This window comes from Novacetimonas hansenii (assembly GCF_014843995.1).
GTDB lineage: Bacteria > Pseudomonadota > Alphaproteobacteria > Acetobacterales > Acetobacteraceae > Novacetimonas > Novacetimonas hansenii.
Genome location: NZ_CP062147.1, coordinates 2617501 through 2675171, shown reverse-complemented (window position 1 = coordinate 2675171; position 57671 = coordinate 2617501). Strand labels below are relative to the sequence as shown.

Below are 57671 nucleotides of genomic sequence, written 5' to 3'. Positions count from 1 at the left end.
TCTGGAACAGGCGGCGATCGCGGGTGCGCTGTCGGCCAATCCGGCGGCCACGCCCGAACGTGTCATTGCATTGCAATCGCGTCTGGATGCCGTCTCCATGGAATCGGAGCGTGGCTGGAAGGTCGCGGCAAGTGCCGACGGGCTGGAAATGGCGCGTAGCGTGCGTGGCGTGGGCGAGGTCTATCGTCTTGATCCCGCCTCCCTGCGCAGTGCCGAAGTCCGCTGGCTGGCGGAGCATCATGGGCGCATCGCAACCGATTTCGACAGCAAGGTGGAACTGTCCCTCGACAGCCAGACCATAGCGCTTGATGGCCCGGCCTCGGTTTATGAACGTATTATCGCGCAGGGGCGGCGCGGCCTGTCGATCAACCGGTTCAAGGGACTGGGCGAGATGAATGACGCGCAGTTGTGGGAAACCACGCTTGATCCCGCCATGCGCACCCTGCTGCAGGTGCGGGTGGGCGATGTGGAAAACGCGGCGCAGGTGTTCTCTACGCTGATGGGCGATGTGGTTGAACCCCGGCGCGATTTTATCGTGGGGAACGCCCTGAAGGTTGCCAACCTCGACGTCTGATGGGGTGGGTGCGCGTCACGCATCGGGAAATCATGAAAATTGGGGGGGGCCGCCTTTTGCCAGAGGGGTGGCATCTCCGAAGCTTCGTGAAAAAAACTTCGCCAGAGATTTCATGAATTCACGGTGCGAAAGCGACGTGATGGCCTTATTCGGGGATCAGGTCCCGGGCAATGTGCGGGATTTCGGAAATGGAATCCGCGCCCGCCGTTGCCCCGGCCTCCATTTCGGGCATGCCATATCCCCATCGTGCAAAAATGCCGCGAACATGTGCGCCCGTCGCTGCGGCGATGTCGTTACGGTGGTCGCCCACCATGATTGCGCGTTGCGGCACGCCCCCGGCCATGGCGATCGTGTCCAGCAGGTGCCGCGGGTCAGGCTTGCGCACGGCAAAACTGTCGCCACCGCCCACTGCATCGAACCAGGGGGCGAGTTTCATGACCTGCAGGATATGCTGTGCCGCCGCCACCGGTTTGTTGGTGCAGACCGCAAGTTTCCATCCGGCGCCCCTGAGGCTTGATAAAGTGGCGCGGGTGCCGGTGAAGGGATGCGACAGGTCGGTCGAATGTGGGGTATAGTCCGCCATGTAGTGGCTGACGGCCTCGTCAGGGTCGATATCGCGCGCACCGTCGCCCGCATGCGCCAGCAGGCGGCGCACCAGAATGCCGACGCCGTCGCCAATCATGGGGCGCAGAATGTCGGGCGTGATGGGGGGCAGGCCGTAATGGCGCAGCAGGCGACAGGCGCAGGCAGCAAGGTCCGGCAGGCTGTCGATCAGCGTGCCGTCCATGTCGAAAACCGCCAGGCGGGGGGGAAGGGCAGGCATCCGGCACTCCTCGGTGGTAGCAATCGGAAAATCTAAGTGATGGTATCTTGTTCCTCTCTGGGTTTGACAGGTCTGCCGGGCGGGGGCTACCCGCAAAAAGTCATGAGCACCATTCCCTCCTCCCCCTCGTCTTCCCTATCCCGTCCTGCCACGGCGGTCATCCTTGCCGCAGGGCGGGGCACGCGCATGCGTTCGGAACATCCCAAGGTCATGCATCCTCTGGCGGGACGGCCGATGCTGCGCCACCTGCTTGATAATGCTGAACAGGTGTTTGACCGCATTGTCGTGGTGATCGGTCCGGGGATGGAGGAGGTCGCAGCCCTTGCCGCGCCGCATGTCGCGGTGGTGCAGGCCGACCGTCTTGGCACCGCGCATGCGGCCCTTCAGGCGCAGGCATATTTTGGCACGGGTGATGTCGCCGTCCTGTATGGGGACAATCCGCTGATTACCGCGCAGACCATGCGCGATCTGCTGGCGTGCCGCAGGCTTCCCGGTGTGGGGCTGGCGCTGCTGGCGATGCGGCCTGCCAATCCGGGACGTTATGGCCGTGTCGTGACACAGGGCGACGAAGTGGTGCGGATTGTCGAATGGGCCGATGCCACGCCGGACGAACGTGCGATCGACCTGTGCAATGCGGGTGTGCTGTGCGCCGATGCGCACGATTTCCGCCGGTGGCTGGACGCCGTGCGCAATGACAATGCGCAGGGCGAATACTACCTCGGCGACGTGGTGACGCAGGCCGTGGCCGATGGGGTGGGTGTGCGCGCCGTCGTGGCGGCGGAAGATGAACTGCGTGGCATCAATTCGCGCGCCGAACTCGCGGTGGCGGAAGCCAGCGTGCAGCAGCGCCTGCGCCACGCCGCCATGGAAAAGGGCGTGACCCTGGTTGCCCCCGATACGGTGTTCCTGTGCGCCGATACCGTGCTGGCGCCGGACGTGGTCATCCATCCCCATGTCGTGTTCGGCCCCGGTGTCACGGTGGAACGCGATGTGGAGGTGCGGTCGTTCTCCCACCTGGAGGGATGTGTTGTCAGGCACGGTGCGCTGATCGGACCCTATGCCCGCCTGCGTCCCGGCAGCGACGTGGGCGCGCATGCGCATGTCGGCAACTTTGTCGAACTCAAGGCCACGACGCTGGGTGAGGGGGCGAAGGCCAATCACCTGACCTACCTTGGCAATGCGCAGGTTGGCGCGCGCAGCAATATCGGCGCAGGCACCATCACGTGCAATTACGATGGCGTGTTCAAACATACGACCATCATTGGGGAAGGCAGTTTTGTCGGGTCGGATTCGATCCTTGTCGCACCGGTGACACTGGGTGCGGGGACGCTCACTGCGGCGGGCAGCGTGATTACGGATGATGTGCCGGATGACGCCATGGCGTTCGGGCGGGCAAAGCAGGAAAACAGGGCCGGATACGCAAGGACCTTCCGCGACCGGCTCAAGGCAGCGAAGGAGCGTGGCTGATGTGTGGCATTGTCGGTGTCGTTGGCAGGAACCCAGCCACCCCGGTCATTTTCGATGCGCTGCGCCGCCTTGAATATCGCGGATACGATTCGGCGGGTATCGCGACGCTGGAAAACGGGCAGGTGGACCGCCGTCGCGCGGCGGGGAAACTTGACCACCTCGCCACTGTGCTGGCGCGTGTGCCCCTGCCGGGGGTGACGGGAATCGGGCATACGCGCTGGGCCACACATGGGGCGCCGACCGAAAACAACGCCCACCCGCACGGCACCGAACGCGTGTCGGTCGTCCATAATGGTATCATCGAGAATTTTGAGGAATTGCGCCGCGAACTTGAGGCCGCGGGACAGGTTTTCTCCACCGAGACCGATAGCGAGACGATCGCGCAGATGATTGACTATCACCTGCGTCGTGGCCTTTCCCCGCGTGATGCCGCGCATGAAACGCTGAAGCGGTTGGAAGGGGCGTATGCGCTGGCGATGATCTTTGCCGGACATGACGGCATGGTCATCGGCGCCCGCCATGGCGCGCCGTTGGTGGTGGGATTTGGCGAGGACGAAATGTTCCTTGGTTCCGACAGCCTGGCGCTTGCGCCGCTGACGCGCCGGATTGCCTATCTGGATGACGGGGACCGGACCATCGTAACGCCCGGCGGGGCAGAGTTTTTTGACATGGAGGGCAGGGCCGTCACGCGTCCCATCCGAACCACCGCGCTGATCGCGGGATCGGTGGGCAAGGACGGGTATCGCCACTATATGGAAAAGGAACTGCACGAACATCCCGTCGTGATCGGGCAGACTCTGCAACGCCTGATTGATCCGGCGACGCGGCGTGTCGTGATGCCGGACCTGCCCTTTGACCTTGCCGCCGTCCCGCGTGCGGTGATGACGGCGTGTGGTTCCGCCTTTTATGCCGCGATGATCGGGCGTTACTGGCTGGAGCAGTACGCGCGCCTGCCGGTCGATATCGATGTCGCAAGCGAGATGCGTTATCGCGACCCGCCGTTGGTGCCCGGCGGGCTGGGGCTGCTGATTTCCCAATCGGGGGAGACGGCCGACACGCTTGCCGCCCTGCGCGGGATGCGGGCGGCGCAACAGCATATCGTCTCTGTCCTCAATGTGGAGCAGAGCACCATGGCGCGCGAAAGTGACGCGGTGCTGGGTACGGTGGCAGGGCCTGAAATCTCGGTCGCGAGCACCAAGGCATTCACGGCGCAGCTTTCGGTCCTTGCCTGCCTGACGGTTGCACTGGGCCGGGCGCGCGGGCATCTGGACGCGGCGGCGGAGGAGCGGATGGTCATGGCCCTGCTTGACCTGCCAAGTCGGGCGAACGAGGTGTTCGCACAGCGCGATGCCATCCGCCGCATGGCCGCGATCGTCGCGGAGGCGAGTGATGTTTTGTATCTGGGGCGGGGATCTTCCTTTCCGGTCGCACTCGAAGGGGCGCTAAAGCTTAAGGAGATCACCTATATCCATGCGGAAGCCTATGCCGCGGGCGAGATGAAGCATGGCCCCATTTCCCTGATCGACCGCACGGTACCGGTGGTCGCGACCGTGCCGTCTGGCCGCCTGTTCGACAAGACGCTGTCGAACCTGCAGGAAGCCCGGGCGCGTGGCGGGCGACTGCTGGTCTTTACCGATACGCAGGGCGCGCCCCGCCTGCGAGACCTGGCCGAGGTGGTGGTGGAAGTCCCCACCGTGGACGAGTTCACCGCCCCCATCGTACAGACCATCCCGGTGCAGATGCTTGCCTATGAAGTGGCGCTGCTGAAGGGGACGGACGTGGACCAGCCCCGCAACCTCGCCAAATCGGTCACGGTGGAATAGCGTTCGCACCACCACGACAGATCAAGGATTTAGCCGATGTCACCATCGTCGCACATGCCTGCTCCATCCCCCCCATCAGCCCATGGGCCGTCCGTTCTGGTGCTGGGCGCGGGTGTGTCGGGCATGACGGCCGCCGTGACCCTGGCTGAACGTGGCGCGCGCGTGGTGGTGCATGAGCGCGGACCACGCATTGGTTCTGGCGCGTCATGGAAGGCGGGCGGGATGCTCGCCCCATGGTGCGAGGCGGAGTCCGCCACACCAGAGGTAACGGAGCAGTCGTTATCCTCGCTGGACTGGTGGGATGCGCATGTGCCCCAGGTGGTGCGTAATGGCACGCTGGTCCTCGCCCCTGCGCGCGATGTGGGGGAAATTGCGCGTTTCGGGCGCCGCACGTCCCATTTCCGCACGATCGGGGAGGCGGAAATCGCGCAACTGGAGCCCGAACTTGCGGATCGTTTTTCCCGCGCCCTGTTTTTTGAACATGAAGGTCACGTCAACCCGCGTGACGCGCTGCTGGCGCTGGGCCGCAAGGTGGAGTCCCTTGGCGGCCGGATCGTGTGCAATGCACCGATGTCCTATGATGCGGGTGCGTATGACTGGATCGTGGATTGCACCGGCATTGCCGCGCGCGATGTGATGCCCGACATGCGCGGTGTGCGGGGCGAGATGCTGCTGCTGCGCTGTCGCGATATCACGCTGTCGCGGCCGGTGCGCATGCTGCATCCGCGCATCCCGGTTTACATCGTTCCGCGTGCCGAACATGTGTTCATGGTGGGGGCAACGATGATCGAGAGTGAAAATGCCGGTGGCATGACGCTGCGTTCGATGGTGGAACTTCTGGGGGCGGCCTATGCCCTGCATCCGGCCTTTGGCGAGGCGGAAATACTGGAAACCGGAACCGGCCTTCGCCCGTCATATCCTGACAACATGCCTGCCGTCCGGCGTGATGGTAAGCGAATTTATGTGAATGGCATGTACCGCCACGGCTTCTTACTGTCCCCGGTCAGAGCGCGCGAGGCGGCGGACATCGTATTTGGCCCCTGACCACGCACTACGAGGAGAATGCGGATGAAGATCCTTGTAAATGAGGAAGTTCATGACGTTGGCGTGCGGACGCTCGACGCCCTGCTGCATGAACTCGGCTATGGCGGCGCCTGTGTTGCCACTGCCGTCGATGGTGATTTCGTCGCGGCGGCCCGGCGTGGCGCACATGCGCTTCACGAAGGGTGCCGGGTGGAAATCCTGGCCCCGATGCAGGGGGGATAGGCACACGACATGACCCTGTTTTATGGAACGGAACTGTCCTCACGCCTGATGTTGGGGACGGCGCAATATCCCTCGCCCGAAATCCTGGCCGATGCGGTGCGGCATGCGCAGGCAGGTGTCGTGACCGTATCCCTGCGCCGTGAATCGGCGGGACAGAGGGCGGGACAGGCATTTTGGAACCTGATTCGTGATCTTGGCGTGCCGGTCCTGCCCAATACCGCAGGATGCCACAGCGTGCGTGAGGCCGTGACCACGGCACAGATGGCGCGCGAGGTCTTTGGCACCGACTGGATCAAGCTGGAGGTGATCGGGGAGTCCGATACGCTCCAGCCCGACATGTTCGCCCTGGTGGAGGCCGCGCGCCTCCTGACCGAGGATGGGTTCAAGGTTTTCCCCTATATGACAGAGGATCTGGTCGGTGCGGAACGGCTGCTGCGCGCCGGGTGCGAGGTGCTGATGCCATGGGGCGCGCCGATCGGGTCGGGCAAGGGATTGAATAACCTGTTCGGTCTGCGTGCGCTGCGGGCGCATTTTCCCGGTGTTCCATTGGTGGTCGATGCCGGGATCGGGGTGCCGTCGCATGCGGCGCAGGCGATGGAGCTTGGTTATGATGCGGTGCTGATCAATACGGCGGTGGCAAAGGCAGGCAATCCGGTGGAAATGGCGCGCGCGTTCGCCATGGCGGTGGAGGCCGGGCGCATGGCATATGTTGCCGACCCGATGGAGGCGCGCGACATGGCGGCGCCATCCACGCCCACGATCGGGCAGGCGGTACTGGCATGAGGGCACTTCCATCGCGCATTTATCCTGTTGTTGATCGTGCCGACTGGATCGCGACGTTGGGGCAGGCTGGTGCAAAACTGATACAATTGCGCCTCAAGGACATGGCCGAAGATGCGCTGCGCCTGGAAATACGCCGGGGTGTCGCACTGGCGCACCTGCATGGTGTGTGCCTTGTCCTCAATGATTACTGGCGTCTTGCGATCGAGGAGGGAATCGACTTCATCCATCTGGGTCAGGAAGACCTGGATGAGGCCGACCTGCCCGCGATCCGCCGTGCTGGACTGCGCCTTGGGGTCAGCACCCACAGCCATGATGAACTGCAGCGCGCGCTTGACGTGCGACCCGATTATGTTGCGCTGGGGCCGGTATGGCCGACAAAACTGAAGAAAATGCCATGGGGGCCACAGGGGGTGGACCGCCTGCGTGAATGGAAACGTTTGGTGGGGGACCTGCCTTTGGTGGCCATTGGCGGGATTACACTTGCACGCGCACCGTCCTGTATCGCGGCGGGCGCGGATTGCGTTTCCGCCGTGTCGGATTTCATTCGCATGCCCGATCCCGCGGCGCAGGTCCGTGCGTGGCTGCATGCGACGCAGGTATCGAAACAGGGGGATGACGGGACGGTCTAATTTCTGTGTATTATATGCAACGAGGATGTGGCATAAATACAATCCAAGGTGTAGGCGAAATTTTCATGAAAGACATGCCACTCTAGGGCAGATCCTGTTTGAATGCGTGCATTCAGACAGGTGAAGATGCTCGTAAAAACAATAAACCGGGGCATTTCACCGAACCGGTTTTCGGTGGAATGCCCCGGATCGCAGGCCTGCCGCCGGCCATCGTGGCGGGCGGAAAATGGTGACGCGGCGTTTTTTATCCTCGTCCAGCCGGACAATCTTCGGGTGGCGGACATATTCTGTCCATGGTTTCGCGACAGGATGGTTCTGGACGGGGCTTGGTTTCCAGAATTGAGGGCGTTGAATGGCGATAGCGGGTCTTGCGGCAATTCTGATGGCGATTGCCATGTTGCTGGTGGTCGTCAGTACCGTGCAGCCGATTGCCCGTCGTCTGGAACTGTCGGAAACGGTTCTGCTGGCTATCGTTGGCATTGTCATCGGTGGTGTGGCTGACCTTGTCCTGCGCAGTGCGCATCTGGAGATTTTCAGCGGGGCGGCGGAAACGCTGCTGGATTTCCCGCTTAACAGCGAAGCCTTCTTGCTGATTTTCCTGCCGATCCTCGTTTTTCAGGGCGCGCTGGGCATAGATGTGCGCCGCCTTGCGCATGAAACGGCCACGGTTCTGTTGTTGGCGGTGGTTGCGGTGGTGGTGTCCACCGCCACGATCGGCCTGGCGCTATATCCCTTTGCGGGCCTGCCGCTGGCGGTGTGTCTGCTTCTTGGTTCCATCGTGGCGACGACCGACCCGTCCGCCGTGGCCGGGATCTTTAAGGAAATCGGCGCGGCCAGCCGCCTGACCCGCCTGGTGGAGGGGGAGGCGTTGCTGAATGATGCGGCGGCGATCTCCATCTTTTCCATCCTGCTGGCCTCCATCACCGCGCATCACAAGATCATGCTGGGTGGTGCGGTGCTGGAATTCCTGGTGTCGTTTGCAGGCGCGCTGGTGATCGGGGTGGTTTTTGGCCGTCTGACACTGATGCTGATCGCAACCATCGGGGCCGCGCCTGCGGCGGAGATTACGTTGACGGTGGCGTTGCCGTACCTGTCCTATATCGTATGTGATGAATTCCTCGGCTTTTCCGGTGTGGTGGCCACGGCGGCATCGGGACTGACGATTTCCATCTATGGGCCATCCACCTTCCGACCGCAGACGTGGCGGTTCCTTAATGAACTGTGGCAGCAGCTTGTGTTCTGGGCGGGGTCGCTGGTGTTTGTGCTGGCCTCCATGCTGGTGCCGCGCCTGCTGGCGGGAATGACGCGCTGGGATTGCGTGCTGATCCTGATTGCGACAGTGGCGGGACTGCTGGCCCGTGCCTCCGTCGTGTTCGGAATGCTGCCCATCCTTGCCGCCACGCGCCTGTCGCCACCTGTGCCGAATCCGTTCAAGGTCACGATGGTCTGGGGCGGGTTGCGTGGTGCGATCACACTGGCCCTCGCGCTGGCGGTGACGGAAAATGAGCATGTCTCCACCCAGATCGCGCATTTTATCGGCATCATCGCCACGGGATTTGTGCTGATTACCCTGTTCGTCAATGGCACGACGTTGCGTTATCTCGTGCTGTTCCTGAAGCTGGATCAACTGCCGCTGATTGATCAGGCGTTGCGCCACCAGATCCTTGCCATCGGGTTGGGCGAGGTGCGTGACCAGACACGCGAAGTGGCGGGGGAGCTGGGCTTTTCACGCAATGTCACCAATTCGGTGGTGCAGTTCCTTGACCGGCGTGTCACGACGGAGCAGCAGGCGAACACGTTCGACACCGCGTTGGGCGACCGGCAGCGCGTGACGCTGGCGCTGATCGTGATTGGCAATCGTGAACGCTCCATCCTGCTTGACCTGTTTCGCATACAGGGCCTGTCGCGGCGTGTGATGGAAACATTGCTGCGTTCGGCCGAGGCGATGGTCGATGGCGCACGGCTGGAGGGGCGTTTTGGCTATGTCCGTGCGTTACGTCGCAGGCTGAGGCCGTCGCTACGTTTTCGTATCGCGCAGGCCATCCATCACCGGCTGCATTTTGACCTGCCGTTGATGTACTGCATGACCGAGCGGTTCGAGATGCTGATGATCGCGCATTTCGTCTCCCTCTCTCTGACGCGATTCATGCGTACCCGCATGGAACCGACTCTGGGTGTGCGTATCAGCGAAATCGTCGGCGAGGTGCTGGGACGGCAGTGCAAGCTGCTTGACGAGGCATTGCAGACACTGCGCCTGCATTACCATGGTTATTCCGAAGCGCTGGAAAACCGGATGCTGCGACAGGTTGCCCTGCGGCTGGAGGAAGAAAAATATGATTCCCTGCTTTCGGAATCCCTGCTGAGCGATGAATTGCATCGCGAACTGCACCGTGATGTGGAACAGCGGCGCGCGCATCTGGATTTCCGGCTGAAATTCAATATCAAGGCCGGGATCGAGAGTCGGATTCACGGTTTTGCCATCTTCACGGGGCTGCCGGATGGGGTGTTGCACGACCTGTCGATGAAGATGTCGCTGCATTTCTCCTCTCCGGGGGAGCGTCTGTACAAGCGTGGCCAGAAAGTGCGCACCATCTATTTCATCAGTGCGGGGCTGGCGGAGACGCATTATGCCGAACGTGACGTGCGTTTTGGCGCGGGTGCGGTCATTGGTGCGGAAGAGGCATTGAGTGGCGCACGGGTCGCCGCGACCAGCCGGTCGTTGCAGTTCGGCCATTTCCTGACGATGAGTGCGCGGACCTTCCGTCGGCTTGTGGATGAATATCCTGTCGTGCGTGACAATCTGGCAAAGCTGGCGCAGGCGTGCGCGGATGGTGATCTGCCCGATGCCCGGCTGCTTCCGGGGGAGGGAAAGGACAAGCCGGGTGTGCCGCCCTCCTATGACGCGATCGAACTGGCGACCGCGCCGGTCACATCCGTCATGTCGGCGCATGAAGGGACAGAGCAGAAGCAAGGGGATTGAGCATCTGTCTGCCACCCAATGGTGACAAACGTGGCAGAATGGCGCCGACATGCCGTAGGGCATGCAAAACAGAGATTGCAGATTTCCCCATCAGAGAGTGTTTGAAAACAAGCTATTGATAAAAAAGAAAAGTTTTTGGGTGCCGCCTTTTTCCCAAAAGGCGGCGTCGTCTGAAGCTTTTTGGGAAAAGCTTCACCAAAAAACCTTTATAATTTCAGGATGTTATCGGGCCTGACTTTTCAAACGGTCTCTATGCCTTCGCAGGGGGAAGTCCTGTTGGGGAAAGACGACACCAGAAACTTTTATGGCTTCAGGTGCGCGCCGTGCTTCCCCATACCCGGATCAGAACGACTGGAGCAGCCGGTCGAGATATTGCAGTTCTTCGGGTGGGCGGGTGCGGTCCGAATCGCGGCGGCGCAGTTCCTGTTCGATTTCACGTGCGCGTTCGCGGGCGGCCTTGTCCGGCACATGGGTATCGCTGTCCATGCCGGCATGGTCATCCCCGGTTTTACGTCCCAGCGGGTCGCGGGGTTCGTTGCCCGCATTGTCGGGCGTTTCCTCTTCGTCCGGCTGTCCCGGTTTCGATCCGCCTGATCCCTTGCTTCCGGCCAGCGAAGGCAGGAAAATCGTCATGCCCTTGCCCGATCTCCTGGTGGACTGACGCATCTGCTGCCCACCTTTTTGCAGGTCGGCCAGGACCTTGCGCTCCGCTGTTGCGGCATCAGTATCCTGACCTGCCGACAGGGCGGTGCGCACGGCCTTCATGTCCGATAACGCCTGTTTCAACGCGGGAACGTCCTTGCCGCTCAGGGTCTTGAACTCATTACGCAATTCATGCAGCGCACGCGCCAGCGCATGCTGGGTCGCGCGGTCGGCATGCTGTTGCACCTCATGTGCCTCCGGGGTCTGGCTTTCGGCGGTAGGGGGCTGCGTGCCTGCGGGGTTGGACTGGCCCGGCGGGGTCAGGCCCAAATGCCGCAGCAGTTCTGGCGTGGACATGTTTGACAGGTCTTCCCCGTCGTTCATCGTGTCCATATCGGTCTGGCGTGCTGCCGCGCTGGCCGCATCCTGTTCGATTCGTTGCTGGGTATGATCCAGCAAGGTGGATTGCTGGTGGATCAGGTCACGCAGTGCTGCCTGCTGTTCGTGCATTTCCTGGCGCGCCTGGTACTGGCGTGCGGCCTGCATGATGTCCTGCGGCGTGGCATTGCGCATCTGGTTGGCCATGTCCTCCATCTGATGGAGCCGGTCGAGCGCATCGGCGGAACGTCCGTTTGCGGCGTCCTCCTGAAGCTGTTGCATCATGCGCGACAGGTTCTGTTCCCCTGTCTGTGACATTTCCGGCATGGCGGGGATGGCGGAATGGTCACGCATCGCCTGCGTGATCAGGGCCTGCATCTTGCGCTGGATCGCATCCCTGAGCGCCTGCACGCGGCGTTGCAGTTCGGCCTGCTGCTGTGCCGAACGGGTGGGTTTCCCATCGGGTTCGCGCATATGTTCGATCTGCGCATCAAGGGCTTCTTCGGCCATCTGGATATCGAAATCGGCCTGGCTGTTCGCGATATCGTCGTGGCGGTCATGTTCGACATCCAGCGCCAGATACCATAAACGGCCCACAGCCTGGTCGATCGCCTGTGTGGTATCGACTTCATGCAGGCTCAGCAGGTAGGACACGCTGCTCAGGGCGATCATCAGGCCGGGGCTATGGGTCATCGGCGCGGATGTCATGCCCAGCCCATGCAGTTCTTCGCCCGCGATGAAACGGCTTTCGCGACCAAGGGCGAGGCGCTTGCGGATATCAAGCAGCGCCTTGGCCATCGGGTTATGGAATGTGCGCGCGCCAAGGCGGAAATGTACCGGGGCAGAGGTCGCGCCCGTGCCGCTGTCGCTGGTGGCAAGCAGTGTGGCGACGACATCTTCCCCTGCCCAGGGATCTGATGACAGGTCGGGTGTTGCGACTGCTTCGGCCGTATGGGGGTGCCCATTCAGCGGGATCGGCACCGAAAGGACGCGCGGATGGGCGCTATGTTCGTCCCCCGTCAGGCGCATTTCCACATGCAGCGATGCAATGCCATAGGGTTGTGAAACCTTGTAGGGCAGGCGGGTGCGCCATTCCCCGTCCTTTGCGCCGGGGTTCGGGCCCCATGTGACGCTTGGTGCGGGGTTGGGTGTAACCTTCAGGTCCCATTGGCTCAACACGCGGCCACGTCCACGCAGGGTCAACGCGCCATCCGCCAGAAGCGGCGTTTCCACGGACCAGTTGGCAGGGTCCAGCGCATGGAAACCATGTGGGCCAAGACTTGTGCCTTTCGCGGTGGAACGCGCGCGCAACACCGGTTCCCCATGCAATCCCGTTACCGTCACACTCAGGACAGCGCCTGCGGGAATGGTGGCTGTGCCCTTGCGATCATCCAGAAAGACCGGCGCACCGGGGGCATAGGCAGGCATGGTGATCCATGCATGGATCTGTGGCCGTGGCGTATCCGCATCGTCCGTGCCGGGCATGAAGGCCGCACCGATTCGTCCCGGTGCCGCCCCCCCGGCCCACAGCAGTCCGAGGGCGAGCAGCGGGGCAAGCGCCAGAGTGGCCCACGATGTTTCGCGCCCCACCGGCCACAGGCGTGGCCATCCAGCCTTCAACCGCCCGACCCGCGCACCGGTGCGTTGCAGGTGGATCCGCCACAGGGCTTCGGCTGCCCGGGTTGCGGCCGGATCGGTGGGAGAGGCGACAGGCGTGTCGAGCAGGGTTTGCAACGGGCGGTCCTGCAGGGCCGATGCCTGTTCAATGCGCCGGTCAAGGGTTGCGTCATCCGGTGCATGGCCCTGGCGGTAACGGCGGATGCCCCATGCGGCGCATCCCGCCCCCAGTGCCAGCAGTGCTGCGGCATGCACCCCGTCAGGCAGGCGTTGGGGAAGGCGCAGCAGGCCCAGAAGCGCCACGCCGCCAGCCACGTCCGCGATGGGGAGCATGATGGGCCACAGGCGTTCGACCCACAGGACGCGACGTGCCCGTGTCCGTGCCCGCGCAAGACGGGCGGGAAAGGAGGACATGCCCGATGCCGCCGCCGATGATGCCGGGGGCGCTGCGGGATCGCGTGCCGGCACGTCGGTCGGAATGTCGCGGGCCTGCGTCATTCTACTCCGGCGGGATGGGTCAGGGGATCGGGGATGATATCGCCTTCCCACAGGGATTCGACCTTCTGGCGCGCGCGGATCACGTCCCACCGCGATCCGTCCACCAGAACCTGTGCGGCCATGGCGCGTGCATTGTATGTCGAACTCATGACCATGCCATATGCACCGGTATCGAGCAGCGCCACGCGCGCGCCGTCATGCAGGCGCGGCAGGGTGCGGTCATGTCCGAACGTATCGCCGCTTTCGCACACGGGGCCAACGACATGCACCTGTTCGGACGGGGCGACGGCATCGCGCGCCGACAGCGGGATGATGCCATGCCATGCGTCATACAGGCTGGGCCGTGCAAGGTCGTTCATTGCCGCGTCCAGCACGATGAAGGGCGGCATGCCGTCATATCCGCGCTTGCGCAGGACAACGGTGCTGAGGAGTACGCCCGCGGGTCCGGCCAGCCAGCGTCCGGGTTCGATCTCCAGCCGCGTACCAAGATCGCCAAGTTCGATGCTGATGGCATGGGCCAGGGCCTCTGGCGCGCCTTCGGTTTCATGGCGGTAGGAAATGCCAAGGCCGCCGCCGCAGTCAATCACGTCCACCCCCAGCCCACGCGCACGGATGGCGCGGACCAGATCGGCCACGCGGGCATAGGCCGCGCGATAGGGCTGCATCCGTTCGATCTGGCTGCCGATATGCACCGCGACACCTGCCGCATGGAGGCCCGGCAGGCTGGCCGCATGGGCATAGAGTTCGACCGCCCGGTCATAGGGAATGCCGAATTTGTTGCCCGCAAGTCCGGTCGTGATCTTGGCGTGGGTTCCGGCATCGACATCGGGGTTGATGCGCAGCGCCACCGGCGCGGTGCGCCCGCACGCCACGGCGACGGCCGACAGCAGGTCGAGTTCCTCCGCGCTTTCAACATTGATCCGGGCGATTCCGTGATGCAGCGCCAGTTCCATTTCCGCACGCGTTTTGCCCACGCCGGAAAAGACGATTTCACGTGCGGGGATACCGGCGGCGATGGCGCGGCGCAGTTCGCCGCCACTGACGACATCAGCCCCGGCCCCCTGTGCGTGCAGGATCTTCAGGATGGCAAGATGGTCGTTCGCCTTCACCGCGAAATGGATGTCCACATCCAGTCCGGCATCACGCATTGCCCGGTCCAGACGGTGATAACGCGTGCGCAATGTCTGCGCGCCCATCACCCATGTGGGGGTGCCAAGCGCATCGGCAATTGCATTAAGCGGTACGTCCTCAAACACCAGCCCGTCGATGGCATGCATCGAAAGGGCAGGGCGCACGGCCAGCAGGTCCTGTAATGTCGGGTCCTGCCCCGGGTGGGTGGAAAATGTATCAGCCATCGCGACAGGATACCGGTTCACCCTGTACGTTCCAAGGTGCTTGTGACGTAATTCATGCTGTTCCATGCCACGATCAGGGGAACGGGAGATTGCAGGTCAATGTTCTGACAAAAAACAATAAAATTTGGGGATCTGCCATATTCGTCAGGCAAGGGGGGCGTTCCTTGAAGCTTTTTGAAAAAAGCTTCATCAAAAAACTTTCTTGGATTTGTGCGGTGTTTCGTGGGCAGGCTTTTGACTGCGGTCACGAAATGCAGGGAAAGGCACCATGGAAGCAGTTGAGGCAGGGAACACGGAACATGAACGACGTCTGATCGGTGCCGCGGTCGCGGTGCGGGGCAATGCCCATGCGCCCTATTCAGGATTTGCGGTGGGGGCGGCGGTGGAGGATGGCAGTGGCCGTATCTTTGCCGGGTGTAACGTGGAAAATGCGGCCTATCCCGAAGGTACCTGTGCGGAGGCCGGGGCCATCGCCGCGATGGTGGCGGCGGGGGGGCGGGTGCTGCGTCGGGTGGTTGTATGCGGCGGCAGTGCGCAGCCATGCTTTCCCTGTGGGGGATGCCGACAGAAAATACGTGAGTTCGCGGCGCATTCGCTCAGGATCGACATGGTCGATGCGCAGGGGAATGTGCTGGCACGCCGCACCCTTGGCGATCTTCTACCCGATGGGTTTGGGCCAGAGCATCTGTAAGGGGTGGTAGGATAACCACCTGATAAGAATTGGGAATTTTTAGGAAAGCTTTTCCTGGGTTTTGAAAGGCGCTGCCTTTTTCAAAAAAGGCAATGCCACAAAACTCCCATCACTCCTTGTCGGGGCGTTATTTTCAAACCGTCTCGAATAGAGACGGTTTGAAAAGTCAGTCTCAATAACATTCTGAAATTACAAAAGTTTTTGGTGAAGCTTTTTTTTAAAAGCTTCAGAAGACGCCGCCTTTTTGGAAAAAGGCGGCACCCAAAAACTTTTCTCGTTTTTTATCAATGATGTGTTTTCAAACAATCTCTTAACGGTCAGGCGCGGGATAGGTCCGGTTATAGGTGAAGTCCGACCGTGGGCCGGGAGGCTGCGGCGGGCCGATTCGCCCGCAGGCCCCCAGCACGCTGCCTGCCACCGAAAGCGCGATGATGCATGTCATGGCCCATGCCATGCGTGCCCGGCGGGAGTGTGCCCCGCGGGAGTATGCATGACGGGTGTTCATGCCTTTTTCCTTTCTTTTTCCGCCGCCAGCGCCTTTTGCCAGCGTCCGGCCTGTGCGCGCACATTGTCAGGTGCAGTACCGCCAAGGCTGGTGCGTGACGCCAGTGATGCCTCCACCGTCAGTACGTCGAAGATATCGGCGGTTATGCCGGGTTCTTCGGCCTGCATCTCCTGCAACGTCAGTTGCGACAGGTCCACGCCACGTGCTTCCGCCTTGCCCACCAGGCGGCCGGTGACGTGGTGGGCGGTGCGGAATGGCAGCTTCAGCACCCGCACCAGCCAGTCGGCCAGGTCGGTCGCGGTGGAAAATCCCGAACCGGCGCAGGCCCGCATCTGCTGTGCATTGACACTCAGGTCGCGCACCATGCCATCCATCGCCGCCAGGGACAGGGCAGCGGCGTCGGTCGCGGCAAAGACCGGTTCCTTGTCTTCCTGCATGTCCTTGGCATAGGCCAGCGGCAATCCCTTCATGACCGTCAGCAGCCCGACCAGCGCCCCCGTGATGCGCCCGCCTTTCGCGCGGATCAGCTCGGCCGCGTCGGGATTGCGCTTTTGCGGCATGATGGACGAACCGGTGGTGAACGCATCGGACAGGCGGATGAAGGAAAATGGGGCCGAGCACCAGATGACGATTTCTTCCGCCAGGCGCGACAGGTGCATCGCCATGATCGACAGTGCGGAGAGATATTCCAGGGCGAAGTCGCGGTCAGACACGGAATCGAGCGAATTGGCCGTAGGGCGGTCGAACCCGAGCGCGCGCGCCGTCATTTCACGGTCGATGGGAAAGGACGTGCCCGCCAGTGCCGCCGATCCCAGCGGGGATTCATTAAGCCTGCGTCGCGCGTCCGACAGCCGCCCGCGATCGCGGCCCAGCATTTCGACATAGGCCATCAGGTGGTGGCCGAATGTCACGGGCTGCGCGGTCTGCAGGTGGGTAAAGCCGGGCATGGGCGTTGCGGCATGTTCCATCGCGCGCGCGCACAATGTTTCGATCAGGGCAGTAACCTGCGCATCAAGCCCGTCGATGGCGTCGCGCACCCACAGGCGGAAATCGGTCGCGACCTGGTCATTGCGCGAACGCGCGGTATGCAGGCGCTTTCCCGCCTCGCCGATGCGCTCGGACAGTCGGGCCTCGATATTCATGTGGATATCTTCGAGCGCGGTGCTGAAATCAAAGGTACCGGCCGCGATCTCCGCGGCGATGTCCTTCAGCCCTTCGCGGATCCGGGCTTCGTCCGTGGGGGTGATGATGCCGGTTTTCGCCAGCATTGCCGCATGCGCAAGGGAACCCGCGATATCCTGCCGCCACAATGCCTTGTCAAAACTGATGGAGGCATTGATGTCCTGCATGATGGCCGCAGGCCCCCCGGCGAAACGTCCGCCCCATTGTGCGTTTGCCTGATGCGTGTTGGTAGTGTTCTTTTCATTTGCAGACATGTCGTCGCGCCCCAGCCATCTTTAACGGACCCCGTAGATGCCGCGCCCTGGCGCGACCGACGCACCCTAATGACGGGGGGCGGCGCGTGCAATCGCGTCCTGAGGCGCCATCATGATGCAAAAGTGGCCCATGGCGTGAAAACAGATCGCCCGCGCCCCCTTTCGTTCAGGGCCGGTGGCCGGTAGGGTCTGCCAAAATGCAAGATCACGGACAGGAGTTGTCGGGACCGCCATGAATATGACGCGCCTTCTGGGGGACGAAGATCCGTCGCCGGTGGTTGAATTCGGCCCTTCCGCCACGGTGCAGGGGGAACGCGGGCCCGATTCGCCGTTCCTGTTCGTCAGCGATCATGCAGGTCGCGCGGTTCCACGGCGTCTGGGGACGCTGGGTGTCGCGGATGACGACTGGGATCGCCATATCGCATGGGATATCGGAATCGCCGGAATGGGGCGGGCGCTGGCCGAACGTCTGGGCAGCCTGCTGATCGAGCAGGCCTATTCCCGGCTGGTGATCGACTGCAATCGCGCGCCGGGGCACCCGACCTCCATCGTCCGTGAAAGTGACGGCACGCAGGTGCCGGGCAACCTTGACCTGACGGCCGAGGATGAAGGCGCACGGGTGGCGGAGATATTTCATCCCTATCACAACCGGATCGCAACCGAACTGTCGGCGCGGCATGGGGCGGGCATGCCGCTCATCCTCGTGGCGCTGCACAGTTTTACGCCGGAAATGAATGGGGTCAGCCGTCCATGGCATGCCGGTGTCCTGCATAACCGCAACCCGGCCTTTGGCCTGCGGGTCCGCGATGTCCTTGCCCGCGAAGATGGCCTCGTCATCGGCAGCAATGAACCCTATGCCCTGACGGATGTCAGTGATTACACCATTCCCACCCACGCAGAAGGGCGCGGCCTTGCCTATCTGGAACTGGAGGTGCGTCAGGACCTGATCGCAACGCCGCAGGGGCAGGATGAATGGGCGGCGCGCCTTGCGCGGATACTGCCACAGGCATGGGAAGGAATGGGGGCATGACGCAGGCTTTCGATCCCCGGACTGGTGCTGCCGGTGTTGATGATATCGAGGCGGGGGACATGGCGGCCATGCCCGCGCCGCGCCGGATCGGCGGGCATACGGCGCTTGCGGGGGTGATCGGCTGGCCGGTGGAACATTCACGTTCGCCGCTGATGCATAATTTCTGGCTGGCGCAGTACGGGATCGACGGGGCGTATGTGCCCCTGCCGGTCCGTCCCGGCGCGTTTGACGTTGCGGTGCATGGCTTGCGCGCTGCGGGGTTCCGTGGGGCGAATGTCACGATCCCGCACAAGGAAGCGGCCTTTCGCATCGTTGACCGGCTGGATCGTTCGGCACGGCGGTCGGGTTCGGTCAATACGCTGGTTTTCGCACCCGACGGGGCCATCGAAGGGTTTTCGACCGATGGTGACGGCTTTGTCGCCAATGTGGAGGCGCATGGCGTTGTGGTGAAGGGCGGCCGGGCGCTTCTGCTTGGCGCCGGGGGGGCGGCACGGGCCATTGCCGCCAGCCTGCTTGACCGTGGGGTCGCATTGACCATCGCCAACCGTACCCCCGCACGGGCGCACGAACTTGCTGATGCCATGCGCGCGGACGCCGATGCGGGGACGATGGTCGATGTTGCGCCGTGGGATGCGCTCGATACGGTGTTGCCGGGGTGCGACATGCTGGTGAATACAACGTCGCTGGGTATGGATGGCGGCCCGGCAGGTGGCCTGCCGGTCGATCTGGCGCGGGCGGCGTCCACATTGGTGGTATGTGACATCGTCTATGTCCCACGGCAGACGGTGTTGCTGCATGATGCGGCGGCGCGTGGCCTGCGTTACGTGGACGGCCTGGGCATGCTGATCCATCAGGCGCGGCTGGGCTTTCGTAAATGGTTCGGCACGGACCCCGTCATCGGGCCGGAGGTGGTGGCACTGCTTGATGCCGACCTTCGGGGGGAGCGGCGCTGACGCGGCCTGGTGATATGCGTGGGCATCGGACCCGATCCGGCGGGATGAGCATTATCGGGCTGACCGGTGGCATCGGGATGGGCAAGACCACGGTGGGCGCGATGTTGCGCAGGCTGGGCGCGTGGATATTTGATGCGGATGCCGTCGTGCATCGCCTGCAGGCGCCTGGCGGCCGGGCGCTGCCCGCGATCAGGCGGCTTGTCCCTGATGCCGTGCGTGATGGCAGGCTGGATCGCATTGCCCTGCGGCGTGCCGTGGTGGCTGATCCCGCATTGTTCAGGGCGCTGGAGGCGATCATTCATCCGATGGTGTTCGATGAATGCCGCAGGTTCCTGCACGCCGCGCGCCGCGCCCATCGCCCGATGGTGGTGCTGGATATCCCGTTGCTGTACGAGGCGGGAATGGACCGGTTGTGTGACCGGGTGATCGCCGTCAGCGCGCCATGCGCGGTACAGCGCGCGCGCGTGCTGGCGCGTGGTCACATGACCCCCGCGCAGGTGGACGCCATCATCGCGCGGCAGATGGATGACCGGCAACGCCGGGCGCGGGCCGATCATGTGATTTACACGGGGCTGTCGCGCGCGCTGACATGGCGGCAGGTCCATGCGGTGGTGGCGCTGGTGCGCCGTGAACAAGAAAGGGGCCGGAGATGAAGCGTTCCATCCTGTTTGATACCGAAACCACCGGGCTTGACCCGCTGAACGGTGATCGCGTGATCGAGATTGCGGCCCTCGAACTGATCGGCGACCTGCCAAGTGGCCGCAGTTTCCGCGTGCTGATCGACCCCGAACGCGATGTGCCGGAGGAGGCGTCGCGCGTGCATGGTTTTACCCGCGCGGATCTGGAGGGGCAGCCGAAATTTGCGCAGATTGCGGACGAATTCCTGGCGTTCATTGGTGATGACGAACTGATCGCCCATAATGCGGCCTTCGATTTTGGGTTCCTCAATGCCGAATTCCGGCGCGCCGGGCTGCCGGAACTGGCGATGACGCGTATGGTCGATACGTTGCAGATCGCGCGGGCACGCTTTCCGGGAATGCCCAACAGCCTTGATGCGCTGTGTCGTCGCTTTTCCATCGACCTTTCGGCCCGCACGACCCATAACGCCCTGCTCGACTGCAAGCTGCTGGCAGAGGTTTATATCGAACTCAGCGGCGGCAGGCAGCGTGGCCTCGGCCTGTCGGTAGAGGAAGGGGGCACGCCAAGTGCCGCCTATGACTATACCCGTCCCGCAGGCCATGCCGTGGTGCGTGTTGTCCCTGATGCGGCGGAAATCGCGGCCCATGCGCGGTTTGTCGATGAAATATCGGACCCATTATGGCGGGCTTGAAGTTTTTTTTTACCTATGTCGGGTGTAATCGGTGTTTGCGTTGTCCCATTGTCATCGCTTTCATGCGCTGTGGGTGTGGCCGTATGCGCCAGCATGATCTAGGATCACACCAGCGTAGCGTCAGGTTATTGTAAAGACAGGAAGAGAGCAGTGTCCCCGGACGAGATTGTCGATCCCTCGGTTGCCCCTTCCGACCAGTTCAGGCGTTTTGTCACCCATGTGGGGATTCCCGTCGCGGGGGTCCTGATGGTCATTGCCGTGATTGCCGGTGTTGGCTGGCACTCCTATCGCACGGTGCGTAACGGGGCGCTAAGCCTGACCCACAGCCTGCTGCTGAGCCAGCAGGAATATGTCGGGAATGAAGTGAACAACTTCCTCGCACCGGCCTCCGCCGGGGCGGTGATCGCGCGCGATATGCTGATGCACGGCAATCCCACGGTCGAAGACAAGATCTTTTACGGCTACAGCAGCAGCATGCTGCGCAACGTGCCGCAGATCCAGTCATACTACCTTGCCGACAGCGACGGCAATTTCAGCCTGGTGCAGCGTGGTCCCGACAATAAGGGGCTGGAGCAGATATCGCTGCAGAACAAGGGCACGCCCGACGCCACGTTCGTCCATCATATCTTCGATGATAACGGCAAGCTTGTCAGTGAGCAGAAGACCAAGGCCAATGGTTACGACCCGCGCCTTCATGTCTGGTACCAGCAGGCGGTCAAGGCGGGAAAGATGGTCTGGACCCCGCCCTATATCGTCGAAGTTACCAAGCAGATGGCGATTTCGGCGGGCATGCCCTACACCACCGCAAGTGGCAAGACCTATGTCTATGCCATCAATATGTCACTCAGCCATCTGACGGACTTCCTCGATGCGCTGAAGATCGGGCAGAGCGGGCATGGTGTCCTGCTGGACCAGTCGGGGCATGTGCTGGCGGGCCACAAGATGCATGAGATCGAGGTCGCAGCCCACGGCGATCCGGAAAAGATGCTGCTGGACCCGGTGCATTACCCGGTGATGTCCAAGGCATTCGACCAGTACCGCGTCCACAGTTATGGCACACGCACCCTGCGCAACAAGGGGCAGAACTATATCACCATGCTGTCGCCGGTGCCGCTTGCGTCGCAGAACTGGGTGCTGATGCTTGTCGCCCCCGAAAGCGATTTCGCGCAGTTTGCCAAGGCCGACGGACGGCAGAACCTGTTCTTTGCGTTCCTTGTCGTCATCATGTCCTCCATCCTTGCGGTGCTGTTGTTCCGGCAGGGACGCAAGACGGAACATGTGCAGCATGACCTTGAACGTTTCCGCGCGATTTCCAATTACGAAAGCCATTCGCTGCAGACGGTCGCGTCCTATCCCGAATTGTTCAATCCGTCTGATGACGCGCTGATCCTGACGGAAAGCCTGGTGGACCTGTCACAGGCGCGGCGTGCGGGGATATGGCGCATCCTGCATGATGGCGCCACGCTGATGTGCATCGATTCATATGACCGCCAGCAAGATGCCCATTCCGGTGGCTTCGAACTGTCCACCAGCGAACTCAAGACATTTTTCGATGCGGTATCCCATGGGGATTCACTGCTGGTTGCCGATGCGTCCACGGATGAGCGGACGGCCAATTTCTATCGTCTTTACATGCGTTCGATGGGAAGCCACAGCCTGTTCCTTGGCCCGATCCTTGGGGCGAATGGACCTGTGGGTGTCATCACGCTGGAGGATGCGCCGCAGGCCGCGCTGGTGACGCATTTTGTGGACATGATCGCGGGCATCGCTGCGACCCGCTTCTCCGCGCAGCATTATTCGGCGGTCGAGGCTGCGCGCGCCGAACTCGCCGAGAATGAGAAGGTGGAAGAAGAAGCCCCCGACGCCAGCCAGGGCTTCCTCGTGCCGCCAGGTTCGCTGAAGGTTGATGGTGCCTATCCGCTCGATGTTGATCCTTCCAAGCTTGAAGGGTTCTATCCCGCCGTGGCGATCATGGTCATCAGCCTGTCGGATATGGTGCTGACGTCGCAGAATGACCCGTCGGAAAATCTGAAGCTGATTGATGCAATGGCGCAGCAGCTTCAACAGATCGCGCATCATTACGGGCTGTATTCGATCCGTATGCTGGGTCACCGGCTGGTATGCGTGGCCGGGTGTTCCAAGACCCCGGACAAAAGCGCGCCGCAGCGGATGGCGAATGCAGCGCTTTCGATGCGTGAAGTGACGATGTCGATGCTGGCGAAGGCTGACCTCGACCCGGTTTTCCGCATCGGTATTGATGTCGGGCCGGTCTTTGGCGGGCTGCTGGGGCAGGAACCACGGGTATTCAACCTGTGGGGGGATGCCATGGGCATGGCCGAACTGATGGCGCAGGGCGCGCCCGATGCAGGCACGATCCAGGTGACGGAGGAAATGTACCTCAGCCTGCGTCAGTCGTTCCTGTTCCGTGAACGTGGACGTTTCTTCGTGCCGGGTCTGGGGCTGACGCGGACATATGTGCTGGCCGGACGGCGATGACCCCGAACGATCCCACACTCCATGAGGTGACAGCGGGGCCATCGGCCACGCCCGCGCCAGGCAGGACGGCGGCGCCTGATGCGCCATCCGCGCCGCCGCCGGTGACACGCTTCCTGCTGCGGGTTGCGCCATGGCTTGCTGCGATCGGGCGTTTCGTACGCCATCAGGTGCGCTTTACCCTCATGCTGGTGGGGGCGGGATGGGGGACCCTGCGTGAAAGCCTGCGTCCCAATGCGTGGCGCAGGCCGGTTATTTTTGAATTCCGCAGTTGCCTGCGGCAGGTTATCGCCGGGGGGCTGATCAGCACGGTCGTTACCGCCACGCTTGCGGGCCTGATGGTGGTGTCGCAGGCGGCGTACTGGCTGGGTTTCGCCGGGATGGCGCAGATGACGGGCTCGATCCTCGTCTCTGTCCTTGTGCGTGAAATCACCCCCATCCTGATGGGGATCATCCTGCTGGGCCGCAGCGGCATGCTGTCACTGACGCAAATCGGGCTTATGGTGCTCAATGGGCAGGTACGGACCATGCAGGCCCGTGGCCTCGACCCGTTCCTGACGCTGGTGATGCCGCGCGCCTTTGCCTTCATGGTTGGTGGTTTTTCGCTGGGGATAATCTTTGCGGTGGTGTCCCTGCTGATGGGCTTCTTTGTCGCGCACGCGACGGGGGCGATCAATTCCTCTGTATGGACGTTCTTCTTTAACGTGCTGGCGGCGATGACGACGTGGGATTATCTGATTATCCCGCTCAAATTCCTGCTCGTTGGCTTTTTTGTCGGGCTGGGGGCATGTATTTCCGGCCTGACCGTCAGCAATAATGATACGATCGCGACATTGATGCCGCGTGGTTTCGCCCGTGGCATCATGCTCATCATGGTGGTCAACATCCTGTTCATGCTGGATTTCTGACGATGGTGGCAAACGCTCCCCTTCTGGAACTGCGTCAGGTCGTTCCCTCGTTCGAGGAAACGGGACTGATGCCCGTACCATATGATTTCCGGCTGATGCCTGGTGACTGCGCGGTGATCGACTGCCGCGATGCCGGGCGTGCCGCGATGTTCGCGGACCTGTGTTCGGGCATGATTTCGCTGTCGCAGGGGACATGCAGGTTCATGGGGCTGGACTGGGGCACGCTTGCGGACCGGCAGCTTAATGCCCTGCGTGGGCGTATCGGGCGCATCCCGCGCGCGGGGGGGTGGATCAACATGCTTGGCACCCACCTGAACATCATGATGCAGGAACTTTACCACACCACGGACGCGTTGGAGGATGTCGTCGCGGCGGCCACGGTCCTGGGGGAAAGATTTGGTTTCCCCGGCCTGCCGATCAGCACGCCCGACCACCTGTCCACCGCGGACCTTGCGCGGGCGGCATGCGTCAGGGCCTTCATGGGGCGGCCCGACCTGCTTGTTCTGGAGGATATATCCGATATGCTGCCAGCGGAAATGGTGCTTCCGTTTCTAGAAACCCTGACCGCGGCGCGCGACCGGGGGTGCGGTGTGGTCTGGCTTGCGCGGCATACCTCGTCATGGAGTGTCTATCGCAAGGCGGTGAACATTCACATGCGCCTTCTTGATGAAGGTCTTTTCCCCATGCGGGTGATATAATGGCACAGAAACAGCAATCCTATGGAATCCGTCAGCTTGTCCGTGTCCGCTATGCGGATGAATGGGTTGGTGTTCTTGTTCTTTTTTCACTGCTGATCCTGTTCGGCGCGGTGCTGGAGGCCGGTGTCCTGCGAAGCTGGCTGACGCCGGCGGGGCGGCTGCGGATTGTCCTGCCTGAAAATGGTGTGGGCGGCCTGTCGGTGGGTGACAACCTGGAGGTGATGGGCATTCATGCCGGTACGATCCGCCGGGTGCGGATCAATCCGTCTGGAGGTATGTATGCGATTGCCGAAATTGATCCTGACATCGAACCCTATATCCGCCGCGACAGCGCCGCCGTGATCCGGCGGCAGTTCGTGGTGGCAGGGGCAAGCTATATTGATATCTCCCGTGGCACGGGGGACAAGCTGGACTGGAGCTATGCTGTCCTGAATGCGACGAACGCCCCCAATCCGGCGGATACGATCACCCAGACCTTTGCCGACATCCGGGCGCGTATCATGCCTGTGCTGGACAATGCGCAGCATATGATGGCGACGATGGACGCCACGATTACGGACATGCATGCGGGCAAGGGATCGGTTGGCCGCCTGATGACCAATGACGACCTGATCCGTCAGGCGGAAACGACGATCACCACCCTGAATGCCACGATTTCGCAGCTTACGCCCATCGAGGGGCAACTGGCGAACGTCATGAAAAAAGCCGATGCCAGCATGGCCAACGTGCAGAAGGCAACGGGCGACCTGCGCAACGCATCGCCCCAGCTTCCGGCCATTACCAAGAACCTCAACGATGCCAGCCAGCAGCTTCCGGTGCTTCTGGTGCAGGCGCAGACAACAGCACACAGCCTGCAACAGCTTGTGGACCAGTTGCGCGGCATGTGGCTTCTGGGTGGTCATGGCACGCCTGCGAAGACGCATGGCCGGCTCTCTCCGCGGAAGGTGCAGCCATGATGCGTGCAACTTATCTGGCATCGGTTGCCATGGTCCTCGTGCTTGCCGGTTGCGGGGGCGGGGGAAAGGTCGCAGCCCCTACCGACGGTACCCTGTCACAGGATATGGAGACAGGGCGTGACGCGGTGGACCTTGGCCGGCTGTCGGTGGCGGAGGGACAGTACCGTGCCGCAGGTGTCCGGGCGCTGGCGCGCGATGATGTCGCCGCCATCGGGGATGCGGGCTATAACCTTGCGGTTGTGCAGCTTGATGAAAATCGCCCACAGGATGCCCTGACCACCATTGCCTCTACCCGTGCCGCGCTGTCTGTGCGTGGGGCGCAGTCCGATGATACGGGGCTCGACCTTGTGCAGGCCGGTGCGCTTTACCGGCTTGACCGTTTTGATGAGGCCGCGAACAGTGCGACATCGGCCGCGCGCGCGTCTGATCCCGCGATTGTGGAGAAGGCGCAGCTTTTGTCGGGTATTATTGCCGATGCCCGGGGGGACCGGGCGACGCTGGATAAGGTTGCGGCCTATTTTACCCAACTGCCGAAAACTGCGGCATGGTCATGGCTGGCGGATGCCCAGGAAATCACGGCGCGCAGGTTGCTTGCCGATGGTGGGAATGCGCAGACGGCGTATCAGGACGCGATGCAGGCGGTTGCCGCCCGGCAGACGCATGTGGAATATCGCGATATGGCCCGTGGGCTGAGTGTGGCCGCGCGTGCGGCGGGACAGGCGGGCAATGTATCGCAGGCGGCAGCACTGTATCTGCGTGCCAGCCAGAGCGCGCAGAAGGAAGGCGATACGCAGAATGCTGATGCGTGGCGCAAGCTGGCTGGAACTCTTAACATGCCGGACCCGTTTGCTTCCCCTGCGAATGACAGCACAACCCAGCCCAAGGCGGCTGCCACTGCCACTGGCGCCGTTACACGGAAATAAGAGACTGTTTGAAAAGTCAGGCTTGATAACACTCTGAAATTATAAAGGTTTTTGGTGAAGCTTTTTCTAAAAAGCTTCAGAAGACGCCGCCTTTTTTCGATCAAAAGGCAGCACCCAAAAACTTTTCTTGTTTTTTATCAATGACTTGTTTTCAAACAATCTCTAAAGGACTGTTTCCTGACCAACAGGCGTAAAGGGGAACGCAGTCTCCAGCGGTGGCTTTTCAGGACAGATCACCGGGCACCGTCTTGTCGCAGAAATATGGTGTCCTGAAATTCTCGGCGGCTTGAAAATACAGGTCCATTAACCCGTTGGATGAATTTTTTGACAGGGCTTTGTTTCAAACGTCTTTGAAACAAAGCCCTGTTCAGGAAGTCTGTCATTCCTTATGAACAGGTTGTTTCAAAAATCCTGTGATGGGGTTTGGCTTGTTTCAAAGTCCATAACCGGTCTGCTTATTGTGCCGTGACTTCAATACTGGAATGGCGGTTGACCAGTGTGGCGCTGGCGGCATTCAGCCCGATGACCTCCACCGTCATGCCATTCTGGCGCATTTTTCCGACGATATTTTCCAGCGCACCGACTGCCGTCATATCCCACAGATGTGCCTGTCGCAGGTCGATCCGGACATGCCGGACATTGTCGCGTATGTCGAAGGCATCGGTGAAACTGTCGGCGGAAGCAAAGAAGACCTGACCCGTGACGACATAGGTGCGGATATCCTGTGTGGCATCGCAGGTGCTGCGGATATCAAGCATCTTCGACACCTGAAAGGCGAAGAACACGCCATTGAGGAGTACCCCTGCGAGCACACCTGCCGCAAGGTCATGGGTGGTGACGACGACCGCCACCGTCAGCACCATGACCGTACTTGACAGGCGTGGATGGTGCAGCAGGTCACGCAGCGACGACCATGAAAATGTGCTGGCGGAAACCATGATCATGATGGCCACCAGTGCTGCCACCGGCACCCGCGCCACCCACGGGCGCAGCGCCACCATCAACAGCAGCAGGAATGCGCCAGCGACAAAGGTTGAAAGCCGTCCCCGTCCGCCATAACGCAGGTTGCCCACGGTCTGTCCGATCATGCCACATCCCGCAATGCCACCAAACAGGCCCACGGCGATGTTGGCGATGCCAAGGCCGGTGCATTCCATGCGCTTGTTGCTGTGGGTTTCGGTGATGTCATCGACAACGCTGGCGGTCATCATGGATTCCAGCACGCCCACCGTCGCCATGGCGAGGGCATAGGGGGCAATGATCCCCAATGTCGCGCCGCTGAAGGGGATATCGGGCCAGACAAGATGCGGCAGGCTGTCGGGCAGGCGTCCAAGGTCCGCCACCGTATGAAGCGGCATGGGAAAGCATGCCGCGATCGCACTGAGGATCACGATGCAGATCAGGGGGGAGGGAATGGCGGTAAAGAATTTCGGCACGCCATAGATAATGGCAAGGCCCAGTGCGATCATGGCGTAGGTATGCCACGAGACATGCATCATATGCGGAAGCTGCGCGGAAAAGATCAGGATCGCCAACGCATTGACGAAACCGGTTCGTACTGGACGTGAGACATAGCGCATCAGGACATGTAGTCGCAGCAGGCCAAAGATCACCTGAAACAGGCCAGCCAGCAGTGTAGCGGCCAGCAGGTATTGCACCCCATGTCCCCGCACCAGTGCTGCCGCCACCAGTGCGACGGACCCGGCCGCCCCGGAAATCATGCCTGGCCGCCCCCCGGCAAAGGCGATGACCACGCTGATGACGAAGGAGGCATATAACCCCACCTCTGGATCGACACCTGCGACGAAGGAAAAGGCAATCACTTCGGGGATCAGCGCAAAAGTCCCCACCATCCCTGCAAGGATGTCGCGCCGTATGTTGCCAAACCATTCGTCGCGATAATGTATCAGTCCATTCATCCGTTCATTTCCATTGTGGTCGATGCAGGTGCGTGCGCCCCATGCCCATGCATGCGTCATGCCCGCTGTGCCCGCAGGATCGGGTCATAAAATGCACAGGATTGCGCAGATCATAACAGGTCGGTGGAACGGGGCGGGGAAGTTTTCAATCCACTACCTGCCGGTAAGAGAGTGTTTGAAAACAAATCATTGATAAAAAACAAGAAAAGTTTTTGGGTGCCGCCTTTTTTCAAAAAGGCGGCGTCTTCTGAAGCTTCTTGGAAAAAGCTTCACCAAAAAACCTTTATAATTTCAGTATGTTATTAAGCCTGACTTTTCAAACAGTCTTTAAACGAAGAAACGACAGGATGCCATGCCTTGGCGGGAGGAGAAGCGTCACGGGAAATCAAGCATCCGCGTAGCTTCTGGGTTAAAAACGCAATGATATTATAATATTGTGTGAGAAAATATAATAATTCCAGTCGGTTATCGTGAATTCTATTCAGGTGTCCGCAATGCTCATATCCGCGCGTCGCCACCAGCATGCCTGCGGTGGGCGGGGGGTGGGTAACATCAGCAGCGGATCACCAGCATAGCGCACGGTATTGGTTGGCGTTTCCTCAAGCACAATTTCCGCACAGGTCAGCAGATCCCCATCGGCATGCAGAAAGGCATTGAGCTTTGCCATCATCAGGCACGCCATCAACTCTGTCGTGGGATCACCGGGGGTGACGACAATCCGGCCTGCGCGTTCGGGTTCATGCGCGCGGAACCATGACAGCAGCGGATCGCCCTCGCCAAGCTGGAAGGCGTGATCGAGGCTGTTATCGACAAAGGCATGCCATGTCCCCTTGGCACGGTGGAAGGGGACGACCATGTTCTGCGTCCCATCAAGGCGATCGGGACGGGTCGGGCGCAGGGTTACACGGACATATTCATTATGCCCATGGGGCAGGGTGCAACGTTCGCTTTCCCCCGACAGCAGCCGGTGCGCCATGCAGAAACGTCGGGTAAAGACCAGTTCAAGCATCAGATGTCATGGCCCTGTGTCATGGCCCTGAAACGTTCCCACCCCGCGCGTCGCAACTGGCAGGCGGGGCATGTGCCGCACCCATGCCCCCATGGATGCATGACCCCGCGTGTGCCGAGATAGCAGCTATGGCTTTCACGATTGATCAACCCGACCAGCGCATCGCCGCCCAGTTCCTGGGCCATCAGCCATGTCTGTGCCTTGTCGATCCACATCAGCGGCGTATGCAGCACCAGTCGGCTGGCCATGCCGAGGTTGAGTGTCACCTGCAATGCCTTGATCGTATCGTCGCGACAGTCGGGATAGCCTGAATAATCCGTCTCGCACACGCCGGTGACGATGTGGCGCGCGTTGCGGCGCGCGGCAAGAGCGGCGGCAAAGGTCAGGAAAATGATATTGCGTCCCGGCACGAATGTCGTGGGCAGCCCGTTTTCCCCCAACGTAATCTCGGCCTCGCGCGTCAGGGCCGTATCCGAGACCGCGCCCAGCGCGTCAAGCGAGAGCGTATGGTCAGGGCCAAGCCGCGCCGCCCATGCGGGGTCAAGCCGCGCCATCCCGTCACGCAGCGCCGCGCGGCAGGATAGTTCGACGCTGTGGCGTTGCCCGTAATCGAAGCCCAGCGTTTCGACATGCGCAAAGCGCGATAGCGCCCATGCCAGACAGGTTGCCGAATCCTGACCGCCCGAAAAGACGACAAGCGCGCTGTCACCCGAAGGCCCGGCGGCGGAAGTTGCGGGAATGGTCATGTCAGGGAATCCCGATCAGCTTGTGTGTCTGCAACGAAAGCCGCCATTGCGGATGCGCCATGCAATACTCCACGGCGTGGCTGGTATTGGACACACGTTCCGGGCCATCCATCGGTTGCAGCCAGAATTGTGCGAAATCCAGCCCAGCCACCTGTTCGGGCATCAGGTCAGGCTGTGGAAAGACCAGTTTGAGTTCATGCCCTGACGTCTGCACCAGGGGCGCCCCTGCCTTGGGGCTCATGCAGATCCAGTCGATCCCGTCGGGTGCGCGTATGGTCCCGTTGGTTTCCACGGCAATGAAAAACCCCCGCGCATGCATCGCCGCAACCAGCGCGGCATCCAGCTGTAGCAGGGGCTCCCCCCCCGTAAAGACGACAAAGGCGTCCCTGCGCGATGCGGCCGGCCATGCGGCGGCAATCGCATCGGCCAGCGACGCGGCATCGGCAAAACGCCCGCCCCCCATGCCATCCGTGCCGATAAAGTCCGTGTCACAGAACCGGCACGTCGCGTCGTCACGGTCAATTTCGCGGCCGGACCACAGGTTGCAGCCCGCAAAGCGGCAGAAGACAGCAGCCCGGCCGGCCTGGCTGCCTTCCCCCTGCAATGTGGGAAATATCTCCTTTACCGTATAGGACATGACGCGACGTGACCTTGTATGAACGCAGATGCAAGGAGGCGGGTGGACGGGGCCGTTCAGGCGCCGGATGTATGCATGCCCAGCCGTTGCAGCAGGCGCATGTCGCGGCTGGCGGCAGGGTTGGGCGTGGTCAAGAGTTTCTCGCCATAAAAAATGGAGTTCGCCCCCGCGAGGAAACACAGCGTCTGTGCCTCGTCATTCATGTCCTCGCGTCCCGCGGCCAGACGGACACGGCTGGTGGGCATGGTGATGCGCGCGGCGGCGATGATGCGCACGAATTCGATGGGATCGACTGTATCGGTGTCCTTCGCCGCCAATGGCGTGCCCTCGACGCGGACAAGCATGTTGATCGGCACGCTTTCGGGATGTCGCGGCATGCTTGCCAGTGTCGCGATCAGGCCCGCGCGGTCGTTTTCGTCCTCGCCCATGCCGATAATCCCGCCACAGCAGACATTGATGCCCGCATCGCGCACGTTCGACAACGTATCCAGACGGTCCTGATAGGTGCGGGTGCTGATGATCTCCCCATAATATTCAGGGGAGGTGTCGATGTTGTGGTTATAGTAATCCAGCCCCGCGTCACGCAGGCGGTGTGCCTGTGCATTGTCGAGCATCCCCAGCGTCACGCAGGTTTCCATGCCCAGGCTTTTCACGCCTTCGACCATGGCGCACACGGTTTCCAGATCATGTTCCTTGGGCGAACGCCATGCCGCCCCCATGCAGAAGCGCGCAGCCCCCGCGTCACGCGCGGCGCGGGCTTCCTTCATGACGGTTTCCACGGCCATCAGGCGGCTGGCCTTGACGCCGCCATCCTCGTGCAGGGCGCTTTGCGGACAGTAGGCGCAGTCCTCGGGGCAGCCGCCTGTCTTGATCGACAGCAGGGTGGAAATCTGCATTTCCGTCGGGTCGAAATGTTCGCGATGGACCGCCTGCGCGCGAAACAGCAGTTCAGGGAATGGCAGGGCAATCAGGGCTGCGACCTCGTCGCGGGTCCAGTCGGTCCTGATTGATGGCGGCGGCGGGACCGGCGTTGTGGTCGCATGCGGCATGGTGGCCGCGATAATGCCATCGGACATCTGGCGGGATCCTCGGACGGTTCAGGGGTTATGAAAAGCAGCATCTGCCATACAATGCCGTTCCTTGTCACGGACTGCGCGGCGGTGCCGGATATTTTTTGGCGTGTGGCTGGTGTGGGGGACGTCCATGCGTCCCCCGTGAGGTGTCAGCCCAGGATACGCGCCAGCGTGGTGCCCAGCTCTGCCGGGCTTGCGCTGATATGGATACCGGCCTCGCGCATGGCCTCGATCTTGGCGGCGGCGGTTTCGTGCCCCCCCGTGATGACCGCGCCCGCATGGCCCATCCGGCGGCCCGGTGGTGCGGTCGCCCCGGCGATGAAGCCGACGACCGGCTTTTTCGTGCCGCTTGCACGGATCAGTTCCGCGCCCTCGATTTCCGATGTGCCGCCGATTTCACCGATCATGACGATCGAATGGGTGTCGGGGTCCGCGATCAGGCGTTCCAGAACATCGGTGAAATCCATACCCTTGACCGGGTCGCCGCCAATGCCGACGCAGGTGCTCTGCCCCTGCCCGATGGCCGAGGTCTGGGCCACGGCTTCGTATGTCAGCGTGCCGGAGCGCGAGACGATGCCCACATGGCCACGGCGGTGGATGGGGCCGGGCATGATCCCGATCTTGCATTCACCGGGCGTGATGACACCGGGGCAGTTCGGGCCGACCAGCAGGCTTGATGAACGTTCCAGCGCCATGCGCACCCGCACCATGTCCAGGACGGGAATACCTTCGGTGATACACACGATCAGCGGGATTTCAGCCGCAATCGCCTCCAGTATCGCATCGGCCGCGCCGGCGGGCGGCACATAGATGACCGAGGCGTCGGCGCCGGTTGCCTCGCGCGCCTGGGCCACCGTGTCGAATACCGGCAGGCCCAGATGGACTTCCCCGCCCTTGCCGGGCGTGACACCGCCAACCATGCGGGTGCCATAGGCGATGGCCTGTTCGGTATGGAACGTACCCTGTGCGCCGGTGAAGCCCTGTGTAATGACCTTGGTTGAACTGTTGACAAGAATGGACATCAGGCTGCTCCGGCGGTGCGAACGGCTGCGACGATCTTGCGGGCGGCATCGCCCAGGTCGTCGGCGGGAATGATGGTCAGGCCGGATTCGGCCAGAAGGGCGCGCCCGCGTTCGACGTTGGTGCCCGCAAGGCGCACCACCAGCGGCACGTTCAGGCCGGTGTCACGCGATGCGGCGATGATGGCCTCTGCGATTACGTCGCAGCGCATGATGCCGCCAAAGATGTTGACCAGGATACCGCGCACGTTGCGATCCGACATCAGGATGCGAAAGGCCGCGGCCACGCGTTCCGTCGTCGCCCCGCCGCCGACATCAAGGAAGTTGGCAGGCGATTCGCCTTCCATCTTGATGATGTCCATCGTCGCCATCGCCAGGCCCGCGCCGTTGACCATGCAGCCGATCGACCCGTCGAGCCCGACATATGCCAGCCCGTGGCGCGCGGCCTCCCGCTCACGCGGGTCTTCCTCATCCTCGTCACGCAGTTCGGCAAGGTGGGGGTGGCGGTAAAGCGCGCTGTCATCAAAGGACATCTTGGCGTCGAGCGCCAGAAGGTCGCCCGATCCGGTGACGATCAGGGGGTTGATTTCCACGATGGCGGCGTCAAGCCCGCAGAACGCGTCATAGGCGGCGCGCACGACATTTTGGAACGCGCGGATGGAACGTCCCGTCAGGTCGAGTTTCACCGCAAGGTCGCGCGACTGGTAATCGCAAAGGCCAAGGGCCGGGTCGATCACAGCCTTGAGGATACGTTCGGGGTGGGCTGCGGCGACTTCCTCGATCTCCATGCCGCCTTCGGACGACGCGACCACGGCGATGCGGCCATTGGCCCGGTCGACAAGGAGGGAGAGGTAGAGTTCACGCGCGATGTCACAACCCGATTCGATGTATACCTTGCGCACAATCCTGCCCTGCGGCCCGGTCTGTTTCGTGACCAGCGTGCGTTCCAGCATGGCGCGGGCCGCATGCCCGGCCTCTTCGGCCGTGCGTACCAGGCGTACGCCCCCCCTGTCGTCCCCGGCGCCGGCGAAATGGCCCGCGCCACGGCCGCCTGCGTGGATCTGCGCCTTGACCACGGTCAGGGGCGCCGCAAGCTCGCGCGCGGCGCTGACCGCATCTTCGGCAGAGGTGGCGACACGACCGTCAGGCACGGGCATGCCGAACGAACGCAGCAGCGCCTTGGCCTGATATTCGTGAATGTTCATGTTGCGACCCAATCTGTCGTTTTTCTTGTTGTATGCGTAATGAGGCGTACACGATCCATGCGTGGTTTTACAACGATCCATGATACGCGGGCTTGGCGTAATGGCGAAACATGTGCCATGTCGTGCGGCGTAATGACATGTCCCGGTGGGGCTGACGGAGTTTATGCGAGAGTAACGGATTGCGATGAAACACTGGCGCATTGAACAGATGGACTGGGACGGGTTTGATCCGTCACTGGTAAATCCGGAGATCATTCCCCTCGTCAAGGCCGCGTCGGTGGTGGAGCGTAACGGAGTTGATTACGCCGCATATCTGAAAAACGTTTTTGCGGATGATCCCGATTTTCGCCAGGCGGCCGACAGGTGGGCGCATGAGGAGGTGCAGCATGGCGATGCACTGGGCCGGTGGGCGATGCTGGCGGACCCGTCATGGGATTACATGCATGCCTTTGAACGCTACCGGGACTCGTATCGGCTGGATCTTGATGTCGATACCTCCATCCGGGGATCGCGCACAGGGGAACTGATCGCGCGATGTATGGTGGAGACGGGGACGTCTTCTTTTTATACCGCGCTGGCCGATGCAACGCAGGAGCCCGTGCTCAAGGCGGTGTGCAAGCAGATCGCCGCCGATGAATACCGTCATTTCAAGCTGTTTTATGACCATATGCACCGTTATCTGAAGCGCGAGAAGCTTGGTGTATGGCAGCGTGCGCGCATTGCGATTGGCCGTGTGGGCGAAAGCGAGGATGACGAACTTGCCTCCGCTTATCACACCACCAATGAAGCGCCGGGGCAGCCCTATGACCATCGCCGCTGTATTGCGGCGTATATGTCACGCGCGCTCAAGGTCTATCAGCCGCGCCATACCAACCGCGTGACGGGCATGATCCTCAAGACGATAGGCTGGGCCCCGCATGGAAGGCTTCATGCGGTCATTGCACGCGTGTTTTACTGGCTGCTGAAATTGCAGCAGAAAAGATTTGCCCGCATGGCGGAGGCCACCTGAGGCGCATGGCAAGAAGGGACAGGGACGGGATGACGGTAAGGTATCGGCGCATGGCGGAACGCGGGTCGGTGGCGGGCATGGCCCCGCGCCTTGTGCTGGGCGTGGTCCTGTCTGGCGCGATCCTGTCCGGCGGGGTTCCGGTGATCGCCCCCCTTGCGCAGGCCCACGCCGATGCGCCGGAGACTTCTGCCGCCGCGCATGCTCCTGTGACGCCTGTGCCGGGCGTATCTGTCCCTGTGGCGGCGCCGGAGGCTGTGGCTGCCACCGCTCCCGCTCCCGCTGCACAATCCGCAGGTGCCACAGCAGGCATGTCCGGCGGTGTGTCGGCTGGCGTGTCTGCCCCGGCTGTCGCGGCACGGCCTGTGCCTGTGCCTGTGCCCGCGCCTGGGCCCGCCGTGCCGACCGGGCCCTTGCCCGTCGGTGGCCCCGCGGCCCCCGAACTGGGGGAAGAAGCGCGGGCGGTGCGCCTGCAGGCGGCGCAGATCGGGCTGCGGGCCTTTACCGCGCCCGATTTCCATCCCGGCAAGGTCCGCCATATCGTGCTGATGCGCTTCTTACCTACCATCACCGATGCCCAGCGCGCCGAAGTCGTGCGCAGGTTCATGGCGTTGGGGCAGGTATCGCGGCGTGATAATGGGCAGCAGGTCATCGCAGATATCGAGACCGGCGTGCAGATGAGTGGTGAGGGCGTGGACCAGGGCTTTGGGCAGGGGTTTGTCGTGACCTTCAATTCCGAAGGTGATCGCAATTACTATGTTGGAAAGCCGGTGGTCAGCGATCCTGCCTATTTCGATCCCGCGCACGAAGCGTTCAAGAAATTCGCCGCCCCCTATATCATCGGGGTGCTGGTGTTCGATTATGCGCTGCCTGCGCATCAGGCGCAGCGCACGCGCCGCGCGGCGGTCATGCGACCGGGCATGACGCAGCAGCAGGGATGAAGATGGCCCCCGGCCCGTGCGGGACGGGGGCTGACATATCGGGGTTCGGGAGTGTCGCGCGTGTGCCGATCATGTGCGCCCGTCAGGAACGCACCCGCCAGAATGGAGAATTCGCATGACATCGGTCACGCTTGGACACCTGGACGAAACACTGCACGAGGCCACGGCCGCCGCCGTCGCGCGTGTGCTCGAAGCCTATGAGCTGGAAATCGAATATGTTCCCGCCACGCATGAGGCGTTGATGGCGCACATGCGTAATGGCGATATCGACCTGTTTGTGTCCGCATGGCTGCCCGATGTGGATGCGGCCTATCTTGACCCGGCGCTGGGGATGGAACCGCTTGGCGATCTGTATCGGCCTGAATTCGGCTGGTACCTGCCCACGGCCGCCGCCATGGGCCTGACCTCCATCGCCGAACTGGCCGCGGATGGCCATGATGTAAACCGTGAAATCGTGGCGGCGCAGTCCGTTCTGGACCGGGTGCGCCAGGGCGTTGCGGCCTATAACCTGACGGAACATGGTTTTACCATTGCGGCCCGCCCTGATGCGGAGGCGATGCAGTATGCCGATCAGGCGATCAAGGCCGGCGAACCGGCGGTCATCGCCCTGTGGCAGCCGAATTTCCTGCATTATGGCAGCACCAGCCTGACGCCGCTGCTGGACCCCAAGGGCGCGCTGGGCACGGCGCAGACGGCGCGGATGCTGGTGCGCCGTGCGGTGCGGGCGGACCTTGACAGCGACATGCTCGACGAACTCGACGAACTGACGCTGGGTAACAAGGTGGTCAGCGCGCTTGACCACGCCATGCGGGTCGAGGATATGAGCGCAGATGCCGCCGCCGAAGCCTGGCAGCGCGGCAAGCTGCTGCCGCGCTGAGGGCGGGATGGAGGTGACCGGCGGTGGCGATGCGCGCGACGGGGGGCTGGCGGCCCAGTACGAGGCCTATCCCTATCCCGAGCGTGACCCGCGGGACGAGACGCGGCGGCTGCTGATCGGCAGCCCCAGCCATCTGCGTGAAATCGACTACTGGGTGTTTGGTGCGACCCGCGCGCGTTCGCAGCCATTGCGTGCGCTGGTCGCGGGGTGTGGCACGGGGGATGGGGCCATCATGCTGGCCACCCACATGTCGCGTGATGAACGCCCGGGCGAGGTCGTGTGCGTCGATCGTTCGGAACACGCCCTGCGCATCGCGCGTGACCGCGCGCAGGCGCGTGGGCTGGACAATATCCGTTTCGTGCCGGGGGACCTGACGCATCTGGATGCGCTGGACCTTGGCCTGTTCGATTACATCGACTGCTGTGGGGTGCTGCATCATTTGCCGGACCCCGATGCGGTGCTGTCATGCCTTGCGCGGATGCTGGCGCCGGGGGGCGGCATGGGGCTTATGGTCTATGCGCCTTATGGCAGGACCGGCGTGTATATGCTGCAAGACGCATTGGCGCGCCTGGCCCCGTTGGAGGAAGCACCCGCGCGCAGGCTGGATGTGGCGCGGCGGGTCATGCGCCATCTGCCGACAACCGCATGGCTGCGCCACAACACCAACTTTGGCGATCATCTGACGGGCGGGGATGCCGGGCTTTATGACCTGCTGCTCAATCCACGTGACAGGGCGTATGACGTCACGGCGCTGTTTGGCCTGCTGGACCGGGCGGGGCTGGCGGTTGCATGCCTGATGGAACCACTGCGTTACGATCCGGCGCTGCTGCTGCCCGATCCGCGCCTGCGTGCGCGCCTGAAGGATATGTCCGAACGTCAGCGCGCCGCCGTGGCAGAGGACATCGCGGGCAACATGGCCACACATGTGGTGTATGTCACCCGTGCCGACACGCCGGTAACGCGCGCGGACCCGATGGCCGGTGATGCCGTGCCGGTGATGCGTGAAATCCCCGGTGTCGAACTTGCGAAACAGATCGGGCCTGATGACCGGCTGCCTTTCGCGTTCGGCACGCTGGTTGTGCCTGTCGCGGTGCCGCCGCAGACGCGCGGACTGCTGCCGTTGATCGACGGGGAACGCACGGTGGGCGACCTTGCGGCCATCATGGAAACGCGCGGTATCTCTGCCGCGCGGTTTGCAACCATCTGGCGCACGATGTTTACCACCCTGTCCGGGCTGAACCGGGTCTTGTTGCGCGCCCCACGCTGATGGGGGCTGGCCGCCGCCTGCCGATTGTCATCTTCGGCGCGCGGGTCCGCCCGGATGGGACACCCTCGCGCACGTTGCGCCTGCGGGTGGAGGCGGCGGCGTCGTTCGCGCGCGATTGTGAAAATCCCCTGCTGATCCCGACAGGCGGCCCGCGTGACGGCCTGCCGTCGGAAGCACGGGTCATGGCCGGGCTGCTGCGTGAGCTTGGCGTGGCGGATGGGGACATCATGCCAGAGGAGACGGCGCGCGATACGCTGGACTCGGTGCTGGCATGTTCGCGGCTGTTGCGCGCAATCGGGTATGACGGGCCGGTGGCCGTCGCCAGCAGTGCCTATCACCTGCCGCGCTGCATGGTGTTGATGGCGCTTGCGCGGTGGCGTGTGGTGCGGGTTCCTCCGCCACGGCATCCGGCCGCGCGTTCGGTGCCGCGACGATGGTTCTGGCGCCTGCGCGAAGGGGCGGCCCTGCCATGGGATGTGTTGCTGATGCTGGTGCGGCGGGCACGCGCGACATCACCTCATGATTGACAGGGGGGGCGTCGTGCCGCCATCACCGCAGGGATTTTTTGAACATTAAGCGGGACACGACAGCCATGCCTGTGCAAGCCTTTATTTTCCCCGGTCAGGGAAGCCAGTCCGTCGGGATGGGACGCGACCTTGCCGATGCGTTCGCGCCCGCGCGTGAAGTTTTCCAGGAAGTTGACGATGCGCTGGGCCAGCATCTGTCGAAACTGATGTTTGAAGGCCCGATCGAGGAGCTGACCCGCACGGAAAACACGCAGCCCGCGCTGATGGCGGTTTCTCTGGCCGTGCTGCGTGTGCTGGAGCGCGAGGGCGGTGTGGATCTGCGCACGCAGGTCGCGTTGGTGGCGGGGCATTCGCTGGGCGAATATTCCGCCCTGGCGGCGGTGGGGGCATTCGGCCTGACGCAGGCGGCACGCCTGCTGCGTGTGCGTGGGCAGGCCATGCAGAAGGCGGTTCCTGTGGGCAGGGGGGGCATGGCCGCGCTGATCGGCGTTGACCTTGAACAGGCCCGCGCCATCTGCGAGGAAGCCGCGGTTGTAAAGGAAGAAGGCCGGCCCGACCGGCACGAGGTGATCGAGATCGCCAATGACAATGGCGGCGGCCAGGTGGTCGTGGCGGGCGAGAGTGCAGCCATTGAACGCGCGATCGCCATTGCCAAGGCACGTAAGGTCAAGCGCGCGCTGGCGTTGCCGGTTTCCGCGCCCTTCCACTGCTCCCTGATGGAACCTGCGGCCGAGGCCATGCACGATGCGCTGGCGCGTGAGGATATCCGCCCCCCCGTCATCCCGGTCGTTGCCAACGTGACGGCGGCGAAGGTGACGGACCCCGCCACCATCCGCGACCTGCTGGTGCGGCAGGTCACGGGCACCGTACGCTGGCGTGAAAGTGTGGAGGCAATGGTTGCGATGGGCGTCGACAGTTTCGTGGAGATCGGCGCGGGGAAGGTCCTGTCTGGCCTTGTGCGGCGCATCAATGGCGATGTGGCGACATGTTCGGTCGGAACCCCCGCGGATGTCGAGGCTTTCCTGGCAGCGCGCTGAGGCGCACCAGTTGCGGCGGCCCGGCAGGTGCGCGGGCCGCCATCCCAATAGCAAGGAAAATGGCTGTTCATATGTTCAGGCTTGATGGAAAGGTGGCGCTTGTAACCGGGGCGTCGGGTGGAATCGGCAGTGCGATCGCACGTGCGCTGCATGGGCAGGGGGCGTGTGTTGTCCTGTCTGGCACGCGTGAACAGGTCCTGCGCGATGTCGCGGCGTCCATCGCGCGCGACGCAGGCACGGATGAAGGGCGGCTGCATGTCTGTACCGCCGACCTGTCGGATGCGGCGGCGGCGGATGTCCTGGTCGCCACGGCAGAGGAAAAAGCCGGTGCGCCGCTTGATATCCTTGTCAACAATGCCGGGCTGACACGCGATACGCTTGCGATTCGCATGAAGGACGAGGACTGGAGCCGCGTCATGGATGTGGACCTGTCGGCGCCGTTCCGCCTGTCGCGCGCGACGCTCAAGGGGATGCTGCGTCGCCGCAGCGGGCGTATCGTCAATATCGCCTCTGTCGTCGGGGTGACGGGCAATGCGGGGCAGGTGAACTATTCCGCCGCCAAGGCAGGCATGATCGGCATGAGCAAGTCCATGGCGCAGGAAGCTGGCGCGCGTGGCGTGACCGTCAATGTGGTGGCGCCGGGCTTCATCCAGACGGCGATGACCGATGTCCTGCCTGATGCGCAGAAGGAAAAGCTGGTTTCCGCGATTCCTCTGGGCCGGATGGGACAGCCCGATGATGTTGCCTCTGCGGTGGTGTACCTTGTATCACCACAGGCGGCCTGGGTGACGGGCGCTACGTTGCATGTCAATGGCGGCATGGCGATGTCCTGAGGCGGGATGTAGAGAATTTCGCTGGACACCGGGCCAGAAGTGGCAAAAAAGAAGGGTGAACGGGGCGGCGTATCCCCACAGGATGCGTCGCTGGCGCAAGGAAATGCGATGATCGCCTTGGCGGGGACACGCAAACCGTGCTAATCGCCCGCAGCTTCGTCCGAAGCGGGCCGGACGCTTTTCCCGCAGTTCCGGTTTGCGGGACGTTACCAGGACGAATGAGTTTCGAACCGCCCGTTTCTTCAGGGGCAGACAGGAAGCAGAGACAGATGAGCGAAATTGCCGATAAGGTTAAGAAGATCGTTGTCGAACACCTTGGTGTTGACGAAAGCAAGGTGACGCCGGACGCCTCTTTCATCGACGATCTGGGCGCCGACAGCCTGGACACCGTTGAACTGGTGATGGCGTTCGAGGAAGCCTTCAGCGTTGAGATCCCCGAAGATGCGGCGGAAAAGATCACGACCGTCAAGGACGCGATTGATTACATCGAGAAGCAGAAGGCCGCCTGAGCTGCGATTGCGGCTTTCATGGCTTGAGTAAAGAAACAGTCAGGTATTGTTGGATTCAGGGAGCAGGTCGGGTTGATACAGTCTGCCGGATTGGCGTCGAAGCAGCGACGCGTTGTTGTGACCGGTATGGGCATCGTCAGTCCGCTCGGGCTGGGGATTGAACATAACTGGTCACGTCTGGTGGCGGGGGAAAACGGCTTTGGCCACATTTCCGCGTTCGATCCGTCAGGATTGCCGGCGCATGTCGCAGGCGAGGTTCCGACCGGGCCCACCGAAGATAATTGCCTGACTCTTTCTGACTGGGTTCCTGTCAAGGACCAGAAAAAGATGGATCGCTTCATCCATCTGGGTCTGGTGGCAGCAACCGAGGCGGTCGAGGATTCGGGCTGGAAGCCTGAGTCCGAGGAAGACCGCTGCCGCACCGGTGTCATGATCGGCTCCGGGATTGGCGGTCTACAGACCATTTACGAGGCATCGGTCACGGTAAAGGAAGGTCGCGCGCGACGCCTGTCGCCCTTCTTCATTCCTTCCGCGCTGATTAACCTTGTGTCGGGGCATGTCTCCATCAAATACGGTTTCAAGGGGCCGAACCATTCCGTGGTGACGGCCTGCGCCACCGGTGTGCATGCGATCGGCGATGCCTCGCGCATGATCATGCTGGGCGATGCCGATGTCATGGTCGCGGGCGGCGCGGAAGCCGCCGTGTGTGAACTCGGCATTGCCGGATTCTGTTCCGCAAAGGCCCTGTCCACCCATTTCAACGACACCCCTGCCAAGGCATCCCGCCCGTGGGATCGCGACCGTGACGGGTTCGTCATGGGCGAAGGTGCAGGCATTGTCGTTCTGGAAGAATATGAACACGCCAAGGCACGTGGCGCAAAAATCTATGCCGAGGTCGTGGGATACGGGATGTCGGGCGACGCCCACCACATCACCGCGCCCGCAGCCGGCCATGATGGCGCGTTCCGCGCCATGCAGGGGGCATTGCGCAGTGCTGGTCTGACGCCTGCCGATATCCAGTATGTCAATGCACATGGCACCTCCACCATGGCAGATGATCTGGAGCTTGAGGCGGTTGAGCGCCTGTTTGGCGATGATGGGCGCAAGCTTGCGATGTCGTCCACCAAGTCGGCCATCGGGCATCTGCTGGGGGCGGCTGGCGCGGTGGAGGCGATTTATTCCATCCTTGCGATTCGCGATAACGTCGCGCCGCCCACGCTCAATCTTGACAACCCGTCGCGTGAGAGTGTGATCGACCGCGTCGCGCATGAAGCGCAGGAACGTCGCATTGACACCATCCTGTCCAACAGTTTCGGCTTTGGCGGGACAAACGCCAGCATCATCCTGCGTGGTGTCTGACCACTGGGCCTGATAAGCCCTGCCGGGCGGAGATGACGCGAAAGGGGTAACGTGCGTAAGGTTCTGGCCGGACTGGGTCTTGTTTTTCTTGTTCTGGTTCTGTCGGGGCTGGTGGGTATCGGGTTCGGGGCATGGGTATTCACCCGCCCTGGGCCATTGCCTGATACGCGTGTGGTTGTGGTGGCCAAGGGGGGCGAAGGCAGTGCCTATGCCTCGCTTCAGGCTGCCGGCCTCTTTCCCGATGATGCATGGACACATCCCGTCTTTCGTATTGCAGTACGCCTGACCCGTCCTGACGGGGCGCTGCATGCCGCCGAACTTACCTTTCCCGCCCATGCGTCGATGCAGCAGGTTCTGTTTGTATTGCGTCATGGCAGACCGGTCATTCATCGTCTGACCATTCCGGAGGGACGCTCGGCCCTGCAGATTGCGGCATTGCTGTCGGATGCGCCCGCGCTGGACGGGACGTTCATTCCTCCGGCGGAGGGGAGTGTGATGCCCCTGACCTATGATTATGAATGGGGGATGGGGCGTGCGGCGTTGCTGGAGCGTATGCAGCGCGCCATGAAGCGTGCGCTGGCCCATGCATGGGAAGGGCGCGTGCCCGATCCCGTCATTGCGGACCCGCAGGCGCTGCTGGTTCTGGCTTCCATGGTTGAACGCGAAACCGCCCTGCCTGAGGAACGGCCGATGGTGGCGCGTGTCTTTCTCAATCGCCTGCATCAGGGGATGCGGCTGCAATCGGACCCGACGGTGGTTTATGGCCTGAACCAGGGGGCAGGCCCATTGGGGCATGCATTGTCACATACGGATCTGATTACGCCCACGGCCTATAATACCTATGTCATACCGGGGTTGCCGCCCGGTCCCATATGTTCCCCCGGCGCTGCCGCGCTGGAGGCGGCGGCCCATCCGGCGGACGGGACGATGCTGTATTTTGTGGCCAATGGTCATGGCGGGCATGAGTTCGCCAGCAGCCTTGGCGACCATAACAGGCATGTCAGTGAATTCAGGGCGCATCAGATGTCAGGCAGGCCCTGAAGATTCTGGCCTGCGATGTCGTTGCAGGGCAACATATTGATATGATGTAAAATCAGGGATTTCATGGCGCTGCCTTTCGACGAAGGCAGCGCTCATGAACGCCTGTTTTTGCCAATTGACCCGCTGCTTACTGGCTGGGTAGGTCCTGACTGTGGACCTGTCCTGCCTGTGCGGGTTGGGCGACGGGCTGGCTGTTGGTCGTGGTTGCGTTGGCGCCTGCTGGGACATTGGCCTGCGCTGTTGTCAGGACCTCGCTCAGCGCGCTGCGCAGGGGGTCGGCACCCGGATTGTTGACGCGCATGGAAATCACGATGTCTTCCGGCCCGACGACCTGACTGTAATATGCCCGGTTGGCGGGGCTGTTGACCTTCAGCTTGGAGCCGCCAAGGGCTGCGCCCGCGAACAGGCCCTTTGATTTTTGTACGCCCATAATGTCGGTGTTATGCGATCCTGCCGTGCCACTTTCGATTCCCGAACCGGAGGATGCAAAGGATGTCCCTGCATCGGCCCCGAACTTGAATTGACTGTCGAGCAGCGATTGCACACCGTTATCGGTCATGACGAACATCATGATTTCGGCATCCTGCATGCCAAGTTGCAGGCCGAAATTAGCGGTTGCAATGGTATAGAATGCGGGGTCGGACCATGATCCACGCGCATCACGTGTCAGCAGGACACATCCACCGCTGCCGCCGCCAAAGGCGATGGACATGCGAAAGACGGACGGACATACGATCACGCCGCGTGCCTGTGCAAGGTAGCGGGTGATTTTGCTGGTGGATTTTGCCCCGGAAAAGATGTCCCGTACCGCCAGCGTGGCCCTATCGACAAGGTTCTGTTCCTTTTCCATGGTCGCGGTTGCGGCCATGGCGGCATTGCAGGGCAGCGCAAGCAGGGCTGCGGCCATTAAACTTTTGACGAAGAAACCGTTACGCACGCCTTGTGCTCCCTTTCGATCGTGCCGGACCGTGGCATGAACGGGCCTGTCCCACCCCATGATGGGACATGGCCCGCTTTCATGGCCGAATGATGGTTGGTTATGTCAATGTTCGACGCCCATCAATCCATGGATACGCCAACCGCGCGTGACAGTGCATCGGCAATATGCGGCGCCGCGGCAAGGATGGTCGCATCCCCTTCCAACCCGCCATCACGCAGGAACGGCGACACGCGCGCGCCCGCTTCCTCCAGCAGGACGAGGGCGGCGGCGACATCCCACAGGTTGATGCTCATCTCCAGATAGCCGTCCTGCCGCCCACATGCGACTTCGGCCAGGGCAATGGCCCCGGACCCGCCGGAACGTGGCATTGCGCCAAGGCCCAGGATGGCATCAATCTTCTGCTGGAACACACCGGGTCCGACGCGGTTGCTCCATCCCATCTCGATCAGGGAACTGGCGGTGTCCGATACGGGGGAAGCATGGATACGCCGCCCGTTCAGGAATGCCCCATGGCCACGTATCGCGGTATAGGTTTCCCCCAGGGCCGGGGCCTCGATAATGCCCGCGATGGGGGTGTCACCGTCCATCAGGCCAAGGGAAATGCACCAGCGGTTGCGCCCGCGCGCGTAATTGGATGTCCCGTCAATCGGATCGACCACCCATCGCAGGCTGCCGGTGCGGGTGCGTCCCTCTTCTTCGCCCTGGAACCCATCCTCGGGAAACATCTCGCCAATCCGCTGGGAGATCAGGGCTTCCACTGCGCCATCGGTTTCAGTCAGCCAGTCCTGGGCAGCCTTCTGTGTGGCCTGCGGGCCGCCGGGGGCAGGGCGCATTTTCATCGCAAGGGCGGCGGCGTCGCGCACGACCGAACGGGCGGCTTCGAACCGGTAAAGAATGGGAGTGGACATGGGCTTTCCTTTTTTACTTTTACTGCGTTACCGCGCGGCAGTTTTGGACCTGTCATTCCGAACGTAGTGCCGTGTGTAGCACCGTGGCCAGTGCGGGGTCTTCCATCCGGTTCAGCCTCTGCGCCGCCAGCATGGCGAAACGGTGTGTTACGCTGCGCCGTCGTGCCGCCTGTAATGGGTGGTGCGGGGCGGGACGCACGATGGCGGCATCGGCAATCATATGCCTGAACCCAGCCATCATGGGGACATCGACGGTCATGATGCCGACATCCTGTGGCAGAACCTCTTGTGGGAAGGTCTGTGGCACCGCGAAATAGAATGCGTCGCACCACGGGCGATATTCCGGCCATTTCAGGTCGCCGCGGAAATCGGGCAATCCGGATTTGATCTCGATACAGGTGAACTGCCCGTTCGGGCTGAGGGCCATGACATCCGCGCGCCGCCGGTTTGGCAGGGGCATTTCGTGCAGCACCGCCCAGTCATGCTGTCCGCACAGATGGGCAATCGCGCGCCGGATCACGGGTTGTATGTCGGCGGTGGTCAAGGCTGGATCGGGCGCGCGCATGGTGGTGTCTGATGGCATGAAAGGCCCGCCCGGGAAACGGTGTGTAAATACAGAAAAGTTTTCGATGTCAGGAAAGGCTTTTTCCCAAAGGCGCCTGAAGACATGGGCTTTTGAAATTATTGGGGACAACCCTACAAAAATTATTAATTTCAGCTGGGTCTTCCGTCTGTCGTTCTAAGAGAGTGTTTGAAAACAAGTCATTGATAAAAAACAAGAAAAGTTTTTGGGTGCTGCCTTTTTTCAAAAAGGCGGCGTCTTCTGAAGCTTTTTGGAAAAAGCTTCACCAAAAACCCTTATAATTTCAGGGTGTTATCGAGCCTGACTTTTCAAACAGTCTCTAAGGAACCGTTTGAAAACAACCTGTTGATAAAAGATATTTGGGTGGCACTCTTTTAAAAACGCGATATTTCGCCTTTCCGAACGGTCTTTCAGACGTTTTGGTGAACGATTGTGGTTTCCTGTCCGATCAGGCGTGTCACCAGTTCGAGGTCGGCAGGCTTGTCCACATCCACGGCGGCGCGACCGTCATTAATGGGGATCAGGCCAACGCGTGCGCCGGTCAGATGGCCGATGCGATCGCATACAGCCGCGCGCGTCAGGCGGCGCAGGACAAAACGCAGGAGTATCCCCAGCCCCAGAAGGCGCGCCATGCGCAGGGGATGTTTGCGGTCGTTTTCCAGCCGCTGCCACAGTTTCAGCACCGACATCGCGGCAGGCGTACGCAGGAAAAACAGGTTACAACCCGAAAAAGCACCATCGGCCAGACGGATCATCGTGCGTTTGGTGTCCGGCACGTCGCGCGCGATGTCCGTATCCAGTGCGATGCCAGCGGACATGTCACAATTCGCGCGGGTGGAATCGGCAATGAATGCCGTGATCCATTCGGGACGTAGCAGGGCATGGTCCGCCGTCGTGACCAGAAGGGGCGCGCCGAGTATGCCCAACGCGTTCATGACGCTTGCACTTGGGCCTGCGGCCTCGGGGATGAATGTCACGGATGGGGGGACGGCGTCGCGTATGGCGTCGGGGCTGTCGATGCACACCACAACCCGACCCAGTCCTGGTACCTGCATCAGGGCGTCACATACCCGCGTGATCATCGGGCGGCCACAGACCGGCAGGATGGCCTTGTGCGAAATGCCCGCAGCCTGCGCCATGGGATCGCGTATGCCGCGCCTGCTCCCCGCGAGGATGAGGACATTCAACCCGGCACTGGTGGCGCTCATGCGGCGTTCCGGTTCGGATTCGCACCATCGGGGCGGTCGCGTGGCGGTGAACCGGTCAGGTCCATGACCCATGGGTAGCGTTGCGCCTCGGCCTGATCATATCCCAGGTTGAAGACGCTGGGACTGCGTCGGCAGCTTTTCGCATCAACGTAATAGCTGCGGAAAAGCCGGTCGGCGATGAAGCTGGTAATGCCGTAATTGCCGTTTTCGTTGTGGAAGTGATGCAGCACATGGCGCTGCTTCATACGCTGTATCCACGACATTCTCGGCTTGTAATTAAGATGCTGGATACAGTGGAAGAATTCATAGATGCACGTGATCGTAAGCCCCGCGCCGAATGCGGCGGCAGCACCTGCGATCTGCCCGATGGCAAAGCCGATGGGAATGGTGACGATCGCGATGGTGGGAATGGTATTGAGGGGCGAACCGAACAGGACATCAAGCAGGTGCGGGTCCTGATGGTGGTCAAAATGGATGCGTTTCCACAGGGCGGATGTCCATTTCAGGCGATACAGAAACCGTCCGTGCAGGATGAAGCGGTGGATGGCATACCAGACCAGCGGATAGACAAGGACAACCGACGAAACGCTGATGACGACCGGCAGCCATGACACGAATGTATGGACCATGATGCCAAAGCTGCACAGCGCCAGTGCGAAATAAAGCAGAATGGTCGGATAGGTGAGGTAGGCAATCCACAGTTGGCGAAGATTCATCTTCCCAAGGTCGAAGCTGCGCCCCGTCCTGAGCGATGTATTCTTCAGGGTGCTGGTAATCATCTCTCTTCTATCCTCAATAGCACTGCCACAACGCCGAGAATGAAAATTACGATCCCGACAAAAACCGCCACCACAGAGGGAAGCGTACCGGCATTGCCCAGTGCCCGCAATAACCCCTGGAATACGACAAATACCAGTCCCGCCCCAAGGCACCATACAGGAAGCCAACTACGTGCTCCGGCCCGGGGGGGGATATAAACCACAGGAATAGCCAATAACAGCATAACCGTAAATGTCAGGGGTAACATGATACGACCCAGTATTTCGGTCATGAAGAATGCCGGGGACTGGCTTGACGGAAAAGCATTATGCAGGACACGCACCATTGTCATGATTGACAGCGGCGTATTCTCCGACATCTGCAGCAGCACGTCAGGTGTCAGCGCGCGTGGCCAGTCGAGTGTGAGGCGCGTATCGTCCTGCAACGCGACATCTTCCACCCGTGTGGGGCTGAGGACCGTCAGCGCATGATCGGGCACGCCGCTCCACCGGTTGATGAAATAACGGACTGTCGGCAGGTGGATGACCTTCTGCAGGGCGCCTTCATCATCACGGCGATAGACGGTGACGTCATGCAGTTCCCGCCCGCCATGGGCAACGCCGCCGATATTGACCAGTGTCATGCCCGTGCGGAACCAGACGTCGCGCGTCACCCCGTTGGGGGCGGGGGCAGTGCTGTTCCACCACCGCGCCTGTGCGATCTCGCTCCGCGGGGCGACCTGATCGTCCACCACCACGCATAAGACCCCAAGGCCAAGCACGGCGGGCAGGAACAGGCGGAACAGCCCCGCAGTCGAGAGGCCGGCCGCCCGCATGATGGAAATCTCGTTCGAACTCGTCAACTGCACCAGCGTGATCAGTGCCCCGATCAGCACCGCAAGCGGCATGGCGTTGCCAAACAGCAGCGGCAGGCGGATCACGGCGTAATACAGCACCCCGGACAGGCCGAGATGCCGGCTCATGATTTCCGTGACCTCCTCCAGCAGCGCCAGGACTTCCATCAATGCGATGATGACCGCGGCGGTGATAAAGATCTTGGAGAGGAGTTCGCGCGTCAGGTATCCCACCAGGACGCCGCCACCAGGCAGCAGGGCGCGCATGACCCGACGCATCATGAATGTGAATCCTGAATACGCCCGGGCAGGCCATCAGGCGACAATGTGCGGCGGGCCGCGGGGTGTTCGGGCATCATCAGGATGCGAATGCCGCCACATCGCCATATCAGCGCCCAGACGCAGCCGATGCCAAAAACCAGTGTCGGCAGCCAGATCACCAGTAATGGCGACATATGCACGTTCGCAACAAGGCTGAGGCCCATTTGCAGGGTATGGTCGAACCCGACCAGCGCGATGGCCGCGATGGGCAGGCCAAGGCTGCGTTTCTGTCGTTTCGCCATAACCGCCAGTGCGCAGGCAAGCAGCGGGATGAACGGGATCGCCAGCGTCCGCGCAAGGCGGAAATGCAGTTCAGCGACAAGATAGGAATGCTTGATGCCCGGCATGCCATGACGGATGCCACGATACAGTTCAGGCAGCGTCAGTTCACGTTCCGTCTGCCCACGCGTGCGATATGCCTTCAGCTTGTCCAGTTGCGCATGCGGGGAAAACAGTTCCGTCGTATGGTCGAAATGGATGACGCTCGGGCTTTTGTCATGCCGGTCGGTAATGATGGTCCCGTCGATCAGGTCAAGGCGGATCTTGTCTTCATCATTGGGGATGTAAAGATATCCCTTACGTGCGGTGATATAACGCGTCAGGTCATGGTTGCTGTTGTCACGGATGAAGACCTTGAACATCCGTGATCCCGCATCATCGACCTTTTCCGCCGTCAGCATCAGGTCGTGTGACGGGGCGGCGAACATGTGCGATTGCAGGTGGGGGGCCCAGCCACTATGGCTGGCGAAATATAGGGCCGAGCGGTAATTGTAACGGGCATAAGGCTGTATGAACCCATAGAGCGAAAAGCTGAGCACACCGAGGATGGCCCCCACGACGATGAAAGGCCGCGCAATGCGGAACATCGACACGCCACTGGCCATCAGGGCGTCGATTTCGTGGTTCTGGCTCATCCGGCGGATAACGGAAAACACGCTGACGCACATGGCCGCTGGCAGCGCAAGGCCGAGATAATGGGGCACAAGGTCCGTCAGCAGTGATACGAACGTCTTCATCGAACTGCCGTTGGACGCCAGCAGGTTGAACAGCGCCAGAAGCCGTTCCAGCAGCAACGCCGCCATCACCACGCCCAGCGAGATGGAAAATGGCGGGGTGACCTGCTGCAGCAGGTAATGATCCAGCGTTCCGGGCATCAGTCCCCGGAAACCACGGCGCATGGACGGAGGAAGGTTCATCAGGGCGTGCTTATACCCGAAAGGGCCGGTGATGAAGCAGCGAAGGTGAAAATAATCGGTGGCGTGGTGGTGGCCTTTCCATCGGGCAGCATGATCCTGCGTGTGATTTCCATACGATAGCCCGTCATAAAGGAGGAGACATGCACCAGATTCCATGATGCCGCGCGTGCAGGGTCTGACGTATCGGTGGATGCGGACGCCACGCCCATGACAGGCACCGGGCCATTGCGGCCCGGGAGTGTGGCAAGCGTGGAGACATGGGTATGGCCATGCAGGACCAGTTCCGCACCATGTTGTGCGATACATGCGCCAAACCTGCCGGCATCCCGCAGGGACTTGCGCCGCGATGTCAGGTGCGCCAGCGGCGGATGGTGGATCATGATCACGCGGCATAGCCCCTGTTGGCCGGTTTCCTCCAGCACGGCGGCAAGCCGTGCGGCCTGATGCGCGCCAATGTCGCCCGATGCGTTGAAGCACGGGGTGGGATGGGCGGAATTGAGGCCGATCAGGGCGACAGGCCCGACCCGACGGACGAACGGAAAGGGAAGGGGGCCCATCCAGGGGCTCCACCGGCCGATGGTGGCGTGCCAGTCACTGCTGACCAGCGCATCATGATTGCCAGGCACCACCGTGACCGGCATCGGCAGGCGTGACAGCCACCCTTCCGCCTGCGCGCACTCGTCAGGCAGGCCCAGATTGGTCAGGTCCCCGGTCAGGGCCAGCATATCGACGTTATGGGCCGCAATATCTTCCATGACACGTTGCAGGGCGGCCGTGCGGTGGATACGCCGCCTGCGTTGCCATGACAGGTAACTCAGCACCCGCTTGTTCAGGAGATCCCCCGCACGGATGCGCAATGTGTCGATTGCCAGATGCGGATCGGAGGCATGTGCAATTAGAATATCGGTCAAAAGGCACTTTCCCCTGGATGCGTCTGGATGCGCCAGAATGGCGGCTTTGCAGGCTTTGCGATGACCGGGACACGCCATCCCGACGTGATATATGTCGAGAAGGGCGGGTTTTCCTGCCTTGCAATAAAAGGCAGATGGTTGCTTATGACCCGTACGTCAAATTTCTATACGATTGGGATCACCCGTGACACCACGCTTCGTCATTATCCATAATCCGCGCAGTCGGCGGAATCGAAGCGGGAATGAACATTACAGCATGATGGCCCGGCAGTCGCTGGGTGACAATTTCCTTACACCGCGGGCGCCTGACGAACTGGTAAATACCGTGGCCGACCTTGCCCGGCGCAATGTGCAATGCATCGTCGTAGATGGGGGGGACGGCACCCTGAGTCATGTACTCAGCGCGGTCCATCATTACTATCGTCCGGACAACCTTCCCGCAATCGCGATCCTGCCTTCGGGAAATACGAACCTGATCGCGGGCGACGTGGGATTCGGCCTGCGTGGGATGGAGGCGCTATCACGGCTCAACCACCTTGCGGCAGGGGGTGATATGCGGCGCAATATCCGTCGTCGCCGTGGTCTTGTCGTCAGTTGGAGCGATCCGCAACGCCTGCCTGTCGTGGGTATGTTTCACGGGGGGGGCGCATTCCGGCGTGGTATCGAACTGGCGCACCAGCCTGCGATCCTTGATCGGTATTCACATGAAATGGCGGTGATTGTGACGCTTTGTTCCTCCATCGCGCACCTGCTCTCGCGCCGTTCCCGGCAGGAATGGCTGCATGGAGATCAGGTCGCCGTCACGGTGGAGGATATCCCAAGGCGTAATGGCGCGTGCTTTTTGTTTCTGGCGACGACATTGCAGAAATTGCCGCACGGTGTGTGGCCGTTCTGGCAGGGGCAGGGGCAGGGGCAGGGGCATGATTCGCATGGTGACGGTATCTGGTACCTTGATGTGGCAGGGGGCCCACCGCGCCTGACGGGGGCTGTGATGTCGCTGCTGCGTGGGCGTGTGCCGACGTGGCTGCGGCGTAATGCTGCGTATGACAGTGGTTGCGCACGGCGGATACGGCTGGAGATGAAGGAGGATTTCGTGCTTGATGGTGAAGTCATGGATTCCGGCCCCGATGGCGTGACCTATCTGTCCGCCACGCCTCCCATCGACTTTATCCAGGCATGAGGGAAAAATGATCCCACAACAGACATCCAGCCCCCCTGATGCTGGTGCTGCTGGCGAAATCGCGCATCTGCTGGTGTCCGAACTGATCCAGCCGGTCGCGCCTGATATTACATCCTTTGTTACCGCCATGATTGGCCCGTCGCGGCCGCTGGGGGTGCTGTTTTATGGGTCCGCCCTGCGACAGCCGGATATGGATGGGATACTGGATTTCTATATCATCGTCGAACATCTGTCCGATTGGCCCGCCGGGGGCTGGGCGCGTACGGCCAACCGGCTTTTACCACCCAATGTGGAATATCATGAACGGCTGGTGGATGGACGGATGGTGCGTGCGAAGGTCGCGATCCTGACGCTGGCGCAATTTCGGCAGATGACCGGGCGGGGAACGCTGGATACCACCATATGGGCGCGTTTCTGTCAGCCGGTGCGTCTGGTCTGGGTGCGCGATGCGGTGGCCGCCGATACCATCCTGGCCTGCCTGATTCGCGCCGTGGCGATGGCCGCGCGCTGGGCCATGGCGCTTGGTCCCCGGCGGGGGCAGCCCGAAGAGTTCTGGAACGCGCTGTTTTCAAATACCTATGGCGCGGAATTGCGTGTCGAAAATAACCGTAAACGCCCACGTGCCATCGTGCAGGGGCATGAGGTACGTTACCGCGCGCTGCTTGCCGCTGCGTGGCGTGCTGATGGGCTGCCTTTTATGGTGCAGGGCGATGTGCTTGTGCCACAGGTGGATGAGGCCTGGCGCAGGGGAATGCTGGATGGCTGGTGGTTGCGCCAGAAAATGGGGCAGCCGCTGAATATCGCCCGCCTTGCAAAAGGAACGTTCACATTTTCCGGTGGCGCGCGTTACATCGCGTGGAAAATCAAGCGGCATTCCGGCATAGACCTGCCGCTGTCACCCTTTGCCGAACGTCACCCCCTGATCTGCCTGCCGCATCTGTTATGGTCGTTGCGACAGGCAGGGTTCTTCAGGCGGAAACAGGTGCGCGATTGATGCCCAGTTCCCCGGCCACGGCGGCGAAAACACTGACGGCCTGATCGACCTGTGCAGGCGTATGCGTCGCCATGACGGAGGTGCGCAGCAACGGATGCTGGTCCGGCGTCGCGGGGGGCAGGCTGAGGTTGACGTAAACCCCAAGGTCCAGCAGCCGGTTCCAGAACGTGACGGCCTGTTCCACATCATCAAGGATGACGGACACAACCGGGCTGGCCTGCGGCCCAGTCCGCAGGCCAGCGGCGTTCAGCCCAGCATGCAGGCGACGGGCATTGTCCATCAGTTGATGGCGCAGTTCCGGCCGGTTTTCCAGTTCATCAAGTGCCGCCATGGTTGCGGCGATAACTTCCGGCGGCAGGGAGGCGGTGAACATGTAAGGCCGCGAACACAGCCGGATCAGGTCCAGCCCGTCATGGTTGGAGACGCAGTAACCGCCGACGGTCCCAAGGCTCTTGGAAAAGGTGCCGACAACGAAATCAATGTCGTCTTCCACGCCGTCGGCTTCGGCCACGCCACGCCCATGTTCGCCCATGACGCCCACGGAATGTGCTTCGTCGGCCAGCAGCCATGCCCCGGTTTCACGCTTGACCTGTGCGAATTCTGCCATTGGCACGACATCGCCCATCATGGAATAGATCCCCTCCACCACGATAAGCTTGGCGCCGGGAGTACCATCAAGGCGACGCAGCCGCTTGCGCAGGTCATCGGCGTCGTTGTGGCGGAAACGGATGACCTGCGCATGGCCAAGGCGGCTGCCGTCATAGATGCTGGCATGGCTGTCGGCATCAAGCAGCAGGTAATCATCCTTGCCCGCCAGTGCGGAGATCGTGCCAAGGTTGGCCTGGTACCCCGTTGAGAACACCATGCAGTGGCGACGGCGGAAAAATGCCGCAAGCCGGGCTTCAAGCTGGCGATGCAGTCCCTGCGTGCCGTTCGCGATGCGCGATCCGGTCGTGCCGACCCCATATTTACGTGCGGCTTCGACGGCGGCTTCGATCGCGGCGGGTGACTGGCTGAGGCCAAGATAGTTGTTGGTGCCGAACAGTAGGGTTTCACGTCCCTCGATCAGCCCCACGGTGGAGGAAATCGGGCGTTCGATCACCACGTCAAACGGGTTGCGCCCACCCCCGGCTGTCACGGCGGAAAGCGAACGCGACAGCCCCTCATATTTCGAAAAAATGGACATGCGAATCAGGACGCCTGTTTGAGGGAAACGATACAGGCGGCCAGATCATCAATCGTGCGGATATCCGCCAGCCGGTCGAGGGGGACGGAGACGTCGAGCTTGTCCTCGATTTCCATGACGAAATTCATGACGGCCAGTGAATCGAAAGCCAGATCCTCGACGATCTTGCTGCCGCCATTGATATCACGGGGAACCTTGGGGTTCGCCAGCAGTGTCTGCACAATGATGGCCGAGACGTCCGCTACCGTTTCACTCATTATTACATCCTTATGGCATGACCCTGCCGGATATCACCGAAAAGGGGGTCAGCGTGTCGTTGCCAGAGTCCGGGGGTTTCCGGAACAGGGGGCCGCGCCAGATGGTGTCCCCCCATGAAGGAACCCCTTATGATTGAAAAGCGGTATTTTGACCAGTGCCGCTTTAACCTGTCAGCCGCGCATCCGTTCCCGCCACATGACGGGAACGGATATGGGCTCAGGCCACGGAAATGGTGGTGTCGATCGGTTTGAACGCCCCTGACAGCAGCATTGCCTTTGCCCGTGCGCGTGTCAGCTTGCCCGAAGACGTCTGCGGCAGGGTGTGGGGCGGCACAAGGATGACCGAAACATCGACGCCGTGCTGGCGCCGGAACAGGCTGGCGGTCTCATTGCGCAGGGTTTCGCGCGCTTCGGGGGTCGTGGCGCGGCACTGGACCAGGGCAACGATCTTTTCCCCTTCGCTTTCATCCACGGAAAAGACCGCGACGTCACGACTGCGCAGGGAGGCGATTTCCGTTTCGGCTGACCATTCCAGGTCCTGCGGCCAGATATTGCGGCCATTGATGATGATCAGGTCCTTGGCGCGGCCGGTGATGACCACTTGTCCGTCCAGCATATAGCCAAGGTCGCCTGTATTAAGCCACCCGTCGGCATCAACGACCTTGGCCGTTTCCTGCGGTTGACGGAAATAGCCCTGCATCAGGCTGGGGCCACGCACAAAGATTGTCCCAAGCTGCCTGTCCTTGACGACCTTGCCGTCGCTGTCGCGGATCTCAAGCTCGTGACCGGGCAGGACCTCCCCACAGATGACGAAGGTGCGCAGCATCTGTGACGGGTCATTGGAAGGGGAGGCAATGTCCTGCGTTTCCAGGATGCGCAGGTCGATCGTATCGGTCTGGATACCCGAACCAAGCGGGACGAAACTGATGGCAAGGGTTGTTTCCGCCATGCCATAGCTTGCGGTAAAGGCGCGACTGTCAAAGCCGGAGGCGGCGAAACGTTCCGCAAAATCTTCCAGGATGTGATAGCGGATCATGTCACCGCCAATGCCCGCCACCCGCCAGCACGACAGGTCGAGTGAGATGGAGGTCGCCCGCCGTGCGCACAGTTCGTAACCAAAGGACGGGCTGTAGGAAATCGTGCCGCGATTACGGCTGATCAGGTCCAGCCAGACATGGGGGCGACGTGCGAATTCACGTGTCGGCAGCAGGTCAACGCTCAACTGGCACGTCATGGGGGTCAGAAAGAACCCGACCAGCCCCATGTCATGATAGAGGGGCAGCCATGAAACGCAGCGGTCCCCGGTTTCACGCACTTTCAGGCCATTCAGCGCGATGGCATGCGCATTTGCCATGCCAGAACGCTGCGTGACCGCGATCCCCATGGGAAAGCGTGTGCTGCCCGATGAAAACTGCAGGTAGGAAATATCGTCAGCCCTGACTTCTGGCAGGTCGGTCACGGTGATCGGCGTGGCCAGCAGATCCTCGGGGACACCGGCGAAACGCAGGTCTAACCCTTCGACCAGCTCGTCCTTCCACGAGGCGATGATGGAGGCGATGACCAGTGCGGATGCATCCGCGCTTGCCACCATACCACGCAGGGTTGCGACATACCCTTCGCGCCCGCCAAATGCCACGGGCAACGGCAGCGGGGCCGGGATCAGGCCGGCATACTGGCAACCAAAGAAGATGCGCGCGAAATCCCCATCGCTTTCCGCAACGATTGCAACCCGGTCCCCCGGCCGCAGTCCCCGCGACAAAAGGCGCTGTGCGACCTGGCGGGACTGCTCGCGCAAGGTGCGGTAAGGAAGTGCCTCTAGCAGTTCACCCCGGCCCGAGTAGATATTGAAACCGCTTTCGCCTTCCGCGGCGTAATCAAGCGCCTGCAGGAAGGTATCGAAATCGCCGTAGCGTCGCGGCTGGCCAGAATCTGTAGGGGTCGGGAGACGTGTCATTTCCGGTAATGTGACTTCCACGGGCAGGACTTGGAATGAAGAAAACGCGGTCATCAATCATTTGCCCTTAGAAAGTCAATGATTGAATTCGCAGCAGTCGCGGCGCTCGGTCCCGGTACGGCATGGCCGAACGTGTCATGTATATATGATTTCTGCCGGTCTAGGAATTGGGTCTGCATTGTAAACGCCCTGTCGATTTCATGGTCCAGGTCCGTGACTGAATGGATCACGTTCCCCAGCGACCAGCTCGTATAGTTCGGGTTGTCACGCCACTGGGTCGCATGGGCATCAACGAACAGGCATGGGCGTGGCGTGGTCAGGAACTCTGCAACCTGACTGCTGACGTCACCCATATATAGGTCAGACCCCATGGTATAGGTCATGTCGATGCTTTTCTCGCTACCAGGATCAAACAACATATGCCCGCAGTTTCGGTAGGGATGGAACAGCCGTTGTGCCTGGGTACGGTGGCTGTCGAACAACCTGTAGTGCGGAGCGAAAACCAGATTGTATTTCTGCTGTCGCGCAAAATAATCGAGTATCTGAATGCCGAATTTCGGGAATGATGACAAGTGGCGACTGAAATGCGGGTTATACAGGATGGTCGGGCGGTCATTCTGGAACAGTCGAGCACGATGAATATTCATGCGCTGCACCA

At 61.6% G+C, this 57671-nt stretch carries 54 protein-coding genes (2 of these 54 only partly in view); 30 read left to right on the top strand and 24 right to left on the bottom strand.

Annotation, left to right across the window (positions count from 1 at the left end; all coding sequences use genetic code 11):
- On the top strand, positions 1-574 hold the end of the coding sequence (gene gyrB / locus IFJ82_RS11680; RefSeq protein WP_225578657.1) for a DNA topoisomerase (ATP-hydrolyzing) subunit B. It extends 1895 nt beyond the left edge of the window; 574 of the gene's 2469 nt are visible here — the last part of the coding sequence; the start codon falls outside the window, past its left edge; its stop codon occupies positions 572-574.
- A gap of 145 nt (positions 575-719) precedes the next feature.
- On the opposite strand, the gene IFJ82_RS11675 is transcribed toward gyrB, so the two are convergent.
- Entirely contained in the window at positions 720-1397 is a 678-nt protein-coding gene (locus IFJ82_RS11675; RefSeq protein WP_225578656.1) for an HAD-IA family hydrolase, read from the bottom strand.
- Between the two features lie 72 nt (positions 1398-1469).
- Between IFJ82_RS11675 and glmU the strand changes: the two genes are divergently transcribed.
- The 7 genes from glmU (at position 1470) to IFJ82_RS11640 (ending at position 10345) form a co-directional block, all read left to right on the top strand.
- Positions 1470-2864 (top strand): bifunctional UDP-N-acetylglucosamine diphosphorylase/glucosamine-1-phosphate N-acetyltransferase GlmU, encoded by a 1395-nt coding sequence (glmU, locus tag IFJ82_RS11670; RefSeq protein ID WP_408901714.1) that lies wholly within the window; start codon positions 1470-1472, stop codon positions 2862-2864.
- Complete coding sequence (gene glmS, locus IFJ82_RS11665; RefSeq protein ID WP_192264683.1) at positions 2864-4687, top strand: glutamine--fructose-6-phosphate transaminase (isomerizing); 1824 nt, start codon at positions 2864-2866, stop codon at positions 4685-4687. Before glmU ends, glmS begins: the two co-directional genes overlap by 1 nt.
- A 54-nt stretch (positions 4688-4741) precedes the next feature.
- Positions 4742-5731: an FAD-dependent oxidoreductase gene (locus tag IFJ82_RS11660; RefSeq protein WP_075594946.1), complete on the top strand. Its 990-nt coding sequence runs from the start codon at positions 4742-4744 to the stop codon at positions 5729-5731.
- A 24-nt stretch (positions 5732-5755) separates the two neighbouring features.
- Positions 5756-5953 carry a sulfur carrier protein ThiS gene (thiS, locus tag IFJ82_RS11655; protein WP_192264681.1) on the top strand — a complete coding sequence of 66 codons (198 nt, stop codon included), beginning with the start codon at positions 5756-5758 and terminating at the stop codon, positions 5951-5953.
- Positions 5954-5962: 9 nt separating this feature from the next.
- Positions 5963-6736, top strand: a complete 774-nt coding sequence (locus IFJ82_RS11650; protein WP_003618403.1) for a thiazole synthase — start codon at positions 5963-5965, stop codon at positions 6734-6736.
- Complete coding sequence (locus IFJ82_RS11645; protein ID WP_192264679.1) at positions 6733-7365, top strand: thiamine phosphate synthase; 633 nt, start codon at positions 6733-6735, stop codon at positions 7363-7365. The genes IFJ82_RS11650 and IFJ82_RS11645 overlap by 4 nt, the downstream gene beginning before the upstream one ends.
- A gap of 352 nt (positions 7366-7717) precedes the next feature.
- Positions 7718-10345 (top strand): cation:proton antiporter, encoded by a 2628-nt coding sequence (locus IFJ82_RS11640; RefSeq protein WP_003618408.1) that lies wholly within the window; start codon positions 7718-7720, stop codon positions 10343-10345.
- A gap of 342 nt (positions 10346-10687) precedes the next feature.
- On the opposite strand, the gene IFJ82_RS11635 is transcribed toward IFJ82_RS11640, so the two are convergent.
- Together IFJ82_RS11635 and lysA are read right to left on the bottom strand one after the other, a co-directional pair.
- Positions 10688-13480 carry a DUF4175 domain-containing protein gene (locus IFJ82_RS11635; RefSeq protein ID WP_225578655.1) on the bottom strand — a complete coding sequence of 931 codons (2793 nt, stop codon included), beginning with the start codon at positions 13478-13480 and terminating at the stop codon, positions 10688-10690.
- The gene (gene lysA, locus IFJ82_RS11630; RefSeq protein ID WP_192266517.1) at positions 13477-14835 is read right to left on the bottom strand and encodes a diaminopimelate decarboxylase; all 1359 of its coding nucleotides are present in this window, start codon (positions 14833-14835) and stop codon (positions 13477-13479) included. The genes IFJ82_RS11635 and lysA overlap by 4 nt, the downstream gene beginning before the upstream one ends.
- Before the next feature lie 268 nt (positions 14836-15103).
- On the opposite strand from lysA, the gene IFJ82_RS11625 reads away from it, so the two are divergent.
- On the top strand, positions 15104-15526 hold the full coding sequence (locus IFJ82_RS11625) for a cytidine deaminase (RefSeq protein WP_062808744.1): 423 nt from the start codon (positions 15104-15106) through the stop codon (positions 15524-15526).
- Between the two features lie 310 nt (positions 15527-15836).
- Here IFJ82_RS11625 and IFJ82_RS11620 read toward each other — a convergent pair whose 3' ends face one another.
- Together IFJ82_RS11620 and argH are read right to left on the bottom strand one after the other, a co-directional pair.
- Positions 15837-16031, bottom strand: a complete 195-nt coding sequence (locus tag IFJ82_RS11620; RefSeq protein ID WP_003618417.1) for a hypothetical protein — start codon at positions 16029-16031, stop codon at positions 15837-15839.
- Positions 16028-17467, bottom strand: coding sequence for an argininosuccinate lyase (gene argH, locus IFJ82_RS11615; protein ID WP_192264677.1), 1440 nt, complete (start codon positions 17465-17467; stop codon positions 16028-16030). The genes IFJ82_RS11620 and argH overlap by 4 nt, the downstream gene beginning before the upstream one ends.
- Positions 17468-17699: 232 nt before the next feature.
- On the opposite strand from argH, the gene IFJ82_RS11610 reads away from it, so the two are divergent.
- The 9 genes from IFJ82_RS11610 to IFJ82_RS11570 all read left to right on the top strand — a co-directional run bounded on the left by IFJ82_RS11610 (position 17700) and on the right by IFJ82_RS11570 (position 26758).
- A complete protein-coding gene (locus tag IFJ82_RS11610) occupies positions 17700-18497 on the top strand; it encodes an N-formylglutamate amidohydrolase (protein ID WP_003618421.1) in 798 nt (265 codons plus the stop codon).
- Positions 18498-18565: 68 nt separating this feature from the next.
- The gene (locus IFJ82_RS11605; RefSeq protein ID WP_192266515.1) at positions 18566-19450 is read left to right on the top strand and encodes a shikimate dehydrogenase; all 885 of its coding nucleotides are present in this window, start codon (positions 18566-18568) and stop codon (positions 19448-19450) included.
- 44 nt (positions 19451-19494) lie between these two features.
- Positions 19495-20103 (top strand): dephospho-CoA kinase, encoded by a 609-nt coding sequence (coaE, locus tag IFJ82_RS11600; protein ID WP_192264676.1) that lies wholly within the window; start codon positions 19495-19497, stop codon positions 20101-20103.
- On the top strand, positions 20100-20780 hold the full coding sequence (gene dnaQ, locus IFJ82_RS11595) for a DNA polymerase III subunit epsilon (RefSeq protein WP_003618429.1): 681 nt from the start codon (positions 20100-20102) through the stop codon (positions 20778-20780). The genes coaE and dnaQ overlap by 4 nt, the downstream gene beginning before the upstream one ends.
- A gap of 150 nt (positions 20781-20930) precedes the next feature.
- Entirely contained in the window at positions 20931-23276 is a 2346-nt protein-coding gene (locus tag IFJ82_RS11590; RefSeq protein WP_003618431.1) for an adenylate/guanylate cyclase domain-containing protein, read from the top strand.
- Positions 23273-24181, top strand: coding sequence for an MlaE family ABC transporter permease (locus IFJ82_RS11585; RefSeq protein WP_003618432.1), 909 nt, complete (start codon positions 23273-23275; stop codon positions 24179-24181). The genes IFJ82_RS11590 and IFJ82_RS11585 overlap by 4 nt, the downstream gene beginning before the upstream one ends.
- Before the next feature lie 2 nt (positions 24182-24183).
- Positions 24184-24879 (top strand): P-loop NTPase family protein, encoded by a 696-nt coding sequence (locus IFJ82_RS11580; RefSeq protein ID WP_003618435.1) that lies wholly within the window; start codon positions 24184-24186, stop codon positions 24877-24879.
- Positions 24879-25835, top strand: a complete 957-nt coding sequence (locus IFJ82_RS11575; protein WP_003618437.1) for an MlaD family protein — start codon at positions 24879-24881, stop codon at positions 25833-25835. The genes IFJ82_RS11580 and IFJ82_RS11575 overlap by 1 nt, the downstream gene beginning before the upstream one ends.
- On the top strand, positions 25832-26758 hold the full coding sequence (locus IFJ82_RS11570; RefSeq protein ID WP_338042216.1) for a hypothetical protein: 927 nt from the start codon (positions 25832-25834) through the stop codon (positions 26756-26758). Before IFJ82_RS11575 ends, IFJ82_RS11570 begins: the two co-directional genes overlap by 4 nt.
- Positions 26759-27213: 455 nt before the next feature.
- On the opposite strand, the gene IFJ82_RS11565 is transcribed toward IFJ82_RS11570, so the two are convergent.
- From IFJ82_RS11565 to sucC, 7 genes are all read right to left on the bottom strand, one after another.
- A complete protein-coding gene (locus tag IFJ82_RS11565) occupies positions 27214-28677 on the bottom strand; it encodes a SulP family inorganic anion transporter (RefSeq protein WP_075632126.1) in 1464 nt (487 codons plus the stop codon).
- A 481-nt stretch (positions 28678-29158) separates the two neighbouring features.
- Positions 29159-29686 (bottom strand): 6-pyruvoyl trahydropterin synthase family protein, encoded by a 528-nt coding sequence (locus tag IFJ82_RS11560; protein WP_075632079.1) that lies wholly within the window; start codon positions 29684-29686, stop codon positions 29159-29161.
- The gene (gene queC, locus IFJ82_RS11555; RefSeq protein WP_003618445.1) at positions 29686-30432 is read right to left on the bottom strand and encodes a 7-cyano-7-deazaguanine synthase QueC; all 747 of its coding nucleotides are present in this window, start codon (positions 30430-30432) and stop codon (positions 29686-29688) included. Before queC ends, IFJ82_RS11560 begins: the two co-directional genes overlap by 1 nt.
- A 1-nt stretch (position 30433) precedes the next feature.
- Positions 30434-31069, bottom strand: coding sequence for a 7-carboxy-7-deazaguanine synthase (gene queE / locus IFJ82_RS11550; protein WP_003618446.1), 636 nt, complete (start codon positions 31067-31069; stop codon positions 30434-30436).
- 56 nt (positions 31070-31125) lie between these two features.
- On the bottom strand, positions 31126-32118 hold the full coding sequence (gene bioB / locus IFJ82_RS11545; RefSeq protein ID WP_408901713.1) for a biotin synthase BioB: 993 nt from the start codon (positions 32116-32118) through the stop codon (positions 31126-31128).
- A gap of 173 nt (positions 32119-32291) precedes the next feature.
- On the bottom strand, positions 32292-33164 hold the full coding sequence (gene sucD, locus IFJ82_RS11540; RefSeq protein WP_003618449.1) for a succinate--CoA ligase subunit alpha: 873 nt from the start codon (positions 33162-33164) through the stop codon (positions 32292-32294).
- A complete protein-coding gene (sucC, locus tag IFJ82_RS11535) occupies positions 33164-34366 on the bottom strand; it encodes an ADP-forming succinate--CoA ligase subunit beta (protein ID WP_192264672.1) in 1203 nt (400 codons plus the stop codon). The genes sucD and sucC overlap by 1 nt, the downstream gene beginning before the upstream one ends.
- 184 nt (positions 34367-34550) lie before the next feature.
- Here sucC and IFJ82_RS11530 point away from each other — a divergent pair, with 184 nt between their 5' ends.
- From IFJ82_RS11530 to mltG, 10 genes are all read left to right on the top strand, one after another.
- Positions 34551-35375, top strand: coding sequence for an acyl-ACP desaturase (locus tag IFJ82_RS11530; protein ID WP_075594936.1), 825 nt, complete (start codon positions 34551-34553; stop codon positions 35373-35375).
- Positions 35376-35404: 29 nt separating this feature from the next.
- Positions 35405-36313 (top strand): Dabb family protein, encoded by a 909-nt coding sequence (locus IFJ82_RS11525; protein ID WP_225578654.1) that lies wholly within the window; start codon positions 35405-35407, stop codon positions 36311-36313.
- Between the two features lie 115 nt (positions 36314-36428).
- Positions 36429-37190 (top strand): glycine betaine ABC transporter substrate-binding protein, encoded by a 762-nt coding sequence (locus IFJ82_RS11520; protein WP_003618459.1) that lies wholly within the window; start codon positions 36429-36431, stop codon positions 37188-37190.
- A 7-nt stretch (positions 37191-37197) separates the two neighbouring features.
- Complete coding sequence (locus tag IFJ82_RS11515) at positions 37198-38457, top strand: class I SAM-dependent methyltransferase (RefSeq protein ID WP_225578850.1); 1260 nt, start codon at positions 37198-37200, stop codon at positions 38455-38457.
- Positions 38457-38984, top strand: coding sequence for a YdcF family protein (locus IFJ82_RS11510; RefSeq protein WP_192264668.1), 528 nt, complete (start codon positions 38457-38459; stop codon positions 38982-38984). The genes IFJ82_RS11515 and IFJ82_RS11510 overlap by 1 nt, the downstream gene beginning before the upstream one ends.
- Before the next feature lie 116 nt (positions 38985-39100).
- On the top strand, positions 39101-40021 hold the full coding sequence (fabD, locus tag IFJ82_RS11505; RefSeq protein ID WP_003618464.1) for an ACP S-malonyltransferase: 921 nt from the start codon (positions 39101-39103) through the stop codon (positions 40019-40021).
- Between the two features lie 71 nt (positions 40022-40092).
- Positions 40093-40854, top strand: coding sequence for a 3-oxoacyl-[acyl-carrier-protein] reductase (fabG, locus tag IFJ82_RS11500; RefSeq protein WP_003618465.1), 762 nt, complete (start codon positions 40093-40095; stop codon positions 40852-40854).
- A gap of 269 nt (positions 40855-41123) precedes the next feature.
- Complete coding sequence (locus tag IFJ82_RS11495; RefSeq protein ID WP_003618476.1) at positions 41124-41363, top strand: acyl carrier protein; 240 nt, start codon at positions 41124-41126, stop codon at positions 41361-41363.
- Between the two features lie 126 nt (positions 41364-41489).
- Positions 41490-42722, top strand: coding sequence for a beta-ketoacyl-ACP synthase II (fabF, locus tag IFJ82_RS11490; RefSeq protein ID WP_048859332.1), 1233 nt, complete (start codon positions 41490-41492; stop codon positions 42720-42722).
- Between the two features lie 51 nt (positions 42723-42773).
- Positions 42774-43763, top strand: a complete 990-nt coding sequence (mltG, locus tag IFJ82_RS11485; protein WP_192264666.1) for an endolytic transglycosylase MltG — start codon at positions 42774-42776, stop codon at positions 43761-43763.
- Positions 43764-43890: 127 nt separating this feature from the next.
- Here the strand turns inward: mltG and IFJ82_RS11480 are convergent, their stop codons facing one another.
- The 8 genes from IFJ82_RS11480 to IFJ82_RS11445 all read right to left on the bottom strand — a co-directional run bounded on the left by IFJ82_RS11480 (position 43891) and on the right by IFJ82_RS11445 (position 51442).
- Positions 43891-44670 carry a lipid-binding SYLF domain-containing protein gene (locus tag IFJ82_RS11480; protein ID WP_075595023.1) on the bottom strand — a complete coding sequence of 260 codons (780 nt, stop codon included), beginning with the start codon at positions 44668-44670 and terminating at the stop codon, positions 43891-43893.
- A 152-nt stretch (positions 44671-44822) separates the two neighbouring features.
- Entirely contained in the window at positions 44823-45611 is a 789-nt protein-coding gene (locus tag IFJ82_RS11475) for an inositol monophosphatase family protein (protein WP_048859330.1), read from the bottom strand.
- Between the two features lie 52 nt (positions 45612-45663).
- Positions 45664-46194, bottom strand: coding sequence for an MmcB family DNA repair protein (locus IFJ82_RS11470; protein ID WP_408887659.1), 531 nt, complete (start codon positions 46192-46194; stop codon positions 45664-45666).
- 410 nt (positions 46195-46604) lie between these two features.
- Positions 46605-47402, bottom strand: coding sequence for a nucleotidyltransferase family protein (locus tag IFJ82_RS11465; RefSeq protein WP_003618488.1), 798 nt, complete (start codon positions 47400-47402; stop codon positions 46605-46607).
- Positions 47399-48181, bottom strand: a complete 783-nt coding sequence (locus IFJ82_RS11460) for a sterol desaturase family protein (protein ID WP_003618490.1) — start codon at positions 48179-48181, stop codon at positions 47399-47401. The genes IFJ82_RS11465 and IFJ82_RS11460 overlap by 4 nt, the downstream gene beginning before the upstream one ends.
- A complete protein-coding gene (locus IFJ82_RS11455; protein WP_192264664.1) occupies positions 48178-49296 on the bottom strand; it encodes an LptF/LptG family permease in 1119 nt (372 codons plus the stop codon). The genes IFJ82_RS11460 and IFJ82_RS11455 overlap by 4 nt, the downstream gene beginning before the upstream one ends.
- Positions 49293-50531 (bottom strand): LptF/LptG family permease, encoded by a 1239-nt coding sequence (locus tag IFJ82_RS11450; RefSeq protein ID WP_048858922.1) that lies wholly within the window; start codon positions 50529-50531, stop codon positions 49293-49295. Before IFJ82_RS11450 ends, IFJ82_RS11455 begins: the two co-directional genes overlap by 4 nt.
- Positions 50531-51442: a metallophosphoesterase family protein gene (locus IFJ82_RS11445; protein ID WP_075624449.1), complete on the bottom strand. Its 912-nt coding sequence runs from the start codon at positions 51440-51442 to the stop codon at positions 50531-50533. The genes IFJ82_RS11450 and IFJ82_RS11445 overlap by 1 nt, the downstream gene beginning before the upstream one ends.
- A 256-nt stretch (positions 51443-51698) precedes the next feature.
- Between IFJ82_RS11445 and IFJ82_RS11440 the strand changes: the two genes are divergently transcribed.
- On the top strand, positions 51699-52622 hold the full coding sequence (locus tag IFJ82_RS11440; RefSeq protein ID WP_003618500.1) for a diacylglycerol kinase: 924 nt from the start codon (positions 51699-51701) through the stop codon (positions 52620-52622).
- Positions 52623-52629: 7 nt separating this feature from the next.
- On the top strand, positions 52630-53616 hold the full coding sequence (locus tag IFJ82_RS11435) for a hypothetical protein (protein WP_192264662.1): 987 nt from the start codon (positions 52630-52632) through the stop codon (positions 53614-53616).
- On the opposite strand, the gene spt is transcribed toward IFJ82_RS11435, so the two are convergent.
- The 4 genes from spt to IFJ82_RS11415 all read right to left on the bottom strand — a co-directional run.
- Positions 53591-54802, bottom strand: a complete 1212-nt coding sequence (gene spt, locus IFJ82_RS11430) for a serine palmitoyltransferase (RefSeq protein WP_075594923.1) — start codon at positions 54800-54802, stop codon at positions 53591-53593. The genes IFJ82_RS11435 and spt overlap by 26 nt on opposite strands.
- A gap of 5 nt (positions 54803-54807) precedes the next feature.
- The gene (locus IFJ82_RS11425; RefSeq protein ID WP_003618505.1) at positions 54808-55059 is read right to left on the bottom strand and encodes an acyl carrier protein; all 252 of its coding nucleotides are present in this window, start codon (positions 55057-55059) and stop codon (positions 54808-54810) included.
- Between the two features lie 217 nt (positions 55060-55276).
- Entirely contained in the window at positions 55277-57013 is a 1737-nt protein-coding gene (locus IFJ82_RS11420; protein ID WP_178388377.1) for a fatty acyl-AMP ligase, read from the bottom strand.
- 53 nt (positions 57014-57066) lie between these two features.
- On the bottom strand, positions 57067-57671 hold the 3' portion of the coding sequence (locus IFJ82_RS11415) for a sensor domain-containing protein (RefSeq protein WP_192264660.1). 529 nt of this gene lie beyond the right edge of the window; the window shows 605 of its 1134 coding nt (coding positions 530-1134); its start codon lies beyond the right edge, outside the window; its stop codon occupies positions 57067-57069.

Excerpts from the sequence above, each read along its gene's own strand:
- queC (WP_003618445.1), bottom strand. The coding sequence starts at position 30,432 with ATGACCATTCCCGCAACTTCCGCCGCCGGGCCTTCGGGTGACAGCGCG.
- IFJ82_RS11585 (WP_003618432.1), top strand. The coding sequence starts at position 23,273 with ATGACCCCGAACGATCCCACACTCCATGAGGTGACAGCGGGGCCATCG.
- IFJ82_RS11465 (WP_003618488.1), bottom strand. The coding sequence starts at position 47,402 with ATGAGCGCCACCAGTGCCGGGTTGAATGTCCTCATCCTCGCGGGGAGC.
- fabG (WP_003618465.1), top strand. The coding sequence starts at position 40,093 with ATGTTCAGGCTTGATGGAAAGGTGGCGCTTGTAACCGGGGCGTCGGGT.
- IFJ82_RS11635 (WP_225578655.1), bottom strand. The coding sequence starts at position 13,480 with ATGACGCAGGCCCGCGACATTCCGACCGACGTGCCGGCACGCGATCCC.
- argH (WP_192264677.1), bottom strand. The coding sequence starts at position 17,467 with ATGTCTGCAAATGAAAAGAACACTACCAACACGCATCAGGCAAACGCA.
- IFJ82_RS11580 (WP_003618435.1), top strand. The coding sequence starts at position 24,184 with ATGGTGGCAAACGCTCCCCTTCTGGAACTGCGTCAGGTCGTTCCCTCG.
- IFJ82_RS11560 (WP_075632079.1), bottom strand. The coding sequence starts at position 29,686 with ATGCTTGAACTGGTCTTTACCCGACGTTTCTGCATGGCGCACCGGCTG.
- IFJ82_RS11565 (WP_075632126.1), bottom strand. The coding sequence starts at position 28,677 with ATGAATGGACTGATACATTATCGCGACGAATGGTTTGGCAACATACGG.
- glmS (WP_192264683.1), top strand. The coding sequence starts at position 2,864 with ATGTGTGGCATTGTCGGTGTCGTTGGCAGGAACCCAGCCACCCCGGTC.
- IFJ82_RS11530 (WP_075594936.1), top strand. The coding sequence starts at position 34,551 with ATGAAACACTGGCGCATTGAACAGATGGACTGGGACGGGTTTGATCCG.
- dnaQ (WP_003618429.1), top strand. The coding sequence starts at position 20,100 with ATGAAGCGTTCCATCCTGTTTGATACCGAAACCACCGGGCTTGACCCG.
- fabD (WP_003618464.1), top strand. The coding sequence starts at position 39,101 with ATGGGACGCGACCTTGCCGATGCGTTCGCGCCCGCGCGTGAAGTTTTC.
- IFJ82_RS11570 (WP_338042216.1), top strand. The coding sequence starts at position 25,832 with ATGATGCGTGCAACTTATCTGGCATCGGTTGCCATGGTCCTCGTGCTT.
- coaE (WP_192264676.1), top strand. The coding sequence starts at position 19,495 with ATGAGCATTATCGGGCTGACCGGTGGCATCGGGATGGGCAAGACCACG.
- lysA (WP_192266517.1), bottom strand. The coding sequence starts at position 14,835 with ATGGCTGATACATTTTCCACCCACCCGGGGCAGGACCCGACATTACAG.
- IFJ82_RS11520 (WP_003618459.1), top strand. The coding sequence starts at position 36,429 with ATGACATCGGTCACGCTTGGACACCTGGACGAAACACTGCACGAGGCC.
- IFJ82_RS11625 (WP_062808744.1), top strand. The coding sequence starts at position 15,104 with ATGGAAGCAGTTGAGGCAGGGAACACGGAACATGAACGACGTCTGATC.
- thiS (WP_192264681.1), top strand. The coding sequence starts at position 5,756 with ATGAAGATCCTTGTAAATGAGGAAGTTCATGACGTTGGCGTGCGGACG.
- IFJ82_RS11605 (WP_192266515.1), top strand. The coding sequence starts at position 18,566 with ATGCCCGCGCCGCGCCGGATCGGCGGGCATACGGCGCTTGCGGGGGTG.
- queE (WP_003618446.1), bottom strand. The coding sequence starts at position 31,069 with ATGTCCTATACGGTAAAGGAGATATTTCCCACATTGCAGGGGGAAGGC.
- IFJ82_RS11650 (WP_003618403.1), top strand. The coding sequence starts at position 5,963 with ATGACCCTGTTTTATGGAACGGAACTGTCCTCACGCCTGATGTTGGGG.
- bioB (WP_408901713.1), bottom strand. The coding sequence starts at position 32,118 with ATGCCGCATGCGACCACAACGCCGGTCCCGCCGCCGCCATCAATCAGG.
- IFJ82_RS11525 (WP_225578654.1), top strand. The coding sequence starts at position 35,405 with ATGACGGTAAGGTATCGGCGCATGGCGGAACGCGGGTCGGTGGCGGGC.
- IFJ82_RS11495 (WP_003618476.1), top strand. The coding sequence starts at position 41,124 with ATGAGCGAAATTGCCGATAAGGTTAAGAAGATCGTTGTCGAACACCTT.
- IFJ82_RS11440 (WP_003618500.1), top strand. The coding sequence starts at position 51,699 with ATGATGGCCCGGCAGTCGCTGGGTGACAATTTCCTTACACCGCGGGCG.
- IFJ82_RS11645 (WP_192264679.1), top strand. The coding sequence starts at position 6,733 with ATGAGGGCACTTCCATCGCGCATTTATCCTGTTGTTGATCGTGCCGAC.
- IFJ82_RS11450 (WP_048858922.1), bottom strand. The coding sequence starts at position 50,531 with ATGAACCTTCCTCCGTCCATGCGCCGTGGTTTCCGGGGACTGATGCCC.
- IFJ82_RS11640 (WP_003618408.1), top strand. The coding sequence starts at position 7,718 with ATGGCGATAGCGGGTCTTGCGGCAATTCTGATGGCGATTGCCATGTTG.
- IFJ82_RS11420 (WP_178388377.1), bottom strand. The coding sequence starts at position 57,013 with ATGACACGTCTCCCGACCCCTACAGATTCTGGCCAGCCGCGACGCTAC.
- fabF (WP_048859332.1), top strand. The coding sequence starts at position 41,490 with ATGGGCATCGTCAGTCCGCTCGGGCTGGGGATTGAACATAACTGGTCA.
- IFJ82_RS11475 (WP_048859330.1), bottom strand. The coding sequence starts at position 45,611 with ATGTCCACTCCCATTCTTTACCGGTTCGAAGCCGCCCGTTCGGTCGTG.
- IFJ82_RS11610 (WP_003618421.1), top strand. The coding sequence starts at position 17,700 with ATGAATATGACGCGCCTTCTGGGGGACGAAGATCCGTCGCCGGTGGTT.
- IFJ82_RS11620 (WP_003618417.1), bottom strand. The coding sequence starts at position 16,031 with ATGAACACCCGTCATGCATACTCCCGCGGGGCACACTCCCGCCGGGCA.
- IFJ82_RS11435 (WP_192264662.1), top strand. The coding sequence starts at position 52,630 with ATGATCCCACAACAGACATCCAGCCCCCCTGATGCTGGTGCTGCTGGC.
- IFJ82_RS11660 (WP_075594946.1), top strand. The coding sequence starts at position 4,742 with ATGCCTGCTCCATCCCCCCCATCAGCCCATGGGCCGTCCGTTCTGGTG.
- spt (WP_075594923.1), bottom strand. The coding sequence starts at position 54,802 with ATGTCCATTTTTTCGAAATATGAGGGGCTGTCGCGTTCGCTTTCCGCC.
- IFJ82_RS11510 (WP_192264668.1), top strand. The coding sequence starts at position 38,457 with ATGGGGGCTGGCCGCCGCCTGCCGATTGTCATCTTCGGCGCGCGGGTC.
- sucD (WP_003618449.1), bottom strand. The coding sequence starts at position 33,164 with ATGTCCATTCTTGTCAACAGTTCAACCAAGGTCATTACACAGGGCTTC.
- IFJ82_RS11455 (WP_192264664.1), bottom strand. The coding sequence starts at position 49,296 with ATGATGCGTCGGGTCATGCGCGCCCTGCTGCCTGGTGGCGGCGTCCTG.
- IFJ82_RS11470 (WP_408887659.1), bottom strand. The coding sequence starts at position 46,194 with ATGCCATCAGACACCACCATGCGCGCGCCCGATCCAGCCTTGACCACC.
- IFJ82_RS11575 (WP_003618437.1), top strand. The coding sequence starts at position 24,879 with ATGGCACAGAAACAGCAATCCTATGGAATCCGTCAGCTTGTCCGTGTC.
- IFJ82_RS11515 (WP_225578850.1), top strand. The coding sequence starts at position 37,198 with ATGGAGGTGACCGGCGGTGGCGATGCGCGCGACGGGGGGCTGGCGGCC.
- IFJ82_RS11425 (WP_003618505.1), bottom strand. The coding sequence starts at position 55,059 with ATGAGTGAAACGGTAGCGGACGTCTCGGCCATCATTGTGCAGACACTG.
- IFJ82_RS11460 (WP_003618490.1), bottom strand. The coding sequence starts at position 48,181 with ATGATTACCAGCACCCTGAAGAATACATCGCTCAGGACGGGGCGCAGC.
- IFJ82_RS11675 (WP_225578656.1), bottom strand. The coding sequence starts at position 1,397 with ATGCCTGCCCTTCCCCCCCGCCTGGCGGTTTTCGACATGGACGGCACG.
- sucC (WP_192264672.1), bottom strand. The coding sequence starts at position 34,366 with ATGAACATTCACGAATATCAGGCCAAGGCGCTGCTGCGTTCGTTCGGC.
- IFJ82_RS11480 (WP_075595023.1), bottom strand. The coding sequence starts at position 44,670 with ATGGCCGCAGCCCTGCTTGCGCTGCCCTGCAATGCCGCCATGGCCGCA.